Here is a 57,671-nt window from a genome sequence, read left to right on the forward strand (position 1 = left end):
TTCCTCGGAACTTCGCACGCCGCGCGCCGGGTGTGAAGCGCAGTATTCCGTCCTTCGCTTCGCAGCCCTCGACGCCCATGAGTTCCGCCCAGTCCAGCCTGGGGCGGCCCCCCGATCGCACGTCCAACTGAGCCACCGGCACCATCGGGGCGATCTCGTCGCCACGCGGGATGCTCACTTCGCCGGTGATCTGCCACTCCCCGCCATCGCCGACCGTCGCGTCGAGCCCGTCCAGGACCGGAACCACCGGGCCGGCGGGCTTCTTGGCCTTGGGCCTCGTTCGCACTGTCAACGCCTTGCGCAGGGCCTCGCCGCCTTCTCCGCTGCTGCGCTTCGGCCGTGCGACAAGTTCTCTCACCGCATTGTTGGCCTCGGCGGTCAGCGCGTTGATCCGTCGATACGCGGACGGTGACCAACGCAGTGTCAGCTCTTCCGTCTGCCCCCAACGGTCGTGCTCGGGAGGTTCCGCCGCACGCAGGAATTCCTCGGCCTCCTTCGCGAAGGGAGCCGCTTCTCCGGCCGCCTCCCCCACCAACAGAACGGCCTGGAAAGGGTTGGTGCTGTTCGGCAGCCTCGGGACAACGGCCCTCTTGACGGTCATGCGATTGCCACGCAACGAGTGCATCCGGTTCTTCGCTCCGTCCCTGTCCCCCTCGGCCTCGGTGACAAGCAGAACCGCTTGGTGCGTACCGAACGTCCCATGGGCGCCTCCGGACAGCGGCAGCTTCAGCGGGACTCTCCGCACCGCCACCTGCCCGGCCTCGGTGAGGCGATCCACCGTGGTGCCCTCGTAGTGCGCCCTCAGGGCACGGGTCCGGGAGGGCTGTTCGACAGACGGGTCCACCTGCTGTTCCGCCACGACCTCCTTGCCGTTCCGCAGGGCACGGACAGAGACCTCCAGGAGGGGGAACTTGCTGCCCCCTCCGGTCATCGCGGCCCAGAAGTCACGCCCCAGTGCTTCGACCAGTCGGGCGTGCATCGTGTTGATGTCACGCGTGTCCTCATCGCTCTCCTCGTCACTGATGAACCCGTCGTCGGGATCGGAGGAGTTCGCCGCGAGGCCGGCCACATCGTGCGCACCGACGATGAGGAAGGACGTACCGGGTTCGTCGTTCTCCCGGGTCAGATGCAGACTCTCCACCGTCTCCTCGTCCGCCCACCAGGAACGGGCGACCATGGCCCCGGGCGAGTCAGGATCAGGGCGTCCGAACCAGGCGGGGCCTGCGTACGACTTACCGTCGACCTCACGCCACGGCAGTTCGAGACGGCCGATGACCCGTCGCTCGGTACGTCCCTCGTGAGGCACGGAAAGAGTGGAATTGATGAGCACGAGCCCGAGGGCGCTGGTGGCCCACAGCGTCGCCTTGCCCAAGCCGTACGAACCACCGGCGCCAGGGCCGGACTTGAGGCTCTCCAGTTGGCGTCTGACCACGGCGGCGAACTTGCCGTCCGCGTAGTCGTCGCCTATGAGCCCGGAGGCGTTGTAGTCGTCGACGCGCAGCAGGACCAAGCGACCCTTCTCGTACATGTCGCGCACCCCAGCGTCCACGACCCGACCGACCTTCTGGTTACCGGCGGTCTCCGAGACGGCTGAGTAGTGCGGAAAGAGATCGTTCCAGAGAATCGCGTCGCGGAAGGCGTCCAGGGTTTCGCCGGTGAGCTCGTGCAGGGTGTAGCGGACCTTGACCGGGCGGCCGTTCTCCGTCAGCCGCTCGTCCAGGCTGTTCTGACAAGTCTCTCGCGCGAGGACCTGCACGTCGGCGTCGAAGGCGAAGGCGGCGGCATTGCCCAGGTCGCGGCCGCCGTCGGGGTAGCCGGGGCGGTGGTACCAGGTGACCGGGAGGCCGGCCTGGGTGTCGGTGGTGCGGGTGTGCACCGTGCCCACATCCGTGCCGAGCGCCTTGGCGATGTCCGCCATGACGGTCGGGCGAGGCGTCGACCTGCCGGTGATCCATGCGGACACAGCGGCCCGAGTCAGCTCGAGCTCGTCGGCCAGTTCAGCCTGCGTCTTCCCTGCGAGCTTGAGCTGTCGGGCCAACCAAGGCCCGAACTTCTCACCTGTCTCCACGCGCCGTCTGCTCTTTCCTAGGAGTCCCACGCCGATCGCATGGTGTGGACCACGAGGCTAATTTGACAACCGCAGCAGCGTCAACCAACAGTTGATTGAGCTCGATCACCCAAACTGCTTCACCCCGATGCCCAACTTGCCTCGAATGATCAAGCTCCGCCCCACGTGAGGCACTTCGACAAGCAGAGCGGTCAACTCCCTCCAGTCGAGCGGGAGTTCGGGTTGTGCGTTCGAGTGAATATCGGATACGTTCATTGACGATGGGAATCCCATCTCGCTCGCGAAACCCGAAATCGGGAAGGTCGGGCGACCAGGGAAGAAGTGCGCCAAAATTCCGACCCCACGCCAAGCCGACACCTTCACGGAGCCGTAAAGGAAAGTCCTTACGAAAAGGACTGGCTGCACGAGACCTCCATCCGCTAGCTTAATTCGGGGAAAGGGAGTCTCGCCCAAGGCGTCAACTTATTTATTTCGTTTCACACGGGGGACGCATGCCCGAATACACCCCTGTGCAGCTGCAGGATGCGATCCGACGGGGGTATATCGGATGAATGAGCAGGACGGCGAATCATTGGACTCACTTCGGGAGTCGAGCGCATTCGAGCTGGCAATTAAGACAGCGGAAAGCACGGTCGAGGTTCTGGAGATTCTTCACGAACACGGCCTGTCCGAGGAGGCTTTCGCCAACAGGTTCCCCGTCCTGGCGAAGGTGGCCCAGGGGCTGCCGGACGCTCCGGACGAGGTCGCCCCCCGGTCTGATTCAGCACGTCATGGGCCCGAAGTCTCGGTCTCGCAACAACCGGCGACTTCACCGTGAACCCTCCGCTTCACGAAGGCACTGTGGAAAACGACGCCCAGCGCCACGACGAACACGGGCCGGCCGACGAGCCGGTGGCCGGCCCGCCGTTCGTCATTTCGTCCGGATCTTGAAACCCAGGAGCACAGAAGCAGTGCCGTCATCGCCCTCTTCGATTGTTCAAACCGTTCTCGAACAATCCTCGCGTGTCCTGCAAACTTACGCCGTAGACCCCGGTCTCGTAGCCGAGCACGCCAATGGCGAGCGCCGTATCACCCAGGGCGGATATGGCGATCGTCAGCTTTTCGAGCTCGTGCAGAACGCGGCCGACGAAATGGCAGACGAGCAAGGCGGGCGAGTTTATGTCGTCCTCACGGAAACCCACTTGTACTGCGCGAACGAGGGTAATCCGGTAACCCCGGAAGGCGCGGAGACAATTCTTCGAATGAGTATGTCGAAGAAGCGTGGAGGCCAGATCGGGCGTTTCGGAGTGGGCGTCAAATCGGTTCTCGTGGTGACCAACGCACCGGAATTCTTCAGCAGCACCGGAAGTTTCGGATTCGATCGATCCTGGTCGTACGAGCAGATCAAGGCCGTGCCCGGCGTGGCAGCGCGCTACGGCCCGGAGTTCGACGCTCCCGTGCTGCGGATGGCCCGACCTCTGGACGTGCAGGCCGAACGCGCTTCCGATAACGTCCTGAACGAACTGCTCAACTGGGCCACAACCGTCGTCCGCCTGCCCCTGCTCCCGAAGGCCGACGACCGGCTGGGCCGGGACATGCACGGCGGACGTGCCAAGGACCACGGCGAGCCCCGCGAGGAATTCCCGGTCGGCTTCCAACTCTTCTCGCCGCACGTCGCGAAGGTCGTGCTGGAGGACCGCCGGCCACGGCCCATGGCCCGTCGGACGCTGACTGCCCAGCAGACCGGCGACCTGCACACCGTGGTCGAGGAGCGGACCGGGAAGGCCATCGCCACCGAACGGTGGCGCGTGTTCACCACCACCCACGAGCCCGGCCCGAGCGCCCGAGCGGATGCCGGAGAGCTGCACGACAGGCTCTCGCTCGACCTCGCCTGGGGCGTGCCCGCCCTGCAGAAGGATCCGGAGAGCGGTCTGTACGTCAGTCCCCGGTCGCGCGGACGCGGCAGGTTCTGGTCCTTCTTCCCGACCAAGTACGAGATGTCGCTGAGCGGCATCCTCAACGGCGCCTGGAAGACGAACGAGGACCGTCAGAATCTCCTCGACTCCTCCCCTTTCAACCAGGAGATGATCCGCGCGGCGGCGCAACTGGTCGTCGAGTCGCTCCCGGCCTTGGCACCCATCGAGGACCCGGCAGCCTACCTTCCCCTGCTGCCCGGCCGCGTCAAGGAAGCGATCAGTTGGGCGGACGAATTCCTGACCGAAGAGATCTGGATGCGTACCGCGGTGAACGCATCGCTTCCTGACCAGAACGGCGTGCTGCGCGTGCCGACCGAGCTGCGGGTGCACCCTCGTCCCAAGGACCCGAAGAGGGAATCGAAGTCTCTCCTGCGTTGGCTGCGGCTGTGGCACGAGTGCCCGGGCCGCCCGGCGAACTGGCTGCACCCGAGCGTCGAAGTGGATTCTCTGCGCTCCGGCAAGGTCGAGCACATCCTTGGTGCGGCCAAGCACCAACGAGCGGACATTCGCGACTGGTTGGAGGCCCTTGTCGAGAGCGGCACCGCTGAGGCGTCCAGGACGGCAGTCCGCATTCTCGCCGACATGATCGAGGTCGGTTCCCCGTTCGTCGAGGAGGCCCGTAAAGCCCACATCGTCCTGACCGAGGAGCATGGCCTCGTCGCCCCCGTACACGGCAAGGTGTACCGCCGCGCGGACCAGGGCGGACTGCGCGAATCTCTGGTGTACGTGGTCGACGAACTCGCCCAGGACCCCTCGCTGGCGCACGCGCTCGACGTCCTGGGCATTCGGGAGGCCGATGTCGAGGGTCGGTTCGACAGCGTTCTCGACCAAGGCTTCGATCACTACAGCGAATCGGACTGGGAGCGGTTCTGGGAGCTGTTCCGTCAGGCCGGGGTCCGTAGGCTGGCCCACAAGGTCCTGGAGCGGGTGCCCACAGCACGCTCGACGCTCCGGGTGCGGACCGCCGGCGGTCGGTTCAGGCCGGTCGAGGACTGCATGCTGCCGGGTGTCGTGGTCGATGCGAAGCGGGACCCGAGCATCGCCGTCGACATGGCGTTCCACTCCGACGACGCCCCCTTCTTCTCCCAGGTCGGTCTGCGGGAACGGCCGTCCGGCGGGATCCGGCCCCAGGAGGGCGAGACGTGGTACGAGGAGTACCGCGAAGCCGTCCACGCCGCCTACCTGCGCCGCCTGGACAGTAGCGCCCCTCGCCCCGCGCTGAACCGGATGAAGGTCGAGGGTGCCGCGATCGGCGGCCCGCTCCACCTCTTCCGCGCTCTCTCCGAGGAATCCCGCGCCGCCTTCCTGAAGGTGCTGCCCGACGACGCCGTGGTGGACAACTGGACGCGACAGATCGGCGCGCAGACGGGCACTCGACAGGCGGTGATCTCACCGATCCGGTGGATGCTGTGGAAGTACGGAACGGTCGTCACCTCCCAGGGGGTCAAGCCTCTGAAGGAGGCCGTAGGCCCCCAGCTCACCGCCTACCGCGATGTGTTGCCGGTGGCCGAGATCTCTCCGGAGAAGGCCCGCAAGTTGCGGCTCCCGACCACCGTCGACGAGGTCCCGGCCGACCGCTGGGACTCGCTCCTCGACGAGGTGACCCACAGCGACGACGACTCCTTCGTCGGCGCCACCTACGTGATGCTGACCCGGTTCGGCGCGGCCTTCCCCGAGGACGCCCTGACCCGTTGCCGGATCGGTGACGCCTGGGGCACCCGCCCCGACAACGAGATCACCCTCGCCGTCGGGGCCACCCAGTACCGCGCGCTGCGCGCCGAGCAGCTCCCGGCGCTGCTTGTACCGACCACCGACGACGCCGAGCTGATGATCGAGAAGTGGGGCATGCTCCGCTACACCGATGTGATCAGCCTGGAGACCCGCGAAGTCGCGGAAGGCGACCCCGTGCCGCTGGTCGAGCTGTTCCCCGCCCTGCGGCAGCGCCTGAACAGCGGGAACCGCAACAGCATGGTGCAGCGGTGCAGCGAGCTGGAGGAGGTCACCCGTACACCCAACGGCACGCATGCCTCCACGCTGGACGCCGTGCGCCAGGACAGCACCGTCAAGGTCCGCGTCCCTCTGGAACCCGAGCCGATGCTGCGCCTGATCGACCGCGAACTCGGCCTGGGCCTCGGTCCTGCCGGTTGCCGTGCGGTACTGGAACACCAGGACCGCATGGCCCGGGACAGCGAGCTGAAAGCAGCGCAGAAGGCGGTACGCGAGACCGAGGACGTGGTGGCCAAGATCGAGCTGCTGATCGGTGCCGACCCGCTCCGGACCGGCCTCCCCGAGGGATTGATGGAGGCCGAGTTGCAGGAGACCGACGGCGTGGAGCCGTCCGGGCGACGGATCGCTCAGATGGCGTTCAACGCGCACGGTGACGGAGTGCTCCAGCAGCATGCCCGGGACATCCAGGCACGCTTCCCCAACGCCCCGGTCGCATATGCGGGTTCGTCGGCTGCCATCGCCTTCGTCTCGGAACTGAAGCTGCCCGTCGCGTTCGCCGGTTCGAGGACTCCCTCCCCGCCCCCGTTCGAGACCGTCGAGGGCCCCCGGGACTTCCCGAGCCTCCACGAGTACCAGGAAGACCTGGTCCGGAACATCTCCATCATGCTCGACCGACTGGCCCCCCAGCGCGGCATGTTGTCCCTGCCCACGGGCGCCGGAAAGACCCGGGTCACCGCCGAGGCCGTGATCCGCTGGGTGAAACGGGTCGGCGACCTCAAGGGTCCGCTGCTGTGGATCGCTCAGACCGAGGAGTTGTGCGAACAGGCCGTCCAGAGCTGGAAGTTCGTCTGGAGCAAGGTCGGCGCCGAACGGCCGCTGACCGTCAGCCGGCTGTGGAGCACCAACGAGGTCGGTGAAGTCGTCGACCACCCGCACCTGGTGGTCGCCACCGACGCCAAACTGGAGCGGTGCCTGGGCACCGACCAGTACTCCTGGCTGCGCCAGGCCGTGCTGGTGATCGTGGATGAGGCGCACACCGCCATATCCAAGCGATACACCGATGTCCTCGGCCAGTTGGGACTCACCCAGTACGAAACCAGCCGGCACCTCCTCGGCCTGACCGCCACCCCGTTCCGGAACCGCAACGAGGAGGAGACCCGCCGTCTGGCGGGCCGCTTCGGCAATCGGCGACTCGACGAAGGAGTCTTCCCATCGGGCGATCCGTACCACGACCTCCAGGACTGGGGGATGCTCGCCCAGGTCGAGCACCGCACCCTTGAGGGCGGCCGTATCGAACTCACCCGGGACGAGAAGACGCACGCCGATCGCATGGCCATGCTCTCCCGCTCCGCCGAACAGCGGCTCGCCGACGACCACGCGCGCAGTCGGCGCATCGTCGACTCGGTAGCCGAACTGCCGGACGACTGGCCGACGTTGCTCTTCGCGACCTCCGTCGACCACGCCAAATACCTGGCGGCCATGCTCAACGACCGGGGCGTGAGGTCCGCCGCCGTGGACTCGACGACCAGTGCGCAGGACCGTCGTACTCGCATCGAGAACTTCCGAAATGGACGCATCCGGGTCCTCACGAACTACGGTGTGCTCACCCAGGGATTCGACGCGCCGGCCACCCGCGCCGTCGTCGTGGCCCGGCCGGTCTACAGCACCAACGTGTACCAGCAGATGATCGGTCGTGGACTGCGCGGACCACGGAACGGCGGCAAGGAAAGCTGTCTGATCCTCAACATCAGCGACAACATCACCAACTTCGACACCGACCTCGCCTTCAACGAGTTCGAGCACCTCTGGAGCCGGAAGTGACCGACGCCTACCAGGACAGCCCCCCGCTCACCGACGAGCAACTGGCCGTGGTCGAGCAGCCTTGGGACGCTCGTGTCCTGGTCACCGCGGGCGCCGGGGCCGGAAAGACCCACACCCTGGTGCGCAGGCTAGACACGCTGTGTGGACACGAGGACCCCGAGCAGGCTATGGAGGCCGTCGAGATCCTGGTGCTCACCTTCTCCCGGGCCGCCGCCCGGGAGCTGCGCGAGCGGATCTCCCGGCACGGGGAACGAGCCCACCGGGTACGTGCCTGGACCCTCGACGCGTGGGCCTACGAGGTGCTCCTTCAGGCGTATCCGGACGGCGAGTGGGGAGCGGTCGGCTTCGACGAGCGGATCGCGGCTGCGACCCGGGCGATCGAGAAGGGCGCGCTGGAGATCGGCGACGCGGTCCCGCCGGCCCACGTCGTGATCGACGAGGTGCAGGACCTGCTCGGTGGGCGCCGCGAGTTGGTGGAGACGCTTCTCGACCGGTACCAGGACGGCTGCGGCTTCACCGTCGTCGGGGACGCCGCCCAGTCGGTGTACGGCTTTCAGATCGAGGATCTGAGCGAACGTGCCGACGAGACCGGCCGATTCTTCGACTGGCTGCGCTGCTCCTACCCCGACGACCTGGTGGAACTGCGTCTCACACGTAACTTCCGGGCCAACACCGAAGAGGCCCGGGTCGCACTGAACCTCGGCCCCCGTCTCCAGCGGCTGAGCGATCCGGACGAAGCGGGAACTCTCTACGACGAACTGCGCGACCTCCTCCTGGATCCGGCGAACGGCATGGGCGACCTCGACGACGAGTTCACCCTGGACGGCCTGCGGGACGTGTCCGACACATGCGCCGTCCTCACCCGCGAGAACCAGCAGGCCCTCGTGGTCTCTGGCCTGCTGCACGCGCACGGCATCGCACACCGGCTGCGGCGCCCGCTCGAGGAGCGTCCTGTGCCGTACTGGGTGGCCGAGTTGCTGCGCCGTACAGAGGCGACCGGCCTGGCCGAGGACCGGTTCCGTGCTCTCCTCTCGGAGATCCCTCTGCCGTACGAACCGAATGCCGCCGTCCTGTGGACGGTGCTGCGTCGGGTCGCTCGTGGAACGGGGCGCGGTGTACTCGATCTGGACCGACTGCGCCGCGCGGTCGGCGAGGGAAGGTTTCCCGACGAAGCGGCTGACCCGGAGACGTCCCGGATCGTTGTCTCGACCGTGCATCGAGCCAAGGGGCTGGAGTTCGACCGAGTGATCGTCCTCATGCCACCGACCGTCGCGGAGCTCCGCAAGCGGTACGAGGAAGAGCTGGACCTCCCGGCCGAGGCCCGAGCTCTCTACGTGGCGATGACTCGTGCCCGTCAGGACCTGTACCACGTTGCCCCGCCCGAACTGCCGCACTTCAAGTGGGCCGGGCGTCGGCGCCACGGTCGTCGTTACCTCGGGTCATGGCGGTCGTACGACAGGTACGGGATCGTCGCCGACGCGGGCGACGTCTGCTGCGACAACCCGCCCGGCCACGAGACGAACGCCGTGGCCACCCAGGAGTATCTCCTGGGACAGGTACGCCCCGGCGAGGAAGTGGTGCTGCGCAGGCGTCACGATCTAACGATGGGCGAGACACAGAGCCCGCCCTATGTCCTGGTACACGGTGGGCGGGAGATCGGCGAGGCGTCGTCCCGCTTCCGGGAGGACCTGTTCCAGGTGCAGAAGGTGAACCGTACCTGGGATCCCTGGTGGCCCGACGAGATCCACGACCTGCGGATCGACAGCCTGGAGACCGTGACGGGCAGCAAAGCCGCCGGCGCCAACGCCGGACTCGGTGATCGAGGTGTGTGGATCGCCCCGCGGATCACCGGCATCGGTCGATATCGGAGAGCCGACAACCACGAGGAGCAGGGCGCATGACGCAGGTGGCAGGCCGACACACCGAGCACTACCGGGTCCGGGACGAGGAACTCCTCGTGGGGCTCCGCCGTGAGCTCCTCGGCCCCGCCGAGGACGCCGTGCCGGACGATCGGGGCGAGGTGCTCACCCAGGACGCCCCGATCGACCGGTACCTGACCGGCGTGCTGTATCCGCGTGCCGCGGACAGGGCCGCGAAGGAGCAGCAGGTCGACGGCGCCGGAGAACAGCAGGGCCTGGACACTGCCCCTCTGCTCTCCCGCGACGACGTCGAGGAGTCCGGCACCGCGCAGGAGGTCGGCGCCTCGGGGGACAGGCGCCCCTCCTCGATGGGTCTCACCTTCGCGGTCAGCCCGGCCATAAGCAGTTCGATCGTGGTCTCGGCCCGCGCGGCCGTCTACGAGCCCACCGACGCCGATGGCAGGCGCGTCCCGGCCCGCCGCGCCGAGGCCCGTACCACCGCCGACCAGCGGGAGCGGTGGCTGCGCAAGGAACTCGCCCTCCCTGACCGGACCATCGACGTGACCGAGCCGGATCCGAAGATGACGATCGAACTCGCCCCGGAAGCCTCGTTGCACGTCAACGTCCGGCGTCTCGATCCGAGGACCGGCACGGTCACGGTCACGGTCACGTTGATCAACACTCAGAAGGTCGGAGAATGGGATCTCCAGGACGCCTTCTCCCTGTTCCAGTGCGGTCTGACGGTCCGGGCCGCCGACGGCTCCACCGCGTTCGTCGAGCGTCCCGCCCCGGCGGCCGGCCATGACCCGGAGATCGCCACGAGTCGGTTGCTGCACCGCCACGCCCCGACCTTCGCGGTCGGCCACGGTTGCGCCGCCGAGTGGGACTGGACTCCGCAGCCGATCGGTATGACCGAAGCCGTAACGCCCGCCGTCCCCGAGGTGCGGAGTCAGTTCGTGCCCAGCGTGGAAGTGCTGCTCACCGACTCCAACCCGGAGATCGACAGTTCGGCGCTGTCCATGCTGGGGCTGGCCGAGCAGTCCGATGCCGAGGTCCTGGCCGCTCTGGAAGGACTCGCCACGGGTTACGAGTACTGGATCGACGGCAAGTCGGCCGAGGCAGACGCTCTGACGGGCAGCCCCCACGAGAAGCCCGCGCAGGAGCAGTTGACGGCCTGCCGCGAGGCGCTCGACCGAATCCGTGAGGGCATCGAGCTGCTGCGGACCAAACCCGATCTCATGCACGCGTTCCGTCTCGCGAACCGCGCCATGGCAGACCAGCGTGCCCGCAGCAAGTGGGTGAAGGACGGACGCGTCGGGGCTCCCGACCCGGCCGCCGGCCACTGGCGCCCCTTTCAGATCGCGTTCGTGCTGCTCTGCCTGGCCGGCATCGACGACCGCGAGCACCACGACCGGCAGATCTCCGACCTGCTGTGGTTCCCCACCGGTGGTGGCAAGACGGAGGCCTACCTCGGTCTGATCGCCTTCACGTCGTTCCTGCGTCGGATCCGCAAGGGTGCGGACGGTGGCGGTGTCACCGTCCTCATGCGCTACACGCTGCGGTTGCTCACCCTCCAGCAGTTCGAGCGCGCGGCGATCCTGCTCTGTGCCATGGAGCACATGCGGCGCCGTACGCCCGAGTTGGGCCATGAGGAGTTCTCCGTCGGCATGTGGGTGGGGCGTTCGGCCACCCCCAACACGCTGGCCGTGGCAGACCTGAAGCTCGATGAGCTGCGGAGGAATCTCGACAAGCGCCTCGCCACCGAGAATCCCGTCCAGCTACACGCCTGCCCCTGGTGCGGGACCCGCCTGGACGCACGGAACTACGAAGCCGACGAGGAAGCCAAGCGGATGCATGTCCGATGCCCAGGCGCGGACTGTGATTTCACCGACGGCCTGCCCGTCCATCTGATCGATGAGGCGGTGTACGACGCACGGCCGACCCTGGTGATCGCCACCGTCGACAAGTTCGCGTCGATGCCATGGCGCCCGGCGACCTCCGCGCTCTTCAACCGCGACGACGCCCCGGAGGGCGGCACCCCGCCCCCAGACCTGATCGTCCAGGATGAACTCCACTTGATCTCCGGCCCGTTGGGTACGCTCACGGGTCTCTACGAGACCGCCGTGGACGCGCTCGCCGACCGGCCCAAGGTGATCGCCTCCACGGCGACCATCCGTCGCGCCGCCGATCAGGGCCGCCACCTCTTCGCCCGCGAAGTGCGGCAGTTCCCGCCCGCCGGTCTGGACGCCCGCGACTCGTGGTTCGCCGTGGAGACCCCGCGCGAGGAAAAGGCGAGCCGCCGCTACGTCGGCCTCCTGGCCCCCGGCACCAGCCAGTCCACCCTCCTGATCCGCTCATACGCCACCCTGCTGCACCGGGCCGAGCAGGCGAAGACGGAGGACGAGGTGCGCGACGCGTACTGGACTCTCGTCGGCTACTTCAACAGCCTCCGGCTGCTGTCCGCGGCCGAACTCCAGGTCCATGACGACGTGGTGGCCTATCTGGAGATGCTCGCCGAGCGCGAGGGGGTGGAAGTCCGCTCGGTTGCCAACTACTCGGAGCTGACGAGTCGTATCGACGCCAGCGATATCCCCACCCGCCTCAAGGGCATCGAGAAGCGGCTGCCCGACGATGACACCGTGGACATCCTCCTGGCCACCAACATGATCGCGGTCGGCGTGGACGTGGACCGCCTCGGTCTCATGGCCGTGATGGGCCAGCCGCAGACGACCGCCGAGTACATCCAGGCCACCAGTCGGGTCGGCCGCGCGCACCCCGGGCTGGTCGCGGTCATGCTCAACTCGACCCGGTCCAGGGACCGTTCCCACTACGAGAGCTTCCAGCATTTCCACTCCGCCCTGTACCGCGAGGTCGAGTCCACCTCCATCACCCCGTTCTCCGCCCGGGCCCGCGACCGGGGCCTGCACGCGGTGATCGTCGCCCTCGCCCGCATCATGATCCCCGCCGCCCGACCCAACGAGGGCGCCGGCCAGGTCGAGTCATACGAAGACGTGCTCCGGGGCCGCATCAAGTCGATCCTCTTGGAGCGCGTGGAGGCGGTCACGCAGGAGGAGACCGGCGCCGTGTCGCAGGCCTTCGACGAGTTCGTCGAGTGGTGGTGCGCCGAAGCCGACATCCACAACGGCCTGCTGTTCGAGCCTCGGAGGGGCAGTAGTACCCCTTCGCTCCTGAAGGCGTACGACGACGAGTCACAGGACGCCGAGGCGTGGTCCACGCTGTGGAGCCTGCGCGACGTCGACGCGGAGACCGCCCTGTTCATGGAGGGAACCCGATGACCCCACCCCCCGCCCGCCGCCGCCGAACCGTTGCGAACGGCGCCGCGCCCGCCCACAACCTTCCGCGGCGTGGTGCGGTCCGCCGCGCCCAGGCGATCACCACGTACGGCGTCGGGTCGCTTATCGCCGTCGACCACGAGTCCTTCATCGTCTCGGGACTCGACGAGGCCGAGCAGAGCTGGAGCCGTGACGAGTCCCCGCGGATCTACGAACGGCGCCTGGCCCGAGTGCTCGACGTCGACTACTTCCGGCCGCCGCCCGCTTCCGACGACACCAGCAAGGACGGTCTCCGGGTCCGACGATTCCCCTTGATGCACTTCTGCCCCGAGTGCAACGACCTGCAACGGCACCGCGACTTCAGCCCGCCTGCCGGGCGAAGCGTCTGCGGCACGTGCGAGGTCGACCTGGTCCCCTCCCGTTTCGTCGTCGCCTGCGAGGCCGGCCACCTGGGCGAGTTCCCGTACTGGCAGTGGGTGCACCGCTCCACGGACCGTGGTGCCACGAGGGTGGCACAGTGCGGTGGCAAGCTCAAGATGCGCACGTCCGGGCGCACATCCTCGCTCCGCTCCATTCTCGTCTCCTGCGCCTGTGGGCAGGCTCCCGAGGTCTCGATGGAGGGTTCTTTCCGCAGGAGCGCGCTCAAGGACCTGGGCCTCACGTGTCAAGGAACCCGCCCGTGGCTCGGTGCGTCCGCCCCCGCTCAGGAGTGCGGACTCCCTCTGCGCACACTTCAGCGAGGTTCGTCGGCATTGTGGCAGCCGGTGCTGAAGTCGGCGCTCTCCATCCCGCCGTGGAGCGACGGCCGCTCGGATCCGCTCGCCGAACACTGGGCAGCGCTCCGTGAGTACGACGCACGCGAGCAAGTCGAGATCTATCTCAAAGGTGCTTTCAAGGGAAAGTGTCCGGTACCGCTGGACGAGGTGATGGCGCTCCTCGATGCGGAGCGCGAGGAGGACCCCGACAGCGAGACGGCCCCCACCTTCGACCACCGCTACCGCGCGCTGCGCAACAAGGAGTACGAGCGTCTCCGCGCGGGCAACGACGAGAGCGAGCACTCCCGCAACGAGCAGTTCGTCTGTGAGGCCCCGCTGGGCGACCAGAGCGTGCTCGACCCGCTGGGCGTCACCGGCCCGATGCTGGTCAAGAAGCTTCGTGAGGTGCGCGCCCTGAAGGCGTTCACCCGGCTCGTCGACGCCGAGTCGACGATCGACTCCACGGAGATGCCACTGTCGGAACGTCCCCTGCGCTGGCTCCCGGCCATGGAGGTGAGGGGCGAGGGAGTCTTCCTCCGATTGGACGAGAACCGACTCGGCGCCTGGGAAAAGAGCGTGGCAGTGGCAGCCCGGGTCGAACGGATGCGTACCGCCCACCAGCGGGTGCTCGAGCAGCGGGCCGATGACCCGAGCAGGGCCGTACCCTCCCCCGCAACCCCTCGCATGGTGCTGCTGCACACGCTGGCCCACGTCCTCATCAATGAGTGGAGTCTGGAGGCGGGCTACCCGGCCGCGGCCCTGCGCGAGCGCCTGTACGCCGCCGACGACATGGCCGGGGTACTCGTCTACACGGCGACGAGCGACTCGGCGGGCAGCCTGGGTGGTCTGGTCGCCCAAGGTGAACCGGAGACTCTCGGTCGTACGGTGCATTCGGCTGTCCGCCGTGCCGCGTGGTGTTCCTCGGACCCGCTCTGTATGGAGACCGAGGCGTCCGGGGCCGGCGGGATCAACCTGGCGTCCTGCCACGCCTGCGTGATGCTCCCGGAGACGAGTTGCGAGCACAACAACATCCTGCTCGACCGCGCCCTGCTCGTCGGTACCCCCGACGACCCTCGACTCGGGTACTTCGAGGGCCTCCTGGGGCAGTGACGTCGGATCATCCGCAATGGCACCGATGGTGATCCGACAGGTGCCGCTCTCCCGGTCTCGGAACACCGGCTCACCCTGGTCGTTGGTGTCGCCGGGCAGGGCGAAAGGGCGAAAAACTCGGTCTCGTCGGCTGAGGTGGCGACCGCGCGGCCGCACTTGCTGGCGCAGGACCTCGCAGGCGGTGGCATCCTGGCCCAGGCGATTGGCATTGAAGTGCTCCTTGCTGGTGGGGCGTTTGGCACCGGTGCCGTCGCCGGGCTTCAACCGCCACCGCCCGTAACCGACTTCGACCTGGCGAGCCTCGCGTGGGACGGCGCACTGGTCGTGGTCGCAGCGGGGCGGCGGCCATCTTGGCGCACGAGGGTGGCGGCGACGTTGATGTGGTCGTCGGCGTGGCGCACGGCCACCCAGCAGCAGGTTTCCTCGTCCCCTTCGGAAGCGATACCGGCGGCGGCCACGATCCGGCGGGCGATTTCGGCCCACCGGGTATCGGTGAGGATCGGGTTTCGGGAGCGGCACGAACGGGGCAGTGCCACACGGTGCACTTGGGTGCCTTCTCGCCCAGCATCTGCACGAGCTGGTGGGGTTACGCGGCGAGCTGGTTCTCCACGTCTTTCGGGCTGCGGTGGGGGCAGCGGCCGGGGTCAAGGGCGAAGTCGTTGCAGGAGGCCACCGGGTGGGGGCCGATGTGCTCGTTGGACCGGCCCTTACCTAAGAGGTAGCCGATCGTGCGGCGCGTGGCGTGTGGGTTCTTGCCGAGGATCACCTTCGGCATCACCGTGTGAGCTGGTTGAGATTGCTGCCGATCTTGCCGAGGTGTCCGCTGGCGACCCCCCTTCGAGGACCCGCAATCGACCTGGGACACCCTGCAGTCTTCGGCGGCACGAACCGAGATCGCGCCGCCGATCCGGCAAAAAGCCAGGTCAGAATGGATCTGACCTGGCTTTTCCGCGGAGCCGCCTTCGGGATTCGAACCCGAGACCTACGCATTACGAGTTGTCCGATCTTGGTCCGGGGCCGTCCGGAGGCGTCCTCGAAGCAGGCTTTCTCCCTGATCAGGGAGGTTCACGGACTTCGGTGGACCCCGATAGACGGTGCCGGACCGAGCACCAAATGAGACTGCAACTGAGACCGGTCCTGAACGCTCGCACGCCGGCGAAGATGCACGGAGGCAGACCGAGCCAGCAGACCTGGAGTACACCTGGGGGGGGTGGACCACTAACGGGAGTCGTCATGCAGACGAGCCTCATTCTGCTCTGGGATCAGGTGCGTAGAAGCCGCATGGCCATGATGGACCCGTCAGACCGAATAGAGACGGGCCCCCACCCCTTCGCCGTGTGACCGACGGGCCACTGAGCACGCAGAGCATGGACGTCGGCTCGGTAGTCGCTCACTCGTCCGTGGTGGAGATGCGCGTAGAGGTCCGCTGCGAGCCCGGAGAACGCTTCGACACGGTTGCCATTGAGGCGAAACACGTGATCGGTGCCTACGAAGTCGATGCCGTGGATGTTGAGTCGTGCGTCCCGGACGCTGCCAGTGCCAGCTTGATTGTCGTGGCGGAAGTGGCGCCTTCCCTGCTCGCTGGTCAGGTACTGAGCAGTCGGCTTTCCACCACCTGTGAACGCCATGAGCGTGGCCGCTTCCGCCCGGGCCAGCACGATGCTGAACCACGTGAAGGAGTCTGCCCGCACGTGGAACCCCGGGACGGTCCGCTCACCATGCCGCTCGCGATCCAGGTGGACTTCGGCCGGCTCGTTGCGGTCTTCCAAGAGAAGGTTCAGGTCGGCGGGTGGCTCCCCCGCAGACGGGTGTAGGACGGTCTCTGCTGGCGCCTCTAACAGATGCACAACCAGGCTTTCCTTGGCAGGAATTTCGGTGTCTACCAGCAGGAACGGGACCGTTCCGTACGCTCCGACGTGCACCGACTCCACGTGGGCCGTCGCCGTGGCAAGTTGTTTGTGCACCTGGCTCACTTTGCCGTGAGTTCCCTTTGAAGCGACGAGCAGGACTTTCGATGGGTGTCCTGGCCGCCATGCCTCGACGAAGAAGTGGGGTCGCCGTTGGAGAGCTTCAGGGCGGGGGCCCTTGCCAGTGCTACGGAGGGCCCAGCCGGCCCTCAATGCGATGTCCGCAGGGATCACGGAGACCGAGTGATCGGGATACCGAGACCTGACGATTCGCTCGGCAACGAGGGAGGCGAACCCCGTCCCGATCTCGCCAGACTGCGCTGCTTTGTAGAAACGCAGCAAGTCCCTACCCTCCGGTGACAGCTGCAGATAGCCGCCACGATTTGCTGCCAGCGCCTGGCTGTACCGGAGGCTGCCCCAGTGCTCGGCGAGACCTCTGCCGGCCCCTTGGCGAGCCAGTGCCGCTCCCAAACCGATGGCATGGATGACCTGCCAAGGAGTGACCGTCAGGGATCGCTCAACTCCCGGAACCCGCCCGTAGCCGGTCCGGCGGCGCATGTGGCCGCGCCCATCCTCAACTCGCCTCTTGTCCTCAGCCGACGCTGCATGCGCGACGTTGTCGGCCAGTTCTGAGGAGGAGCGGATCTGTACGTGCGAGGGAGTGCTTAGTTCGTCCAGTACTTCGGCAGTGAGCTTGTGTGCGTCCTCGTCCACCGGATTCCCTTCGAGCGCCATCACGTTGCTGAACCGGAGCGGGACTGTAGGTCTGCCGCCCGGAGCGCACACAAGTGCGCAGGGGCGCGCACACGCAGGTACGGCCAGGCCGAGGGGTGTCATCTGATCCGTAGGCGGGTGCCGTAGGTCGAAGCTCTCTGCCCAACCAAGGCGCGAGGGCGAGCACCCTGCACGTCCAGCGTGGGCGCGTCTGTGGACGTACGCCCGTGTTGATGTCAGGGATTGATGTCAGTTTGCCCGACGACTCGCGTGGGCTTGCCTCAAGTAGAGACTGACGCCTAGTGGAGGCTCCGCAGCAACTCGCCAAGGCGTTCCTGCAGATCCCTCGCAGTCGCCTCATGCTCATCGGGGGTTACGGCTGTATGCAACCAGGCCAAGACGTCCTGGGCTAGTTGCCTATCCTCCAAGCGAGCAATCCGTGCATGGATCGTCGTGGTAGCGCGGGCCGCTTCATCCCCGACGCTGGGCCTCAGTGTCTGCCCAGAGCGCTGCCTATGTGTAGCAGCCAGCACGCCTACGTGCTCCTGCAATTCCGTGATCGTTTGCCGCTGCAAGAGCAGCCAGTCTGTGCGACGTTGTTGATCCGCATTGCGCTCTGCCGCGATCTGATCACGTCGTAGTGCCCGCTTGTCCGCCAGCGCTTGGCCGGCCCATGTCAGCAGGCCGCCGACACCGACGCCTATCAATGGCAAGAAGTCCTTCAGCGCCACTCGTCCCCCTGGCCGCCTCGTCGCCCTCCTGGCTGACGATCGTGATCCTTCCGCCAAGAGTGCCCAGGCACAAGCGTCACGTCTCGTCCAGCTCGACCTACACAGTCCGCGCAGCACGTTGCTTCGGAGCAGGTGCTGACGGATGCCGCCTCTCCATCCCGGTCGAGATCGCTCTACTCAAGGACTCCGCCCAGGCGCCCGATCCGACATCGTTGCCCATCACAGGGCTCTAACCACGGTCAGCGTGACCCCTGGGGCTGGATTCGCCACTACCTCCCGAGCATTCGGCCGCGCATCCTTCAAACGATTCGCGCAATCCCCACTCACGTGACCTCAGAACCCGTCAAGATAGGACAGCCGACGCTGCCGTCCGCAAGCTCAACCTCAGATCCCCCAGCCGCTTAGGACGGGAACCATGCGAAAAACTTTCCAGGAATATTACTCGCCGACAAACGAAGAGTATAAGGAATTCCTAACCAGTGGACTAATCGCCCTAGACGCAAACGTCTTGCTCGCCCCCTATAAAGTAGACGCTGAAACGCGCCAGCAGCTATTCCACTTGCTCCGAAAGCTCAAAAACCGCCTTTGGGTACCTTATCAAGCTGGCTGGGAATTCTTCGAAAATCGCCCCCGCGTAATCAGCGGCGAGGAGAAAATTTACCAAAAGCTCGAAGCGCCTATAAGCAACGCCCGGCAGCAAGTCGAGGACCATCTCAAGACCCTAGTTGGCCACCCTATCGTTACCGATGAGCGGGCAGATTTCATCAGGAATCATCTCGATCAAGCACTCAAGGCGGTGCAGCGGATGAGCAAGGGACGCGACACCAAGCTTGAGATCGCCCTAAGAGAAGATCCCATCTTGGCATCATGGCAGGATATTCTTGATGGCAGCATGGGTTGCCACCCGGGCGCTGAGAAATTGGAGGAACATCAGGAGGCGGCCGAAAAGCGAATCAGCGACAACGTGCCCCCCGGATATAAGGACTCAAACAAGCCCAATAATGCACTCGGCGATGCACTACTATGGCTTCAACTGCTGCAGCATGCACAGCAAGAACACCTTCCCACCCTCTTGATTACTAACGATGTCAAAGAAGATTGGTACCGCCGGCATGGAGGAAGGACTATTGGCCCACGCGTAGAGCTGGTTCGGGAAATGGCCGAGATTGCGAATGTCCCTTATTATCAGCAGTCTCTTTCAGCCTTCATGTCAAGGGCAGCTCCGATCGTCGATGAGGCCGTCAGCGAGAAGGCTATCGAACAAGTACAGCAGGCAAATTATTCGGTGCTGACCGGGACTGAAGTCGTGGGTCGCGTAAAAGCTCATCTAGAATCCGCCTTCCGCAACGCCGGTGTCCTTGTCGACGCACTGCCTAACGGGGTTACGGGGCCGCAGTGTGACTTGATCCTGGAGCATCCACTCAAAAATATCGCCATCGAGGTGAAGATCTGGATTAATCGCCCGTTGTCTTGGCTAGCCATTGACCACGTCGAGAAAATTGCGACGGCGACAGATTTGGACGCCGTGCTGGTGATTTCCAACTCTGGGTTCACAACAAATGCAACATCCGAGATGCGGCGCCTTGAAGCCCAGTTCGCGAAGCCAGTGCGCTGGCTAGTGTGGCCTGATTGGTCCAACCCTGCACCACTCGAACAAGCTGTTCGCGACATTCTAAGCACTTAAATCTAAAGGAAAGGCATGTCTCTAAGAGAGCTACCTTTCCTATTGAGTCCAGGAACCGATAAATACTCAAGCCGCGATTTTCGATCCAGGGTTTCACGGCCTGTCTTCTCACGTCGGAAGAACCCTGCTTCCATCATGAGACCGCACTCTAGGCTCATTGGCGTCGAGACCATCGAGCACTCTGACCGCATAAGCCTCCGACATTCGGCTCTCGACCTCTTCGCGCGTGAACCAGCGCACGTCCGCCGACTCGTCCGATGTGCGCTCCTCACCGCCCACCGGCCGACAGCGGAAGACCAGGGCGACGACGCCGCGCTTCATGTTCTTGTAGACGCCGGTAAGGCGCTCCGTCTCGACCTTGATGCCGGTCTCTTCCAGGACCTCTCGGCAGGCGCCTTCCTCAGGCCGCTCGTCCAGTTCGAGGACGCCGCCCGGGGCTTCCCAGGCGCCGTTGTCAGCACGCTTGATCACGAGAACACGGCCGTCCTTGCGGACCACCACTCCGGCCACCGAAACCGAGTGAAGCGACATTGACCGGCCCTCCCGGTTAGCGTTACTCATGTACAGGAGCATAGGAGGACTGAAGGACATGGGCACAGCAGCCTCTAGAGACTCAGGTCAGCCACGGTACCTACAGATCGCGGAAGACCTGGCTCAGCAGATCAGGTCCGGAGTCCTCCCCGCAGGGGCCAAGGTGCCCAGCGAGTCGGAACTCATGGCTCGCTACTCCGTGTCCCAGGGAACGGCGCGCAAGGCCGTGGCAGAGCTTCGGCCCACCGGCTTGATCGACACGCACCACGGCAAGGGCTCATTCGTGAAGAGCCAGCCGCCGGTACGCCGCAAGTCGTCCGACCGCTTCCGGCGGTCCCATCGCAAGGCCGGCAAGGCCGCCTACCTCGCGGAGTCCGAACAGGCCGGGAAGACCGCGGGCGTGACCGTGCTGTACGTCGGCCCCACTGAGGCGCCTGAGGAGATCGCGGAGCGCCTGGGCGTCGCTGCCGGCACGAAGGTGCTGGCGCGTCGGCGTCTGTACTTCAGCAACGGGACGCCGACGGAGGAGGCGACGTCGTACCTCCCGTGGGACATCGCCGAGGACATCCCCGAGCTGCTCGCGGAGAACCCCGGGGGCGGTGGCATCTACGCACGCCTGGAGGAGAACGGGCACATGCTGAAGGAGTTCACGGAGACCGTCCGCGCCCGGCTCGCCACGAAGCAGGAGACCGGCGCCCTGAGCCTGAGCCCCGGCTCGCCCGTGATCCATCTGGTCCGGAACGCGGAGAGCGAGGACGGCCGGGTGGTCGAGGTCTGCGACACCGTCATGGCCGCTGACCAGTTCGTTCTCGACTACCGCATTCCCGCGGGAGACTGACGCTGCCTCAACTCCTCCAGCCCGTCGCGAAGAAACCTCTCGCGGCGGGTTGACTCATGTACAGGAGTTGGGCATTCTCATCTCAGCAACTCCTGCACATAAGTACATGAGTGTAGGAGTTCAGGGGCCCTCGGTCCCGTGCATTGCCTGCCTGGACGCCTTCGTCGGCGCCCGGGTGCACCACCCAGGAGCCCCGCAGCGGACGGGGGGAGGCGGCCCGGCGCCTTGTCATTCACCGGAGGGCTTAGACCGAAAGGTCCTGTCTCCATACGCCTACAACGGGGCAACCCCGCGCTACCTGATACGGGCACGGCACCCCCGAAGGAGACCTGTCCACGTCCGCTTCCGACCAGGAGGCACCGTGCGTAGACAACGAAGAACCTGGGCGCCGCAGTGATCGACCGGCACGGTGGCGCCTGAGTACATCCCGGTTCGCGAACGGCTCTCACGCCGTGGCGAACAGCCCGGTCACATCCTCCCGCCCAGCGCAGCGAAACGCGTTGCGGCCGGTTGCCTCCTCCGCCCGTCCGGGCGCCCCCTTCGAGGGACTGCTCGTACGGGCGGGGCTGAGGGGAGCCGGATCATTCCTTCGCTTCCGAGGAGTTCTCATGAGCGCTGCTGTGGAGATCGTGTCGTTCGGCTATCTGCACGCCGAACCGCCCACCTGACCATCGACCTGCGGCACCGCTTCCGTGACCCGCACGTCAGCCCGGAACTGCGTTACATGACCGCCGCCGATGAGCCGGTCCGTACCGCCGTGCTGAACACCGCCGGCATCGCGGCCTTGGTCGAGGCCACCGCCACGGCCGTGGCCGCGTTCGCGTCCGGGCCCAGCGCCGGAACGGTCACCGTGGCCGACGGCTGCGCCGGTGGACGCCACCGCGCGCCCGCCTTCGCCGGTGCGCTCGCCGAAAGGCTGCGCGCCGATGGCTACCGGGTCTCGATCACCCACCGAGACATGCACCGCCCGGTCGTCCAGCGCTAACCCCATTCACCGCCCCGGCATGCAGCCGTGAAGGGTGCCGGATCGAATCCGGCCCGGGGCACCGGCCGCCCACGCGGGCGGCCCGCCGCACACACGTTGTGCGGCCCCTTCCAACGGCACGCGGCCCCGGGGCGCAATCCCGGGGCCGCTGAGGGCCGTCCCGTCTCGTCAAAGGAGCACGACCCAATGAGGTACATCGGTGCTGTTCAGGCGGTCGTTACCGCCAACGAGTACGACCGCGGCCCCACGGCTGCGGAGCTGGACGCCATCGACGTCGAGATGCCGCTCATCTCGGCGGAGGTGGAACTGCTCGACGCGCAGATCATCGTCCTGGACCGGATGCCCTCGGAGGTGGACGCCCAGCGCATCCGTCGAGCCGTCCGCAAGGTGCTGGTGGCTCGACGGGAGCTGTCGAACCTCTCCGCCACGGCGTTCGTGCCGGAGGTGGGGGCATGAGCTACCAGGACACGGCACTGACCGCCGCGCACGCGGAGGTCAAGGCCGAGCTTGCCCGCACCGACACCAAGGCCAGTCTGCTGCTGGCGTTCATCGGCGCGATGCTCGCCGGCGCTTGGTCGGTCGCTACCAACGGCCACCTGATCTGGGCCGCTCTCGCGTTCGGGGCGGCTGGGGTGGCGGTGCTGCTGGCGGCGGCGGGGCTGCTGCTGTTCACGGTCCGGCCCAACCTGGGCGGGGACCGGCCGCAGGGCTTCCCGCTGTGGGCCACCCTCACCCCGGACGAGATCCGCGAGGCGCTGCGCGAGGACGACCGGCACGCGCACATTGCCGTGCTCGCCCGCATCGCCGTGCTCAAGTTCGGCCGACTGCAACGCGCGATCGACCTGACCTACCTGGCCGGCGGCCTGCTGGTGGTCGCAGGGATTCTCGCGTGGGGCGGTGGGTCGTGAGCCTGAGCACCTACCGCCAAGAACAACGCGCCGACGATGCCGCCAAGGCCGAGCAGCGCCGCCTCGACGCTGCGGCGGCCGAGGAACGGCGGGCGGATCGCCGGCGGGCCGAGGATGAGCGCGCAGCACGGCTGCGGGAGCAGGTCCGTACGGACAAGGCCGCCGACCGTGCCGCGCGGCAGGACCGCCGGCGCGAGCGTGCCGAGCGTCGGGCGCAGGCCCTCACCCCGGAGCGGATCTACCGCAACGGCACGCTCGCCCTGGTCGTCGCTTCCGGGCTGGCCTCTCTGCCCGCGCAGATCGCGCACTTCGTCGGCATCCACCCGATGCTGCTGCCGGTCCCGCTCGGGCTGGAGGGCGCGGCCTGGGTGATGGCGGCGGGCGTCGCCTACGCCGATGCGCGCTCCGCGCCCGGGTGGGTGCGATGGCTGCTGCGGGGCCTGGTCGCCGTGTGCGCTGCGTTCGCCGCGTCCATCAACTACGGCTACGGCCTCTCCCTGGCGGGACACGGGCTGACCGCCAGTGACGCTGAGGCCGCCGGCGTGGGGCTGGCGGCCGTGACCGTCCTGGGGCCGGTCGTGTTCGAGATCCGACAGTGGGTCTCGACGCTTGCAGGCCGTGACGAGCAGGTCCGCGACGAACGTCGGCACGCGGCCCGCCGGCGGCGCCACCACCGCAAGGTGCTGCGCGTCGCCCACCGGCTGATCTCCGCTGCACCGTTCGGCACGCTGCCCGCCGAGGACGCCTGGAAGCGTGCGTGGACGATCGTCCACGGCCCGGCCGACCCTGGCATGACCCCGGACCTGGAGCGCCACGCGGCCGCCGCTGCGACCCGTCTGACCGAAGCTCGCACACCGGACGCGGACGCCATCGGCCGACGCATCCGCGCAGGGCTGGAACACCCGCAGTACGTGCTTCCCGACACCGGCAACGTCGTTCCGCTGCGCCGTGAAAAGCCGCAGGTCGCGAACCAAATGCCCCCCGCCTCCGACAAGGGTGCGAAGGCCCCGCGCAAGCGGTCCGCGCCGCCCCGCCGGCGCAAGGGCGACACCCCCCGCTACCACCCCGCCGCACGCGCCGTCGCGGCCGACGCTGCCCGCCACTCCACCGTCACCGTCAACGTCTGAGAGGACCCGCCATGCAGACCACCACCACGACCCCGACCGCGTGGCCCGAGGGCGTCATCGCCCGATACCTCACCCTCGGCAGCGCCACCGTCGACATCCGGACCGACGCCGGCGGCTTCGCCAGCGCAGCCTGCACCGGCCAGCTCTGCAACGCCACGCACGAGCCCTTCAACTACGAGGGCTATTACCTGGACTGCGAGTACAGCCCGGCGGAGGCCGAGGAGAAGGCACTAGAAGCCGCCCGCGAGGACGCCGCGAAGTGGGCCCAGACGCACGCCGAGAAGTGCCGCGCCATGCCCCGCCCCGCTGTGGCCTGACCGGCTGCCTGTCCGCCCCGGGCCAGCACCGGGGCGGGCGGGGAGCTGGGACAGCCCCGGCCCATGGCATGGAGGACTTGATGTTCGGACGCACGAGCAGCAGCAACGACGCCGTCACCGCCCACAAGACCGCCCTGAAGGCGCTGCACGACAACCAGCGCGAAGAGATCGCGGCAGGCATCACCCATGAGACCGACACCTACCGCGAGCTGAACGCGGCGGTCCACGAGGCCGAAAAGCACGTGCCCTGGTACCGCCGCTGAACTGCTGAAAGGAGGCGGGCCGTGACGCCGCGCCGCTACCAGTTCGACAACCCCTTGCCCGCCCCACGAGATCCGCAACAGCCGGTCGTCTACCGGCCCGAACCTCTGCCCGCACCGGCCGCCTACGACCGCCAGCAGGTCATCGTGCAGCACATCCACCAGGCGCCGCCGGACCGCACCGTTCAGCGCGTCGCCCTCGGCGCTGGCGTCGGCGGCGGGGCGGTCGCAGCCGGGGTCTACTTCGGCCCGCTGCTGGTCGCCGTCCTCTCCTCGATGGCTATCTCGCTCGCGGTCGTTGCCTTCCTCGTGGTCGTCCTCGGGTGGGGGTCGGTCACCCTCGTGCGCTCGCTCGGCGGGCCGGACGGTAAAGCCGCCGCTGAGAACGTCGCCAAGGCCCGCCGCAAGCGCGGCTGACGGCTGCCCGATCCGCCCGTCTCGTACGGGCGGTGAGGGGAGCTGGACAGTCTGGCTCCAGATCGGAGCGTCATGGCCCAGGAACCGCCGCTGACCGCCGCCGAGAAGGCCAAGGTCACCTTTCTGACCGCCCGCATGTGCAAGCGCTCCCTGGCGGGCGAGGACGTTGACCTGTCCGACCTTCAGCGCAAGGTCGAGCGCATCCTCGACACCGCCGCCAAGCGGGCCGAATCCAAGTAGCTACGCCCCGGGACGGCCGCACCCGGCCAAGGAATCCGGCCGCCCCGGGCCTTTCCCTGCACGCCCTTCAGCAGCGACAGGAGACACCATCATGACCGAACCCGCGGCTGAGCCGATGGGTACCGTGCACGACCTCGACGAACACCGCGCCACCCGCACCACCACGGCAGCACCGCCCCCGGTATCCCTGGTCAAGCCTGCCGATCGGGCGCCCGAGGGCCCCAGTGAGCCTCAGGAAGACACCACCCCCGCCGACTCCGCCGCCGAGGCTCCCAGGCCCTCGACCTGGGCCCGCACGGCCCGTGTGGTGCGCCTGGCGGCCGCTCACGAGCCGACGCGTAAGGCGGCGGGCCGCCTGGTGGCCCGGCATGGCTCCTACGTTGCCGGCGGGACGGTCGTCCTGGCTCGCCGGGCGTGGGACGGGCGGACCGCGGCCGTGCATCAGCGGATGATTGCCGCCGCCTCGGCGGCCGGCGACACCGTGGCCGTTGCCGAGTGGCAGGACAAGGCCGACCGGTTCCGCAAGGAACGTCACGATCGGCGTATGGCGCTGATCAAGGGCGTGCCGGACATGGCCAAGAGCGTCCTGATCGGTGCGGGGGTGCTGGAGGGTGTTCTGCTGGCCATCGGTATGGCCATGGCGTGCAGCGACGACGGACAGATCAGTGACGTGATCGCCCCGACCCAGGGCCTTATCGAGTTCATCCACACCGTGTGTGTGGTCGTCAGCGTCGTCTGGGGCCCGCTGGTCGCCGCGGCCCCGTGGCTGACGCTGCTGGGCCTGTGGGCCGTGGGCCGCTCCCGCGGCACCGCCCCCGCCTGGACCACACCCGAGGACCAGGGCGACAAGCGGGACGTGGTGCCCGATGAGGGCGCCATCCTCGACGCACTGCGGCACCTGGGGATCGGGCCGCTGAATCAGGCGTTCAAGCAGGGCTGGCAGCCGCGTTGGGTCTCGCCGACCACGCGGATGGGCAACGGCTGGCATACCCGGCTGCAGACGCCGATGGGCGTCACGGTCGAGATGATCAACGGCAAGAAGAAGGTTCTGGCGAACAACCTGATGCGGCTGCCGGTGGAGGTCTGGCCGACCGAACCCAGCAACATGCCCGGCGTGCTGGACCTGTGGGTGGCCGACCAGGGCTCCCTGTCCGGCAAGGTCCCACCGTGGCCGCTGCTGGAGGGCGGGGAGGCCGACTACTTCAAGGGCGTGCCCATCGGCGTCTCCCAGCGCGGGGAGCCGGTCTTCGGCAGGCTCATGGCAGCCAACTACATGGTCGGCGGCATCATGGGTTCGGGTAAGTCCTCCCTGGTCATCGCCCTGTTGCTGGGCGCGATGCTCGACCCGCTGGTCGAGATCGAGGCGTACGTCATGGCCTACAACGTCGACTACGACCCGATGAAGCCGCGCCTTAAGACCCTGGTCAAGGGCGACGAGGACGAACAGATCGAGGCCGCCCTCAAGGCGCTGCGGAGCCTGCGGGAGGAGGTCACCCAGCGCGGCAAGCTGCTGGAAGAACTCGGCGGGGAAGAGGTCCTCCTCACCCGGAAAATCGCCACGGAAGACCCGCGGATGCGGCCGAAGGTCGTGGTCTTCGACGAGTGCCACGAGCTGTTCATGCACAAGAAGTACGGGGCCGAGGCGGAAGAGCTGGCCATCAAGGTGATGAAGAAGGCCCGCAAGGTCGGCATCACCCTGATCTGGGTCACCGTCTCCCCGACCGCGGACAGCATCCCGAAGGACGTCACCCGCAACACCAACCACCGAGTCGCGTTCGCGGTCGGCGACCACGTCGCCAACGACGGACTCTTGGGCACCGGCAAGCACCGTGCCGGCATCACCGCCACCACCCTGAACCCCGCGGAGAACATCGGCACGGCACTGACCGTGGGGTTCACGAAGAACGCGTTCGAGCTGATCCGGTCCTACTACGTCCGCAAGGACTCCCAGACCGACGAGGTAACCCCCGTCGTCACCCGCGCTCTTGGCCTGCGGGAGGGCATGAGCGTGGCGCCGGCTGCCGAGGCTGCGACCGGGCCGGAAGACGACCTTCAGGACCTGCGGGCCGTTGCCGAGGTCTTCGCCGAGGCCGACGGGCAGCCCCGGGTACTGCTGAGCGACCACGTGCGGGCCCAACTCGCCGCACGGAACCCCGCCCGGTACGGGGAGTGGACCGCCGCGGAGCTCAAGACCGCCCTGGAGCCCTACGGCGCCAAGCCCTACAAGACCGGCGGCCGGATGCACATCAGCCGCGCCCGGGTCTTCGAAGCCCTCGCCGAGCACGAAGCAGACCAGGCCGCAGACGCCGAGGAAATCAACGCTCTGTGAAGGGAGGTGGCCAGGGAGGGAGGGAGTTCTCCCTGACCGACTCCCTCACCCTCCACATACGGCCTGATCAGCAGCTATGCCGCAACCAGGGAGGCAGGGAGGCAGCCTCCCCGAAGCACCCGGAGGCCCGAAAACGGGGTTCTCGACGAGGCTCCTACCTCCCTCCCTGCCACACAGAGTCATCGCAACTGAAGCGCACCACTCACCAGGAGAGCTGACATGAGCTTCGAGACCAACGAGATCGTGACCGTGGAACTGGACTGCCCGGACTGGACCGCCCCCTTCACCTGCGACATCACCCGCCGACAGCTCGGCGCAGTGCTCGCCACCCTCGACGACATGGCCGCCGACACCTACGAAGCCGCCCGCCGCCTGGCCCAGAAGTGGCCCACGCCCGAAGAGGCGTACGCCGACGCCCCGACCATCGCCTACGAACAGGCGTGGATCGAAAGCACCGCCAACGCCTCCGCCGACGAGCTGGAGCGGGACTGGTACCTGCGGCATGCCGCGCTGCTCGACCGTGTCGCCCTGCGCGATGACCCCGACCAGGACACCTGCGCCGCGGAGGACGCCGAGGCGACCGCCATCGTTCTGCTGGACCTCGACCAGGCGTCCCGGGACTACGACCCGCGCGCCTACGTCCGCCGGCAGTACGCCCACTGGATCGCCGAGCAGGTGGGCGACCCGTGGGCCAGCAGCAACAGCTAGCAACGCCCAGGGCGGCCGCGCCTCTCGGCAAAGATCCGCGGCCGCCCTGGTCTCCCCGCTCATTGCACAGAACAGGAGACCTCCAGCATGACCCACCCTGTCCTCATCCGGCGAGCCCGCCCGCGGGTGTTGGCCGCCTTCTGCGGTGTCGGCGGTGACACCGCCGGCTACCTCGCGGCCGGGTGCCATGTCACCGGCGTGGACCTCGCCCCCCAGCCCCGCTACATCGGCGACGTCTTCCACCAGGGCGACGCGGTCGAGTACATCCGCGCCCATGGCCACGAGTACGACTTCATCCACGCCGGACCGCCGTGCCAGTTCGACTGCACCCTGACCGCCGGCACCAACGCCACCAAGCGCTCCACCTACCCCGACCTGCTTGAGCCCACCCGGGAGGCGCTGGAAGCCACCGGCCGCCCCTACGTCATCGAACAGCCCCCGGGCCGGGCGTCGAAACGGATGCGCGTGGACGTGACGCTGTGCGGAGAGATGTTCGGGCTCGGCGTCATCCGCCACCGCAACTTCGAACTCGGCCACTGGACCGCGCACAAGCCCACCCACTGGCCACACCGCGGCCGCGTGGCCGGCATGCGGCACGGCAAGTGGTACGAGGGTCCGTACTTCGCCGTCTACGGCGAGGGCGGCGGCAAGGGCACCGTCGCCCAGTGGCAGCAGGCCATGGGCATCACCTGGACCGACGTACGCAAGGAAATCGCCGAGGCCATCCCGCCCGCCTACGGCCTCTGGCTCGCCAACGCCTTCCTCACCCGCACCGCGCTGGAGGTGGCCGCGTGAGCGAGCACCTGACGACCGCGTTGACGCTGGCCGCCCTTGGCGTGCCGGTACTCCCCCTGCGGCAGGGGAAGCAGCCCTTCGGCAACTGCCCCCAGTGCGCTAAGAGCGCCTGCGGGGACCGCCCGCACATGAAGGCCGCAGGCCCGTGCCAGTGCCCCCGGCCGTGCCACGGCTGGGCCGCAGCCACCACCGACCCCGCCGTCCTCACCTCCCCGGCCTGGCAGACCGCGTGGCGCCAGGCGGTAGCCGTCGCCTACCACCCCGCCGGCGCCGGGCTGACCGTGGTGGACCTCGACAACGCAGCCGCTGTCGCCTGGGCCCGAGAGACGCTGCCCGCCACGCGGACCGTGCAGACCACGCGAGGTGAGCACTGGATCTACCGCGGCACCATGCCCTCCGCAAACCGCGTACGCCCCGACGTGGACATCAAGTCGCTCATGTCCTACGCACGCTGGCGCGGGCCTGGAACCGGCACCACGGCTCCCCTGCCCGACGCCGTCCGCGCCCTGGTGGCGATGAAGACCACGGCCCGGCCCGCATCGCATGCCATCACCGTGCCGGCATTGGCCGGGGGCGGGGAGTGCCGTCACCGCACGCCCGCCTATCTGGACCGGGGCATCGCCATGGCCGAGCAGCGCATCACCGAGGCCCGCAGCGCGGTCCACACCACCGTCTACCGCACGTTCCTCGCCGTGCTGTCCGCCCACGGCCGGTGCGGCTGCCTCACCGACGCCCACATCGCGCGACTGTTCACCGCCGCGCAGGCCAAGGGCGAATCCCCCCGGCACTGCACCGACGCCTGGGCCAACGCCCGCACTGCCCTGGGGGTGTAGCCGTGTCCGAGGACGAGAAGACGCCGGCCCGCCAGATCATCACCGACTACGCGCAAGCGCACTTCCGGTACTTCCGCACCATCGACGGAACCGTGTACGCGCAGAAGAACGGCCACCCCGTGGCCCGGCCCATCCGCTCCCAGGGCACGACGGGAAGCCACCGTCAGGAACTCATGGTCGGCCTGTACAGGGACGGGGCCGGCGTGTTCAACGGCACGGCACTCAAGGAGGCGTTGGACTTGATCGAAGCACTCGCGCTGACCGAGGACGTACAGCCCACTCACATCCGCGTCGCTCCCGGGTTCGACGGTGCGACCTGGCTCGACCTGGGCCGCGACGACGGCATGTCCGTCCGCATCCACCCCACCGGCTGGGACATCCTCACCCCCGACCCGCACGAAGTCTGCTGGCGGCGCACCCAGCTCACCGGCGAACTCCCCCTCCCCGAAAAGGACACCAACGGCAAGGGCATCGACCAACTGCTCCGCCTGTGCAACTTCGCCAGCGCCGAGACCGAGTGCCTGGCCCTCGCCTGGCTGATCGGCTGCCTGGAGCCGTCCGTGCCCGTGCCCGCCCCGTTCCTCACCGGCCCCCAAGGGGCGGGAAAGTCCACCGGCGGCCGGATGCTGGTGCGGATCATCGAGGGGATGAGCGGTGACCTGCGCCGGGCGCCGAAGGACGAGGAGAACATGATCACGGCCGTCGCCGCCGGATGGGTCACCGCCCTGGACAACCTCTCCCACCTGCCCCCGGACCTCTCCGACCTCATGTGCTGCATCGTGACCGGCGCCGAGAGCATCAAGCGCGCCCTGTTCACCGACGGCGACGTCGTCCGCTCCCGCTACCGGCGCCCCATGCTCCTGACCGGTATCGACGTCGGCGTCATCCGGCCCGACCTCGCCGAACGCCTCCTGCCGCTCCGTCTCGTGCGGCCCCGGGTGCGGCGAACCGAGGCAGAGCTGTGGACGGAGTACGCGGAGATTCTGCCGACTGTGCTCGGCTCCCTGCTGGACCTGACGGTCAAGGTGCGTGCCGCCCAGGCGGACACCCCCACCGACCTGCGGATGGCGGACTTCGCCCACCTGTGCGCGCAACTCGACACGGCCACCGGCTTCGGCTCGCTGGCCGCGTACCGGGCCAGCCTCGATGACCTCAACGACGACGTCATTGAAGGTGACCTGCTGGCGCAGACGGTTCTGAAGCACGCGGCTGGACTCGACGCGGGTACGGAAGTCCGTATGACGTCCTCGGAGTGGCTGCACTGCCTCACAAGCCTCTACAGCGGCGAGGAGTGCCGTCCCCTGCCAAAGGGCTGGCCCACCACCGGCAAGGTCCTCTCCGACCGCCTCAAGCGGCTACAGCCGACCCTCGCCGCACGCGGCGTCCTCATCGACTGGGGCCGCACCAGCGCCGCCCGCTACATCGAGATGGCACGCCACGCGTCACTGACCCCACACCAGCAGGAAGCGGCGTTCTGACCCGCGCCATCACGGCGCCGCACTGAACAAGCAAGAGGAGCACCCCGCGCCGCGCGGGTGCTCCTCTTGCTGTTCCGGCGGCTTGCCGCCGCTGCGCAAGGCGTGCCGCGAAGCGGCTCCTTCTTCACGTCCTGAGCCGCACCGCACCACCACAGACACCACCCCATCTTTTTCCTAAGAGAAGAGATCCTGCGTCACCCATGTCACCAGACACCCGAATCCGCTCCCTGACCAGCGATTACAGCGGTGACGCAGACGGCAAAACCTGTGTCATTCCCGCGTCACCCGCGTCACGGGTGACAGAACTCCACCCCGTCCTGTGACACGCCCCGAGCTGCCCGCGTCACCGCATAACCGCAGGTCAGAGCCACAAATGACGTGCGTGACGCCATGACGCAGAAATCCGCACCTCGGACAGGCGCGAGCCCTGACAAGTGCCCAAGATTCTCCCGCTCAAGGAGACACCTGGATGAGCACCGCGATCGCCGCCCCCGTCGACCGACTTCTGTACAAGCCCGAGGAAGCAGCCGAAGCGCTCGCCATCGGCCGATCCACCGTCTACGAGCTGATGGCCGAAGGCGCGCTGAAGTACATCAAGTTGGGACGCACACGCCGGATTCGACGGGCTGATCTCGAAGCGTACGTAGCGAACCTCGCCCCCCTGCCCAACTGACCAGAGCCCGCCCCGAGGCGCCCCGAGCACTCCGCTCGGGGCGCCTCTCGCATGGAGGAGCAGATGAGCCCCCGTAAGCCCAACATGGAGTCGTCCATCTACTTCGGCATCGACGGCTGGTGGCACGGCCGCGTAACGATGGGCGTGAAGAGTGACGGTAGCCCCGACCGCCGGCACCGCCGCGCCAAGACTGAGACCGAAATCAAGCGCAAGGTACGGGCGTTGGAGCGTCAACGCGACCAGGGGCGAGCCCCGGCCGCAGGGCGTAAGCCGACGGTTGAGCAGTGGATGGAGACGTACCTCACCGACATCGCGAGCCTGAAGCTCAAGCCGCGTTCCCTGGACGACTATTGGTCCAAGACCCGCAATGACATCGTCCCGGGCGTCGGCAAGCACCGCATCGACAAACTGCAGCCAGAGCACCTGGAGCGGATGTACCGAGCGCTACTCGATGCCGGGCGCGCCCCCTCCCACGTGGTCAAGGTGCACCGCATCCTGTCCCGTGCCCTGAAGATCGCCCACCGCCGCCGCATCGTCGGCGAAAACGTCGCCACGCTCGTGGACCCTCCGAGCGTCGACGAGACCGAGGCGAACCCCTTCACGAAGGAGGAGGCCAAGGCGTTCCTTGAGGCGGCGGCTAAGCGACCCACCTCTATGCGGTGGATCGTGGGTGTCGGTATGGGGTTCCGGCAGGGCGAGACGCTGGGGCTGCGGTGGCCGTACGTTGACCTGGACGCGGAGCTGTTCCGGCCGGAGTGGCAACTCCAGCGCCTCACGTGGCGCCACGGTTGTGACGACCCTCGGGCCTGCGGTGCCCGCCTCCACCGCTTCGAGCCGTGCCCGCCCGACTGCACCACGCACCGGAACTACAAGCGGGGCTGTCCGAAGCCGTGTCCCAAGACGTGCGCCAAGCATGCGAGCGCCTGCCCGCAACGCAAGGAAGGCGGACTCACGTTCACCCGGCCCAAGACCAAGAAGAGCCGGAACGCCGTCCCGATCCCGCCCGTCTTCGTGCCGTTCCTGCGCGACCACAAGGCTCAGCAGGAGGAGATGCGAGCCGCCGCCGGGGAGCTGTGGCAGGAGCACCACGTCGTGTTCTCGCGGCCCGACGGACGCCCCCTCGACCCGCGCGCCGACTACGAGGAGTTCAAGGAACTGCTCGCCGAAGCGGGGATCGACGACCGTCGCCTGTACGACGGGAGCCGCCACACGGCCGGCACGATCCTGAATGAGCTGGGCGTCGACATGCCCACGATCATGGAGATCCTGCGGCACACCCAGATCAGCCAGACCCGGCGGTACGTGAAGGGCAGATCGCACCTGTCGAAGGACGCGATGCGGCGCATGGGGGAGTTCTTCGTGCCCGCTCCCCCGGCCCTCGATCCTGGCCCAACTGAGACCAGAACTGAGACCGCCGACACTCGCGCGGCCCGCTCCCGCCGTCGTCGCCGCATCCAATGAACGGCAAAACCCCAGGTCGGAGCATGTTCCGACCTGGGGTTTCAACTGAGCCGCCTTCGGGATTCGAACCCGAGACCTACGCATTACGAGTGCGTTGCTCTGGCCAACTGAGCTAAGGCGGCGTGGTGCGCGGCCCAGTCTACACACCACCGAGGGGTGGTTCGTAACCGGTTGCGGGGCTGGTCAGAGGTGGACGGGGAGGTGGGCGGGGAGGGGTGTGGGGCGGGTCACGCGGTGGGGTGGGGGCTCGGTCAGGTGCAGTGCTTGTTCTTGGGCGGGGTGGTGCCGGTCAGGAGGTAGGTGTTGATCGCGTTGTCGATGCAGGTGCTGCCGCGGCCGTAGGCGGTGTGGCCATCGCCCTCGTAGGTGAGGAGGGTGGCGCTGGAGAGCTGGGCGGCGAGGGCCTGGGCCCAGGCGTACGGGGTGGCCGGGTCGCGGGTGGTGCCGACGACGACGATCGGGGCGGCGCCCTTGGCCGGGATGCGGTGGGCCGTACCGGTGGCCTTCACCGGCCAGTACGCGCAGCTCAGCGCGGACCAGGCGAAGCTCTCGCCGAAGACCGGGGAGGCCTTGCGGAAGCCGGGGAGGGCGGCACGGACCTGGTCGGGGCCGGTGAAGGGGGGCGCCAGGTCGAGGCAGTTGACGGCGGGGTTCGCGTACATCTGGTTGGCGTACTTGCCGCTGGGGTCGCGCTCGTAGTAGCTGTCCGAGAGGGTGAGCAGGCCGCGGCCGTTGCCCGCCTCGGCCTGGGCGAGGTATTCGCGCAGGACGGGCCAGGCGCGCTGGTCGTACATCGCGGCGATGACGCCCGTGGTGGCCAGGGATTCGGTGAGCTTGCGGGCCTCGCCCGTCTCCGCCGGGTGGGCGTCGAGCTTCTTGAACAGGGCGGCGAGCCGCTTGCCGGCGTCCTCGGCGTTCTTGTGGCCGAGCGGGCAGTCCTTCTGCTTGACGCAGTCCGCGGCGAACGCGGTGAAGGCGGTGTTGAAGCCCTTGGTCTGGTCGAGGTTGATCCGGCGGGAGTCCAGCTCCGGGTTCATGGCGCCGTCCAGCACGATGCGGCCGGTGCGGGAGGGGTAGAGGCCGGCGTAGGTGGCTCCGAGGAAGGTGCCGTAGGAGGCGCCGACGTACGTCAGCTTCTTGTCGCCCAGAACGGCGCGCAGGACGTCCATGTCACGGGCCGCCTCGATCGTGGAGACGTGCCGGAGCACCTTGCCGGAGCGGGCCTGGCAGCCCTTGGCGAAGTCGCGGTACGCGGTGACGAGCTTGTTGACCTCGGCCGGTGAGTCCGGGGTCTGGTCGGTCTGGGTGTAGCGGTCCATCTGCTGGTTGGTGAGGCACTCGACCGGTTCGCTGCGGGCCACGCCGCGCGGGTCCATCGCCACCATGTCGTAGCGGGCGCGGACCGACGCGGGGTGCGGGGCGTACTGCTGGAGGTAGTCGATCGCCGAACCGCCGGGGCCGCCCGGGTTGACCATGAGGGAGCCGAGCCGGCTGCCGGGGCCGGTGGCCTTCTTACGGGCCACCGCGAGCTTCAGGTCGGTGGCCGCGGACGGGTGCGCGTAATCCAGGGGGGCCTTCATCGTCGCGCACTCGAAGCCGGCGACGCCGCAGGGATGCCAGGTCAGCTTCTGGTCGTAGTACGGGCGCAGGTCGGGCGGGATCGCGGCGGGCAGGGGCCGGAGGGTGGCGTCGTCGGCGGGCTGCTGGGCGCCGGCCTCCGTCGTACGGCCCGGGGACGCGTGGGCATCGGGGGACGAACTGCCCGAGGAGCAGCCGGACATCAGCAGAGCGGTGGCCGCCACGACGGCGGCGGGGATGCGGAGCAGACGGCTGGTGGCCATGGACGGTCCCTTGGTCGCGGTCCCTGGAAGCTGGAGCCTGGGTCTGGTAGCCGGGAGAGCCGGTGGTCGGGGGTTGCGGGTACCTCGTGTGGTGCGTCTTGGGGGTGGATCTTGAGTGGTGGGTCTTGGGTGAGGGGTCTTGGGTGGGGTGCCTTGGGTGGTGCTTCGGCGGGGGCGCGTCTTGCGGGGTGATGCGGCCTGAGTGGTGCTTCGGACGCTTCGGTGGGGGTGCTGAAGCGCGGGTGCGGCTGGGCTGTTGGCCGGTGTTGCGTCGTGGCTGGCTGGTTGGGTGGGCGGGTGGGGCCGCTGCGGCTTACGGAGTGGGCGGTGAGGGCTGGTGGTCAGCCGGCTCGGAGGGCGGCGGTCATGGCCTCGACCGCCAGCAGGGGCGCGACGTTGCGGTCCAGGGCCTCTCGGCAGGCGATCACCGCTTCTATCCGGCGGAGGGTGCGCTGGGGGGTGGAACCGGCGGCGATGCGCTCCAGGCTGTCGCGCACCTCGTCGTTGGCGAGCGGGACCGAGGCGCCCATCTGGAGGGCGAGTACGTCCCGGTAGAAGCCGGTGAGGTCGACCAGGGCCAGGTCGAGGCTGTCGCGCTGGGTGCGGGTCGCGCGGCGCTTCTGCTTGTCCTGGAGCTCCTTCATGGCGCCGGCGGTGCCCCGAGGCAGCCGGCCGCCCGTCCCGGCGGCGGCGCCGAGCGCGGCGCGCAGCTCCTCGGTCTCCTTGGTGTCGACCTCCTCGGCGACCTGCTTGGCGTCCTCCCCCGCGGCGTCGATCAGCTCCTGGGCGGCCTTGAGGCAGCCCCCGATGTCGTCGATGCGGAGCGGGAGCTTCAGGACGGCGGCGCGGCGGGCGCGGGCGCGCTCGTCGGTGGCCAGGCGGCGGGCCCGGCCGATGTGGCCCTGGGTGGCGCGGGCGGCGCGGTCGGCGGCCTCCGGGGCGATGCCGTCCCGGCGGACGAGGACGTCGGCGACCGCGGCGACCGGCGGGGTCCGCAGGGAGAGGTGGCGGCAGCGGGAGCGGATGGTGGGGAGGACGTCCTCGATGGAGGGCGCGCAGAGCAGCCAGACCGTACGGGGCGCGGGCTCCTCGACGGCCTTGAGGAGGACGTTGCCGGCGCCTTCGGTGAGGCGGTCGGCGTCCTCCAGGACGATCACCTGCCAACGGCCGCCGGCCGGGGAGAGCGAGGACCGGCGGACCAGGTCGCGGGTCTCCTTCACGCCGATGGACAGCAGGTCCGTACGGACGATCTCGACGTCGGCGTGCGTGCCCACCAGGGTGGTGTGGCAGCCGTCGCAGAAGCCGCAGCCGGGGGCGCCACCGAGGGCGCGGTCGGGGCTGACGCACTGCAGGGCGGCGGCGAAGGCGCGCGCGGCGGTGGCCCGGCCGGAGCCGGGCGGGCCCGTGAACAGCCAGGCGTGGGTCATCTGGGAGGCACCGCCCCGCTCGCCCGGGGACGGCGCACCGGAACTGTCCGCCGAGGCACCGGCCCGGCCCTCCGCCTCGGCGGTGACGAGGGCGTCCGCGTCCCGCGCGGCAGCGGCCAGCTGAGCCGTCACCCGCTCCTGGCCGACCACGTCGTCCCACACCGCCATCGCTGCCGCCGTTCCTCTTCTCCGGTGTCTTCGTGTCTGTGACCGCTGGTCGCCGCCACGGCCGGGATCGCCGTCCGCGCGTCGCCCGCGACCTGACCCATTGTGGTGCAACCCACTGACAAACGAATCCGGAAGCCGGCGCCGGAGCAGTCGGACGGAGCCCCGACCGGCCCCGCGGAGGCGCTGCACAGGAACCCGCGGAAGGCGCGAAAAGGCCGTGGCCGCAGTGTTCCCACTGCGGCCACGGCCCGCCCTGCAACGACTGTCGCAACGGCTCCCGTCCGGGCTAGCGGCCCCGCCCCCGGCCCCCGCGGCGGCCGTCGTCGCCCGCACCGTCGTCCGCGTCCTCGTCGTCACGCGGCCCGAGCAGTTCGTCGGCGAGCGTCGGCAGATCGTCCAGCGGGGTCTCTTCCGCCCATTCGGGTCGCCGGCGGGTGCGCGGCGGGGTCTGTGCCGGGTGGCCCGTCGTCGGGTCGATCTGCGGGAGTTCGCGGGTGCGCTCGATGCCCGACTCCGCGGTTGGGGGACTGTTCGGGGTCTCCTTGCGGAACATCCACGACGGCACCCGCTCGGTGGGGTCCTCGCCCCGGGTGTCCCGCGCCTGCCAGTCGCTCCGGCCCTGCCCGTCGTTCCGGGGCTCCTGCCGGGTCTCCTGGTGCCAGGCGTCCTGACCGCCCTGCCGGGCTTCCTGGCCACCCGGCCGGGTGTCCCGTACGGGCGGCAGGACGGCGGTCTGCTCGGCGTCGGTGCCCGCGTCGTGGCCCGCACCGGAGCGCGCTTCGGGGCCGGCGTCACGGACCGGCGGGAGCACCGCCGTCTCGTCCGCCGCGCCGGGCGCATGGCCGTCCGGGGCCTCGGGCCGCGGCAGCGACTCCGTCCGCTCGTGCGAAGCGGCGCCGGAGGAACCGGAACCGGATGCTCCCGCCCCGGACGAGGAGCCGTCGCCGTGCTCCTCCCCCAGCCGCTTCCGCAGGTCCGCCACCGGCGTTTCCCTGGTGGGCGCCTCCGCAGCCTCGACCTCGGCGGCCGCCTCGGCAGCCGCCTTCGCCTCCGCCGCGGCAGCCGCCTCCGCCGCCGCGATCCGGGCCTGCTCGGCGCGGAGCAGGGCCTCCTCGGCCTTGCGCTGCTTCTCCAGGCGGCGTTCCTCGGCCTCCTTGCGCAGCCGGGCCTGCTCCTCGTGCTGCTTGCGCAGCCGCTCCTGCTCGGCCTGGCGGGCCCGCTCCTCCGCCTCCCGGCGCTGGCGCTCGGCCTCGGCCGCCTGGCGGGCCTCCTCGGCGCGCTGCCGGGCCTCCGCGGCCTGGCGGGCGGCCTCCAGCGCCTTGGCCTGCTCGGCCTCCTGGCGCTTGCGCTCCTCTTCCTCGGCGCGCAGCTTGGCGAGCTGCTCCTGGCGTTCCCGCTCCAGGCGCGCCTCCTCGGCCTTGCGCGCGGCCTCCTCCTCGGCCCGGCGGCGGGCCTCCTCCTCGGCCGCCCTACGGGCCTCCTCCTGGGCCTTGAGCTCGGCCTCGGACAGCGGGAGCACCTGGTCGAGGCGGTGCCGTACCGCGGTGGTGACGGCCTCGGGGTCCTGCCCGGCGTCGACGACCAGATAGCGCGCGGGGTCGGCGGCGGCCAGGGTCAGGAAGCCGGCCCGTACCCGCTGGTGGAACTCGGCGGGCTCGGACTCCAGCCGGTCGGGCGCCTCGGTGAAGCGCTCCCGGGCGGTCTCCGGGGAGATGTCGAGCAGGACGGTCAGGTGCGGGACGAGGCCGTCCGTCGCCCAGCGGTTGATCCGGGCGATCTCCGTGGGGGCGAGGTTCCGCCCGGCGCCCTGATAGGCGACCGAGGAGTCGATGTACCGGTCGGTGATGACGACCGCACCGCGCTCCAGGGCGGGCCGGATGACGCTGTCGACGTGCTCGGCGCGGTCGGCGGCGAACATCAGAGCCTCCGCCCGGTCGGACAGCCCGGTCGTCGCGACGTCCAGGATGATCGAGCGCAGTCGCTTGCCGATGGCGGTGGCGCCCGGTTCGCGGGTCACCACGACCTCGTGGCCCTTGTGGCGGATCCACTCCGCGAGCGCCTCGACCTGGGTGGACTTGCCGGCCCCGTCGCCGCCTTCGAGGGCGATGAAGAAGCCGGTGGGCGCGGGTGCCTGCGCCGGGTCGCCGCCGCGCAGCGCCTCCCGCAGGTCGCGGCGCAGCGGGACGCCGTGCCGGTCGTCGACCTTGCCGAGGACCCAGGCGGCGACCGGCAGCAGCAGCGCGCCGGTGAGCATCAGGGTGTAGGCGGCGCCCCCGTAGGCGAAGTTGAAGGTGTCGTTGCCCAGGTGGTGCGGGCCGATGAGGGCGGCGAGCAGCGGCGCCACGATGGCGGCCAGCGCGATCGCGAGCCGTACGACGGCGTGCAGGTGCTCGGTCGTACGGGCGGTGCGGAGCTCCTCGGCCTCCTGGTCCAGCAGAACGTGTCCCGTGTTGGCGGCGATGCCGGCGCCGACGCCGGCCAGCAGCGCGAGAACGAGGACGGTCGTCGGGTCCGGGACCAGGCCCATGGCCAGCAGGGCGACGCCGGTGGCGGCCACCGCGAGGGCGAGCAGCCGGCGCCGGGAGAGCGCGGGCAGCACCCGGTGGGCACCGCGGATGCCGGCGGCCGTACCGCCGGTGAGCGCGAGCACCAGGAGGGCGAAGAAGGCCGGTCCGCCCGCGAGGTCGTAGGCGTGCAGCACGGCCAGCGAGACGGCCGCGGCGATCCCGGCGGCGACCGCCGCACACGCCGTGACCAGCAGCGGAACAGCGCCCGTGCGGCCCTTCTCGGCGCCGGCCGGCTCGCCCTGGGCCGACTTCGCGGCCTTCGGGCGGCGCAGCCCCTCCAGGGGGGAGCGCGGCCGCGGCGTCTGCCCACCGGGGAGTTCGATGAAGTACAGGAGGGACACGGAGGCGGCGAACAGGCCGGCCGCCACGTAGGAGGCGAGGGCAGCCTGGTGGAGGTGGAACCAGTCGATGCCGGTTCCCAGGAGCTTGCTGAGGAGGGTGACGACCACCAGGGCGGCGGCCGCGATCGGCAGGGAGATGAAGGTGGTGCGCAGCGAGAGGCGGCGCAGGGCGTCCAGGTGGTCCGGCAGCGGCCGGCCCGCGACGCCCTCGGGGGGCGGCGCGGGCAGCAGGCCGGGCGCCGCGCTCTCCCTGGCGACGGTCCAGAAGCGCTCGGCGACGCCGGTGACGAAGACCGTGACCAGCACCCAGGCCAGGGCATTGCCGGGCGTCCAGTCGATCCAGAGGGGGGCGACGACCAGGAGCGCGAGCCGCAGCACGTCCGCGCCGATCATCGTCCAGCGGCGGTCCAGCGGCCCGGAGGGCGCCGTGAGCGCGGACAGGGGGCCCAGGAGGACGGCTCCGAAGAGCAATGTCGCCAGCATCCGGGCGCCGAAGACCGCGGTGACGGCGAGGGCGGCACCGCGATAGCCGCCGCCGAAGACGGCCTCACCGCCCAGCGGCACGTACAACGCCGCCTGCAGGGCGAGTACCACCAGGACAAGCATGGACAGGGCATCGCCGATGCCCCCGACGAACTGGGCGCTCCACAGCCGCTTCAGTGGGGGGAAGCGCAGCAGGGCTCGCACGGCGCGCTCGCGGGAATCCGCCGCTAGGGCGCCAGAAGTGGGGGTCACGACCGTTGGCTGCTCGGCACGCGTCATCCCGCCAGCCTATCGGGAGCGTGCAGACCGTCGACCGCCCGCCCGAACAAACGGGCGGGCACGACGGAACGCGTCCGTCGTGCCCGCCCGCACATCACGCCTCACCAGGGGCGCAGGGCCTGCCCCGGCCCCGGCCCGGGTGGCCTCAGTCCTCCGCCGAAGCCGCCGTCTTCTTTGCCGCCGCGGTCTTCGCGGTGGCCTTCTTGGCGGTCGTCTTCTTCGCGGTGGTCTTCTTGGCCGCGGTCTTCTTCGCCGTCGTCTTCTTGGCGGCCGTCTTCTTCGCCGGCGCCTTCTTGGCCGTCTTCTTCTTCGCCGGCCCCTTGGCGCGCTTCTCCGCCAGCAGCTCGTAGCCGCGCTCGGGCGTGATCGTCTCGACGTCGTCGTCCCGCCGCAGCGTCGCGTTGGTCTCGCCGTCGGTCACGTACGCACCGAACCGGCCGTCCTTGACCACCACCGGCTTGCCGCTGACCGGGTCAGTGCCCAGTTCCTTCAGCGGCGGCTTGGCGGCGGCCCGCCCGCGCTGCTTGGGCTGGGCGTAGATCGCCAGGGCCTCTTCGAGGGTGATGGTGAAGAGCTGCTCCTCGCTCTCCAGGGAGCGCGAGTCCGTGCCCTTCTTCAGGTACGGGCCGTAGCGGCCGTTCTGCGCGGTGATCTCCACGCCCTCGGGGTCCTTGCCGACGACGCGCGGCAGCGACATCAGCTTGAGTGCGTCCGCCAGCGTCACGGTGTCCAGCGACATCGACTTGAAGAGCGAGGCGGTGCGCGGCTTGACCGCGTTCTTGCCGGTCTTCGGGGTGCCCTCGGGCAGGACCTCGGTGACGTACGGGCCGTAGCGGCCGTCCTTGGCGACGATCTGGTGGCCGCTCTCCGGGTCCATGCCCAGCTCGAAGTCGCCGCTCGGCTTGGCGAGCAGCTCCTCCGCGTACGCCACGGTCAGCTCGTCGGGCGCGAGGTCGTCGGGGACGTCGGCGCGCTGGTGGCCCTCGCTGTCCTTCTCGCCGCGCTCGACGTACGGGCCGTAGCGGCCGACCCGCAGCACGATGCCCTCGCCGACCGGGAAGGACGAGATCTCCCGGGCGTCGATCGCGCCCAGGTCCGTGACCAGCTCCTTCAGCCCGCCGAGGTGGTCGCCGTCGCCGTTGCCGGCGTCGGACGCGGCACCCACCGCACTCGCTTCCTCGCCCTCGCCGAAGTAGAAGCGCCGCAGCCACGGCACGGCCTGCGCCTCACCACGGGCGATGCGGTCGAGGTCGTCCTCCATCTTGGCGGTGAAGTCGTAGTCGACCAGCCGGCCGAAGTGCTTCTCCAGGAGGTTGACCACCGCGAAGGAGAGGAAGGAGGGGACGAGCGCGGTGCCCTTCTTGAAGACGTAGCCGCGGTCGAGGATGGTGCCGATGATCGACGCGTACGTCGACGGGCGGCCGATCTCCCGCTCCTCCAGCTCCTTGACCAGCGTGGCCTCGGTGTAGCGGGCGGGCGGCTTGGTGGCGTGCCCGTCGGCGGTGATCTCCCGGACGGCCAGCGCGTCGCCCTCGGCGACCTGCGGCAGCCGGCGCTCGCGGTCGTCCAGCTCGGCGTTCGGGTCGTCGGCGCCCTCCACGTAGGCCTTCAGGAAGCCGTGGAAGGTGATGGTCTTGCCGGACGCGCTGAACTCGGCGTCCCGGCCGTCGGCGGAGGTGCCGCCGATCTTGACGGTGACGGAGTTACCGGTCGCGTCCTTCATCTGGGAGGCGACGGTCCGCTTCCAGATCAGCTCGTAGAGCCTGAACTGGTCGCCGGTCAGCCCGGTCTCGGCGGGCGTGCGGAAGCGGTCGCCGGAGGGGCGGATCGCCTCGTGCGCCTCCTGCGCGTTCTTGACCTTGCCGGCGTACGTGCGCGGCTTGTCCGGCAGGTAGCCGGCGCCGTACAGCTGCGTCACCTGCGCCCGGGCCGCGGCGACCGCGGTGTCCGAGAGCGTGGTGGAGTCCGTACGCATATAGGTGATGAAGCCGTTCTCGTACAGCTTCTGCGCCACCTGCATCGTCGCCTTGGCGCCGAAGCCGAGCTTGCGGCTGGCCTCCTGCTGGAGGGTCGTGGTCCTGAACGGCGCGTACGGGGAGCGCCGGTACGGCTTGGACTCCACGGAGCGCACCGCGAAGTCGGTGTTCTCCAGGGCGGCGGCGAGCGCGCGGGCCTGCGCCTCGTCCAGGTGGAGGACCTCGTTGTTCTTGAGCTGCCCGTTGGGGCCGAAGTCGCGGCCCTGCGCGACGCGGCGGCCGTCGACGGTGTTCAGCCGGGCGGTCAGCGTCGAGGGGTCGCTCGCGTCGCCGGCCCGCCCGGTGGAGAAGGTGCCGGTCAGGTCCCAGTACTCGGCGGAGCGGAAGGCGATGCGCTCGCGCTCCCGCTCGACGACGAGACGGGTCGCCACGGACTGCACCCGGCCGGCCGACAGCCGCGGCATGACCTTCTTCCACAGGACCGGCGAGACCTCGTAGCCGTAGAGGCGGTCGAGGATCCGGCGGGTCTCCTGGGCGTCGACCAGCTTCTGGTTCAGATCGCGCGGATTGGCGACGGCCTCGCGGATCGCATCCTTGGTGATCTCGTGGAACACCATGCGGTGGACCGGGACCTTGGGCTTGAGGATCTCCTGGAGGTGCCAGGCGATGGCCTCGCCCTCGCGGTCCTCATCGGTGGCGAGGTAGAGCTCGTCGGATTCGGCCAGCAGCTCCTTGAGCTTCTTGACCTGGTCCTTCTTGTCACTGTTCACCACATAGATGGGCTGGAAATCGGCGTCGACGTTCACCCCGAGCCGGGCCCAGGGCTCGCCCTTGTACTTGGCCGGGACCTCCGCCGCGCCGTTGGGCAGGTCACGGATGTGCCCCACGCTGGCCTCGACCACATAGCCCGGGCCGAGGTAGCCCTTGATCGTCTTCGCCTTGGCAGGCGACTCGACGATGACAAGTCGGCGGCCGCCGCCCTTCGTGGCTTCGCTGGTCGGGGACAACTTCGCTCTTCTCTCCGGTCGACGCGGAAAATGCCCCCCGGCCGGATGCGGGGGCGCACTGCGGTGACGCTTGACGCTGCGGAGTGTGACGGTACCTCCCGCCCCCGTGTCAAACGGAAAAACCCCGCAACGCCACTCGAACGGTAACCCGACTACATGCCTTCATGCCGCCTGGACCACCTCAGCCGTCCGCCACGGGTCCGGCTCGCGCCATCTGGATCATGACGGCCCCGCGGCTCCGCCCGGAGGCCCGCGCATGATCCGGATTCGCGATCCGCGCCCCCACCACGGCGACTGTCACAAGGTGGCCCCGGATCCCGTCACTGTCTTGGTACGTCAGGTGAGCGGGCTGGCAGGATGGGCGCAGGATGGACACGGCACGGCCCACCGCTCGGGCCGGAAACCGCCGTCGCCACGCATACCCTCGGGGGGAATCTCACCCATGGCGAACCAGTACCCCGGACCGCCACCGGAGCAGCCCGGCCAGCCCGCTCAGCCCGCTCAGCCCGGCCAGAATCCGTACGCCACGCCGCCCGGCCCGGCCGACTCCGCCTACGGCTATCCGCAGGGCGGCCGCCCCGGAGAGCCCGGATACGGCTACCCGCAGCCCGCATCGACGCCCCCGCCGCCCGGTTTCCCGCCGCCCGGCGCTCCGGCCGGCCCCCCGCCGCCCGGGCCCGGCGGCTTCCAGGCCGGTCCGCAGCCCGGCGGGATGGCGCTGTCGCTCGGGGACATCGCGGTGAGCGGCGACACGATCATGACGCCTACGGGGGCGATGCCGCTCAAGGGCGCCGTGTGGACCGCGACGGACATGTCGCGGACCGAGGAGAAGATGCCGGCGCACGCGGTCGTGCTCGCCATCATCTTTTTCTTCTTCTGCCTGCTGGGTCTGCTCTTCCTGCTGATGAAGGAGCGGACGACGACCGGCTTCGTGCAGGTCACGGTGGCCAGCGGCGGCCGGCACCACTCGACGATGGTCCCGGTGCAGTCGCGCGAGCAGGTCATGTTCGTGCTCAACCAGGTCAACTACGCGCGGTCGCTGAGCGTGTGAGCGACGTGGAACAGGCCGGGCCGCCCTCCGGGGCGGCGATCCGGAGCCGCACCGTCCGGCGGGCGTCGCTCGCCCTCGCCGCCGGTGCGGCGGCCGCCGTCTACCTCTGGCACACGAATCCGCACCAGCCCGGGCAGGTGCTGATCCCCTGCCCGTTCCGGCTGCTGACCGGGGTGCTGTGCCCGGCGTGCGGCGGCACCCGGATGGCCTACGACCTGCTGCACGGCGACGTGGTGCGGGCCTTCCACGACAACGCGGTGCTGCTCGCCCTGGGCGTGCCGGCGATCGCGTACGTCCTGCTGCGCTGGCTGGTCCTGGGGCTGCGCGGCCGCGCATACCGGCTGCAACTGACGGGCCGCGGCAATGCCGTGGTGTTCGGCATTGCCGCGGTGTGGATGCTCGTCCGCAATCTCGCCGGCTGACGCCCCGGCAGCCTCAGCCGACGGGGACGGAAACCAGCGGGTTCAGCGGGGTCAGCGGACGGTGACGGAGACCACCGGCGAGACGGTCGTGCCCGCGGCCATCCGGAGCTGGTTGGCGCCCTTGATGCCGAGCTTGACCCGCACCGAGTAGGCACCGCTCTTGGCAACCGGGGTCTGCGCGGGCAGCGAGACCCACTTCGTGCCCTGCTTCTGCTGGACGGTGACCTTGGTGCCCGCCGTGATGCCCTTGGCGGCGCCGGAGATCCGGAACTCCTGCCAGGCATTGACGGAGTTCACGCTGGCCTTGGCGGTCAGCGACGCGGCGGCAGGGGCGGTGGCCACGACCGGCTTGGCGGCGTGGAGGTCCTGCGGCGCGGCGAAGGCGGCGGCCGAGCCCCCGGCGAGCAGGGAGACGGCGATGGCGCCGACGGTGGCGTAGCGAAGTGCGCGGTTCATGGGAGTTCCTCACTGTCGGTGTGGTGGCCGTTGGTGCCCTTCACCGAGGAACATGACGGACGGCCCGCGGACGTTCCGCGTACCGTCACAGATCAGCCATCTGTTACGGAACTGTCTGGAACTGGACGTACCGCCGCGCCTCCGCCCGCCGCCCGGCTACAGCGCCACCAGCAGCCAGGCCCCGGTGATCAGGAACAGCACGCCCGCGAGCAGCGCGGTGACCGCGGCGACCGGCCGGCTGACCCCCTCGGCGACCGGCGTGCCGGTCCGGGCGCACGCCCCCGTCCACACCAGCAGTCCGGCACCGAACAGCGCGAACGCCACACCGGCGAATGCCTCGGGTCCTCTCTCCATGCGCGCAGCGTCGCACCCCGGGGCGGCGTCCCGGCGAACACCGGATGAACGCCTTCCGCCCCCGCGCCGTCCCCCTCTGCTCCCCCTTGCTCCTCCTCTACTACTCCTCTACTCCTCCTCCGCCACCGGCTCCAGGAAGCCCTGCTCGACCAGCATCCGGATCGAGGCGGGCGTACGGTCCCGCAGCAACACCGGGTCCTCGCCGACGAGTTGGGCGATGGCGTCCAGGATCCGCCCGGCGGGCAGCGTGCCGTCACACACGCCGGCGAAGCCCGCACCGACGGTGTCCACCTTCGTCGCCCGCCGCATACCGCGGTTCTGACGGAGCACCACATGCTCCGGGTCCTCGGCCCCCGGCAGCCCGACCTGTTCCTGGACCACGCCGTCGGCGAGCCGGAAGCGCCCGGCCAGCAGCGCGGCGTCGTCCGTGGCACGCAGATAGTCCTGGCGCTCGAAGTGGGCGACGACCGCGTCCCCCAGCGGCTGTTCGACCGGATGCGGCCATTCCTCGACCGTGACGGACGGGGCGTCGGACCCGGATTTGCGCAGCGTGATCCAGCCGAAGCCGACGGCCCTGGTCTTACGGGCCGCGAACTCCTCCAGCCAGGCGTCGTACCGCGCGGCGTACTCCTCGTCACCGGCGCGGTGGTCACCGGCGTCCCGCAGCCACAGCTCGGCGTACTGGGTGACGTCCTGCACCTCGCGCTGCACGATCCAGGCGTCACAGCCGCGCGGCACCCAGGAGCGCAGCCGGTCGTGCCACTCCTCGCCCTCGACGTGCTGCCAGTTGGCGAGCAGCTGGCAGTACCCGCCGTCGTTGAGGTGCGCGGCGGACTGCTGGACGAGGGTCCGGCACAGGTCGTCGCCGCCCATGCCGCCGTCCCGGTACGTCAGCCGGGCGCCGTCCGGCCCGAGGGGCGAGATCACGAACGGCGGGTTCGACACGATCAGGTCGTACGTCTCCTCCCCGACCGGTGCGAACAGCGAGCCTTCCCTGAGGTCCGCCGCGCCCGCCCCGGAGAGCGCCAGCGTCAGCGCGGTGATCCGCAGGGCACGGGGGTTGAGGTCGGTGGCGGTGACCCGGGTGGCGTGCCGGGCTGCGTGCAGCGCCTGGATGCCGGAGCCCGTCCCGAGGTCGAGCGCCCTGGCGACCGGCCGGCGCACGGTGATACCGGCGAGGGTGGTGGACGCGCCCCCGACGCCGAGCACCAGTTGGGCGCGCTCGGTCTCCCCGGCGCCCCGGATGCCGCCGGCGCCGCCGACCGCGCAGCCCAGGTCGGAGACGATCCACCAGTCCTGCCCCTCGGGGCCGCCGTACGGGCGGACGTCCACCGTGGCGCGCAGGGTGTCGCCGTCCTGCACCACCCAGCCGTCGGCGAGGCAGTCCTCGACCGGCAGGGCGGCCCGCGCCCGGCCCAGCTCCACCGGCCGCTGCAGCAGGAACAGCCGCACCAGGGTCGCAAGCGGGCTGTCGCCGCGGGTCGCGCGCAGCGCGGGGACGGTCTCGTTGCGCGCCAGCGCGGCGTAGGCGGGCGCGCCGAGCAGGTCCAGCAGCCCGTCGGCGGTGAAGGCGGCGGTCAGCAGCGCCTCGCGCAGCCGGGCGGTGCGGGCGTTGCTCTCGGGGTCCTGGACATCAGCGGTGGGGAGGTGCGTACTCACACCGACCATTGTCCGTGCTGCCACTGACAATCGGCGCCGGCCCGGCGGCACGCCCTTCCCGGGCGCGTCGCCGGGCCGGCAACAGGCCCCGCCAAGGCGTTACGACTTCTTGGACGGCGTGGGCACCGGGGAACCGGACGCGGCCTGGTTCTGGCAGCCCTTCTGCTTCGCCATCGCGGCGCCGACGTCACCGGCCTCCAGGTTCTTGAAGGCGGCCTCGCTCTGCTTGTTGAGCTTGTTGATGCCGTTGGACAGGTCGCGCAGCCCGTCGGCGAACTTGAGCTTGTCCGAGGTGTCGAGCTTGTTGACCTGCTTCTGCAGGTCCGCGTAGCCCTTGGAGAGCGAGTTGAGCTCCTTGACCGCGTTCTCCTGCGCCTGCTTGCCCTGGTCGGTGGGCGGCGGCCCGGCCTGCTGCAGGGCCTTGGCCAGCGACGCGTACGCCTGGGAAATCTTCTGGAAGGCAGCCGAGTCGGTCTGCTGGACCTTCTTGGAGTCCGCGCTGGCGTTGTCCGCCTTCTGCATGGCGGCGTTGGCGTCCTGGATCTGCTTGAACGGAGCCTGCGCAGGGTCGCAGAAACTCTTCGCCCAGTCGTTGAGCTTCTTTCCGTTGTCCTCGCTGCAGCCGGTCAGCGCGAGCATCAGTGCCGCCCCGCCGGACAGTGCAGCCACAAGCTTCTTGTTCACCGGATTGGTCCCTTCCATGGCTCTCGGCCCCGGAACATACACGTCCGAACGGCCTGGTCCCCGGGTCGGGCATCCGGTCCGGCTCTCATTGCAGCCATTTGCATCAAGGAGCGCAGGGCCACCCGGGCAGACCGAGGGCGGGTGGCCGGCGCCTGCAACATGCGCCGTCCACCCGCCCAGTTGAGCGGTCCGCGAGCCTTTCCGACGTCGCTTCCGGTTAGGACGCCACCGCCGTCTCGGCCGACTTGGCGACGCCGTCGGGCTCCTCGGAGTTGTTGTGTTCGTCACCCACGGCGATCCCGCGCCGCTTGGAGATGTACACGGCACCGATGATGACGGCGAGCGCCAGTACGGCCGCCGCGATCCGGATGCCGATGTTCTTGTCCTCGCCGTACGAGAACTTCACCACAGCGGGCGCGATCAGCAGCGCCACCAGGTTCATCACCTTCAGCAGCGGGTTGATCGCCGGCCCGGCGGTGTCCTTGAACGGGTCGCCGACGGTGTCCCCGATGACGGTGGCGGCGTGTGCCTCGCTGCCCTTGCCGCCGTGGTGGCCGTCCTCGACCAGCTTCTTGGCGTTGTCCCAGGCGCCACCGGAGTTGGCGAGGAAGACCGCCATCAAGGTGCCGGTGCCGATCGCCCCGGCCAGGAACGAGCCCAGCGCCCCGACGCCCAGCGAGAAGCCGACCGCGATCGGCGTGAGCACCGCCAGCAGGCCGGGGGTGGCCAGCTCGCGCAGCGCGTCCTTGGTGCAGATGTCGACCACCCGCCCGTACTCGGGCGTCTGGGTGTAATCCATGATTCCGGGCTTCTCCCGGAACTGCCGGCGCACCTCGAAGACCACCGCTCCCGCCGACCGCGACACGGCGTTGATCGCCAGCCCGGAGAACAGGAAGACGACCGAGGCGCCGAGGATCAGCCCGACCAGGTTGTTGGGCTGCGAGATGTCCAGGCTGAGCCCCATGCCGCCGGCGGCCCGGCCGATGTGGCGTACGGCGGTGGCGATCGCGTCCCGGTAGGAGCCGAAGAGCGCGGAGGCGGCCAGTACGGCGGTCGCGATGGCGATGCCCTTGGTGATGGCCTTGGTGGTGTTGCCGACCGCGTCCAGGTCGGTCAGCACCTGCGCACCGTCACCCGAGACGTCGCCGGACATCTCGGCGATGCCCTGCGCGTTGTCCGAGACCGGTCCGAAGGTGTCCATGGCCACGATCACGCCGACGGTGGTCAGCAGGCCGGTGCCGGCCAGCGCCACCGCGAACAGCGCCAGGGTGATGGACGCGCCGCCCAGCAGGAACGCCCCGTAGACGGCCAGTCCGATCAGCACCGCCGAGTAGACGGCCGACTCCAGGCCGACCGAGATGCCGGAGAGGACGACGGTGGCCGGCCCGGTCAGCGAGGTCTTGCCGATGTCCCGTACGGGCCGCCGGGTGGTCTCGGTGAAGTATCCGGTCAGCTGCTGGATCAGCGCGGCGAGCACGATACCGACGGCGACCGCGACCAGGGCCAGCATCCGCGGGTCACCGCTGTGGCCCAGGACCACGGGGTCACTGACGCCGGTCAGGTCGCGGTAGCTGGACGGCAGGTAGGTGAAGACCGCGGCGGCCACCAGGACCAGCGAAATGGCCGCGGAGACGAAGAAGCCGCGGTTGATGGCGGTCATGCCGCTGCGGTCCCGGCGCCGCGGCGCGACGACGAAGATGCCGATCATCGCGGTGATCACGCCGATGGCCGGCACCAGCAGCGGGAAGGCGAGTCCCGCGTCGCCGAAGGCCGCGGTGCCCAGGATGAGGGCGGCGACCAGGGTGACGGCGTACGACTCGAAGAGGTCGGCGGCCATACCGGCGCAGTCACCGACGTTGTCGCCGACGTTGTCCGCGATGGTCGCGGCGTTGCGCGGGTCGTCCTCGGGGATGCCCTGCTCGACCTTGCCGACGAGGTCGGCGCCGACGTCGGCGGCCTTGGTGAAGATGCCGCCGCCGACCCTCATGAACATCGCGATCAGCGCGGCGCCCAGACCGAAGCCCTCCAGCACCTTGGGCGCGTCGACCGCGTAGACGAGGACCACACAGGACGCACCGAGCAGACCCAGTCCCACGGTGAACATGCCGACCACGCCACCGGTACGGAAAGCGATCTTCATCGCCTTGTGGGATACCGCCGTAAGATCCTTTTCCCGTGATTCGCCCTCGGCCGGAGTGGCCTCCCGGGCAGCCGCCGCCACACGCACATTGCTGCGCACCGCGAGCCACATGCCGATATAGCCGGTGGCCGCCGAGAATGCCGCGCCGATCAAGAAGAAGGCACTGCGTCCGGCGCGCTGCGACCAGTTATCCGCGGGCAGCAGCATGAGCAGGAAGAACACCACGACCGCGAATACGCCGAGGGTCCGCAACTGCCGTGCCAGGTAGGCATTTGCGCCTTCCTGCACCGCCGCCGCGATCTTCTTCATACTGTCGGTTCCCTCACCGGCCGCGAGCACTTGGCGGACCAGCACCGCCGCGACGGCCAGCGCCGCCAGCGCCACCACGGCGATCACCAGCACGATGCCGCGGTTGCCCGCGGTCAGTGACGGCCCGGCCAGAAAAGAGGGGGTGTCAAGCAACTGAGGGGTGTAAGGCCCCGCCATTCGTCCTCCTTGACGTTTGGCACATGGGCGCGCGGAAGCACGCTCAGGCGTCCTGAGCAAGAGATGTGGACGGATTGTAGGGAGCCCCGGTTGATCAAAACAGGGCGCCTCAAAGGGAATTCGCCGGTAGTCGCGAAGATCAAAAGGCAGACGGCGCCCGGAATTCGCCCGGACGAAGGAATGCACCGAATTCACTGACCGTCGGCAGATGATCTCTTCGTCGTACTGATCACCGCTTGATCACGCATTGATCGCCGCTGCTCAAGGACACCGTCCCGGCGGCTGGGCCGAATGGGTCACAGGAGACCTCGGAGAGAATTGAGCCGCCCGGCCGCGGCCGAACGGGTGACCCACCGCCCTCAGACGCCCCCCTGAGGGACCGTGAGGGCTCATGACGGCCCATGAGGACCCGTCAGATCGAGTCCGGATCGCAACGCATGGGAGCGGGGCGGCGGACACCCCGTGGCCCCCGCGCGGAACAGCGCGCAGGGACATGCCATGAAGACGTACAGACGCTCGGTACGGGCACGAGTACATGTACGGGTACGAGCGGGTACGGACTGCGGCAGGGCAGCCGTCGGTCCCGGTTACGAGATGGTCGCCGCCGTCGTCGTGGGCCAGCTCATGCGGATCATGCCGCCCTCTTCACCGGCGGTCACCTCGACGTCGTCGACCAGCCCGCTGATGACCGCGAGGCCCATCTCGTCCTCGCCCTCGGCGTCGCTCTCCGCGGCGCCCTCGGCCTCGCCGGCACCCCGGGCACCCGCCGCGGTGGGCCCGCCGGGCACGCCGTCGCCGACCTCGATCGAGAACTTCTTCTCGTCCTCGATCAGCAGCACCCGCACCGGCGACTCGATGTCATGGCTCTCGTGCAGCCCCACGGCCCGGCTGCAGGCCTCGCCAACCGCGAGCCGCACCTCGTCCAGGACGGCCTCGTCCACCCCGGCCCGCCGTGCCACGGCAGCCGCGACCAGTCGCGCGGTGCGGACATGCTCGGGAAGGGCGCTGAAACGGAGTTCGACGGTGGCCATGCCATCCCCCTCGATATGCGGGCGTGCGACGCAGGGGGCCGGACACCCGTCCGGTACCCCCCACTCCTTCCTTCCCCCGCGCCTGCCGGCGCGGGGGCCCGGCAAGCCGTCAGTCGGTGGCTGCGACGGCTTCCTCGACCGAGGTGTGAATCGGGAACACCTTGGTCAGACCGGTGATACGGAAGATCTTGAGAATGCGCTCCTGGTTGCAGACCAGGCGCAGCGAGCCCTCATGGGCGCGCACCCGCTTGAGTCCGCCGACCAGGACGCCGAGCCCAGTGGAGTCGAGGAAGTCGACACGTTCCATGTCCACCACGAGGTGGTAGCTTCCGTCGTTCACAAGCTCGACCAGCTGCTCACGCAGCTTGGGCGCGGTGTATACATCAATCTCGCCACCGACCTCGACGACCGTACGGTCGCCAACGGTCCGGGTCGACAGGGACAGGTCCACGGATCCTCCAGCACCTTGCTATCGAGCGGTCGCCCCCCTGGGGCCTCCCCACCGAAGTAGGGGCGGATCTGGCAGCCGCGATGGCATTCAATCACTTACCAGCAGGCGTGCACGACGCCCTTTGAGCATTGTCCGTCACTCCGGTGACACACTCGGTGCCGATGGCCTCCAATCGACTCCCGCCGGATGCGGGCGCGCGCCCTTCCCCAGGCATGATTCTCGAACGTCTCGCCCGGGGCGCGACCCGCGCTGCGCGCATCACTCATACGGAGCACTTGCCCCCGCGCATCGGCAGCCACACCGACTGGCCCGATCGGATCCGGCCCGAAGTGATCGACGCGATCCGTTCGTCCGGAATCGAGCGTCCCTGGGCCCACCAGGCACGGACGTCCGAACACGCATTGCGCGGCGAGTCGGTCGTGGTGGCCACCGGCACCGCCTCGGGCAAGTCCCTGGCCTATCTGGCGCCGGTCCTCTCCACGCTCCTGGACGGTGCGGAGGCGCCCAACGGCAGGGGGGCCACGGCGCTGTATCTGGCCCCGACGAAAGCCCTGGCCGCCGACCAGCGACGCGCCGTGCGCGAGCTGGCCGCCCCGCTGGGCACCGCCGTCCGGCCCGCGGTCTACGACGGCGACACCCCCGTCGAGGAGCGCGAGTGGGTCCGCCAGTACGCGAACTACGTGCTGACCAACCCCGACATGCTGCACAGCGGCATCCTGCCGGCCCACCCCCGGTGGTCCTCCTTCCTGCGCGCGCTGCGCTACGTCGTCATCGACGAGTGCCACACCTACCGCGGTGTGTTCGGCTCGCACGTCGCCCAGGTCCTCCGCCGGCTGCGCCGGGTCTGCGCCCGTTACGGCTCGGAGCCGGTCTTCCTGCTCGCCTCCGCCACGGCCGCCGAGCCGGCCCGGGCCGCGACCCGGCTCACCGGTCTGCCCGTGGTGGAGATCACCGAGGACACCTCGCCGCGCGGCGAGTTGGTCTTCGCGCTCTGGGAGCCGCCGCTGACCGAGCTGCACGGCGAACAGGGCGCCCCGGTGCGCCGCACGGCCACCGCCGAGACCGCCGATCTGCTCACCGACCTCGCCGTCCAGGGCGTGCGCACGGTCGCCTTCGTACGCTCCCGGCGCGGCGCGGAACTGATCGCGCTGATCGCCCAGGAACGGCTCGCGGAGGTCGACCGCTCGCTGCCCGCGCGGATCGCCGCCTATCGGGGCGGCTATCTGCCCGAGGAGCGCCGCGCCCTGGAACGGGCCCTGCACAGCGGGGCGCTCCTGGGCCTGGCCGCCACCACGGCGCTGGAGCTGGGCGTGGACGTCTCCGGTCTGGACGCCGTGGTCATCGCCGGCTACCCGGGAACCCGCGCGTCCCTGTGGCAGCAGGCCGGCCGGGCCGGACGGGCCGGGCAGGGCGCGCTGGCGGTGCTCGTGGCCCGCGACGACCCGCTGGACACCTATCTCGTCCACCACCCCGAGGCGCTCTTCGACCAGCCGGTCGAGTCGACCGTCCTCGACCCCGACAACCCCTACGTGCTCGCCCCGCACCTGTGCGCCGCCGCCGCCGAACTCCCGCTCACCGAGGCCGACTTCCCGCTCTTCGGTCCCGCGGCCGCAGGGCTGATGCCGCAGCTGGAGGCCGCGGCCCTGCTGCGGCGGCGGGCCACCGCCTGGCACTGGACGCGCCGCGAACGGGCCGCCGACCTCACCGACATCCGCGGCCAGGGCGGTGCGCCGGTGCAGGTCGTGGAGGCCGGCACCGGGCGGCTGCTGGGGACCGTGGACGCCGGCGCCGCGCACACCACGGTGCACGACGGCGCGGTCCACCTCCATCAGGGCCGTACGTACCTCGTGCGCCACCTCGACCTGGACGACGACGTCGCACTCGTCGAGGAGGCCAGCCCGCCGTATTCCACGACGGCCCGCGACACCACGGCCATCTCCATCCTGGAGACCGACACCGAGGTCCCCTGGGGGGACGCCCGGCTGTGCTTCGGCTCCGTGGAGGTCACCAACCAGGTCGTGTCCTACCTGCGCCGCAAGCTCATCACCGGCGAGGTCCTGGGCGAGACCAAGCTCGATCTGCCGCCGCGCACGCTGCGTACCCGCGCGGTGTGGTGGACGGTCACCGAGGACCAGCTCGACGCCGCCCGCGTCGGCCCCCGGCAGCTCGGCGGCGCGCTGCACGCCGCGGAGCACGCCTCCATCGGCATGCTGCCGCTCTTCGCCACCTGCGACCGCTGGGACATCGGCGGGGTGTCCGTCCCGCTGCATCCGGACACCCTGCTGCCGACGGTGTTCGTCTACGACGGCCACCCGGGCGGCGCGGGCTTCGCCGAACGCGCCTTCCACACGGCCGCCGACTGGCTCACCGCCACCCGCAGCGCGATCGCCGCGTGCGAGTGCGAGGCCGGCTGCCCCTCCTGCATCCAGTCCCCCAAATGCGGCAACGGCAACGACCCCCTCCACAAACGCGGCGCCATCCGCCTCCTCGCCGAGCTCCTCCGCGGCGCCCCGAAAACCCCCGCCTGAGCCACCGGCCGGGAGCGACGGGTGGTTGGCCCCACGTGGTCGGCTGCGGCGCCGTGCCTGTTGCTCGCCGTTGCGCTGGGTGCCCCTCCCACGTGGCCGTCTGCGGGCCGTGAGCGCTGTTCGCCGTTGCGCCTGCGGCGGGCGGTGGGTGTCGGGTGCGGCGCCAGCCCTACGGACTTCGTCCTCCGGTCTGTCCCCTCCCGTGGTGGGTGGAAAGAGGCCGGTGGGGGTGCACGTATGCGGGCGCCCGTGCTGGCCGGCGGTAAGCGGGTGGTCCGCGTGCCGTCCCGGGGGGCGGGAGCCGAGTGCGTGTGCCGTCCGAGGGGGAGGACGGTGCGTGTGCCGTCCGGTGGGCGTTGGGCGTCCTTGTGCTGTCGTACGAGCGGCCGCCGGGCCCGTATACCCGCCGGGCCGGCCACGGGCCTCCTGGACCGCCGTACGGGCCGGGGACGGCTCTTGTGGCGCCGGGCCGGGCAAGAGGCGTCCCTTGCGGCGGCGTACCGGCAGGGGAGGCCCGTTGCGCCTCCGTATGGGCAGAGGACAGCCCTTGCGCCTACCTACGGGCAGTGGGCGTCTCTTGTGCTGCCGGTCCGGCGCGGGCCCGTGACTGGGTGGTGAAGGGCCCGCTGCCGGCTTCCACCGAGACGTCCGCGACCGGGCCGGAGACCGCGCAGCGCACCAGCCGCGTGTACTGCGCAGCCGCCACCCGGCCCGCCGCCGCGCAGGCAGCGGCCGGACCCCGTACGGCTCGGTCCGCGGCCGCCAGCGCGGCCAGGTCGGCGGCCCCGCCCGCCCGGTGGCGTGCCGTGACGGCCTGGCCCAGTCCCATCAGGGCCAGGAAGACCGCGCACAGCGCCGCGGCGGCGAAGACCGTCCAGACCGTCGCCGAGCCCTCATCGCCCCACTGTTTCCTCCGCAAGAGCCACCGCCTCCCCTCCGACGCGTACCGTCAGCTCCCCGACACCGGGCAGTGCGGCCTCGACCCGTACCCGCACCAGATCGCCCTCCCGGGCCAGCGCCACCCGCGCGCCCCGGGGCGCCACGCGCCGGGCGGCGGCGAGCACCGCCGTCCGCGGTTCCGACCGCGCAGCAGCCCTCGCCCCGGCCCGCGCCGCGTCCACGCACTCGATACGGGCACAGGCGGCCATCAGGCCCCAGATCAGCACCGCCACGACCACCACCAGCACCGGCAGCACCAGAGCCGTCTCCGCGGTCACAGAGCCGGCGTCGCGCACCCTCCGCGGGGCCGCGCGGGCCCCGCGGAGCGGCCTTCCGTCGTCACGACGGTGCATGGAGCGCCTGCTCGATCAATGACCGCAACGCCGCACGCACGGTCCCGCTCGTGATGAGCCGGTAGAACACCACGGCCAGTGCACAGGCCGCGAGCGTGACGATCGCGTACTCGGCCGTCGCCATCCCACGGTCGTCGGCCGCCATCCCGCGCAGCCGCTTCCTCCATCGCCGGAACATTCCAACCCCCGTTCCCCGGCCGCCTCCCGGCCGGTTCGTTGTCGTCGTTGTCTGGGTCGTGTGGTTGCTTGGGTTGTTGTCGTGCTGTCGCTGTCGTTGCCGTTGTCGTTGTCGTATTCGTTGCTTGGGTTGTTGTCGTTGGTTGGCTGCGCCTTCTCGTGTCGGCGCTTCGTGCCATCCCTTGTGGAGGGCCCTTGTGGTCAGCCCTTGTTGTCAGTCCTTGTGGTCAGTCCTCGCAGTCAGTTGCGCCCCAGCAGGCCGTCCGCCAGACCGATGAGCACCGGGGCCACGCCGAGCAGGAGGAACGCCGGGAGGAAGCACCCGGCCAGCGGGAGAGTGACCAGCACGCCGGCCCGCCGGGCCCGTGCGGCCGCGGCTCTGTCCCGTTCGGCGCGTAGGGCAGCGGCGATCCGGGACGCGGACTCCACCGCCGGCACGCCGGATATCCCGGCGCGCTCCATACAGCGGGCGAGTTCCGCGGCGCCGGGCAGTGCGGCCAACCGCCGCCATGCGGCGGCCGGTTCGCCTCCCAGTCGCAGCTCCGCCGCCACTTGCCGCAGCCGTTCGGCCACCGGTCCGTCGAGGGACCGCCCGACCGCTTCGGCTGCTTCGCGTGGACCGGCTCCGGCCGCCAGGCAGGCGGCCAACAGATCGGCGGCCGGCGCCAGTTGCCGGTGCACCTCCTCGGCCGCCGACCGTGCGGCCTGGGCCTCCTGGTGGCGCGTCAGCCTGCGGTGCGCGACGAACCCTGCGACGAGACCCGCCAGGACGCCGGCCGCCCCGCCGATGAGGAGGGCCACGAAGACCGCCGCTCCCAGGGGCCCGGCCCATCTCGCCGGCCCGCCGGCTCCCCCTGGACGGTCCCAGGCCGTCGCTCGCGTACGACCTGCGCGCCATCCGGGTCCCGGGAGCCGGCTCGATCCGCCGGGCCCGCCACCACCGCCGCGGCCGCCGTCCGCGGCCGGCCCATGGCCCAGGACGGCCGCCGCCCGTCTCCGCACGGCCCGCCGCCGGCGCACCCCGTCCAGCACCACCATTGCTGCCACCGCCGCCACCGCCACCGCACACAGCAGCACCGTGGCGACGGGCGACCCGGCGGCCACCGT

Annotated in this window: 44 protein-coding genes and 1 tRNA gene (2 of these 45 only partly in view); 25 read left to right on the plus strand and 20 right to left on the minus strand. The window is 69.6% G+C overall.

Features of this window, described 5'->3' with window-relative positions; genetic code table 11:
- Positions 1 to 2,068, minus strand: the 5' portion of a protein-coding gene (locus tag ACZ7MX_RS28585) for a helix-turn-helix transcriptional regulator (RefSeq protein ID WP_472136091.1). Its footprint begins 80 nt before the window's first position; the window shows 2,068 of its 2,148 coding nt (coding positions 1-2,068); it begins with the start codon at positions 2,066 to 2,068; its stop codon lies off the left edge, out of view.
- 547 nt (positions 2,069 to 2,615) lie between these two features.
- Between ACZ7MX_RS28585 and ACZ7MX_RS28590 the strand changes: the two genes are divergently transcribed.
- From ACZ7MX_RS28590 to drmB, 5 genes are all read left to right on the plus strand, one after another.
- The gene (locus tag ACZ7MX_RS28590) at positions 2,616 to 2,885 is read left to right on the plus strand and encodes a hypothetical protein (protein ID WP_472136092.1); all 270 of its coding nucleotides are present in this window, start codon (positions 2,616 to 2,618) and stop codon (positions 2,883 to 2,885) included.
- A gap of 133 nt (positions 2,886 to 3,018) precedes the next feature.
- The gene (locus tag ACZ7MX_RS28595; protein WP_472136093.1) at positions 3,019 to 7,791 is read left to right on the plus strand and encodes a DEAD/DEAH box helicase; all 4,773 of its coding nucleotides are present in this window, start codon (positions 3,019 to 3,021) and stop codon (positions 7,789 to 7,791) included.
- On the plus strand, positions 7,788 to 9,692 hold the full coding sequence (locus ACZ7MX_RS28600; RefSeq protein ID WP_472136094.1) for a UvrD-helicase domain-containing protein: 1,905 nt from the start codon (positions 7,788 to 7,790) through the stop codon (positions 9,690 to 9,692). The genes ACZ7MX_RS28595 and ACZ7MX_RS28600 overlap by 4 nt, the downstream gene beginning before the upstream one ends.
- Entirely contained in the window at positions 9,689 to 12,946 is a 3,258-nt protein-coding gene (locus tag ACZ7MX_RS28605; RefSeq protein ID WP_472136096.1) for a helicase-related protein, read from the plus strand. Before ACZ7MX_RS28600 ends, ACZ7MX_RS28605 begins: the two co-directional genes overlap by 4 nt.
- A complete protein-coding gene (gene drmB / locus ACZ7MX_RS28610; RefSeq protein ID WP_472136098.1) occupies positions 12,943 to 14,808 on the plus strand; it encodes a DrmB family protein in 1,866 nt (621 codons plus the stop codon). Before ACZ7MX_RS28605 ends, drmB begins: the two co-directional genes overlap by 4 nt.
- A 586-nt stretch (positions 14,809 to 15,394) precedes the next feature.
- On the opposite strand, the gene ACZ7MX_RS28615 is transcribed toward drmB, so the two are convergent.
- The gene (locus ACZ7MX_RS28615; RefSeq protein WP_472136100.1) at positions 15,395 to 15,583 is read right to left on the minus strand and encodes a hypothetical protein; all 189 of its coding nucleotides are present in this window, start codon (positions 15,581 to 15,583) and stop codon (positions 15,395 to 15,397) included.
- A gap of 487 nt (positions 15,584 to 16,070) precedes the next feature.
- A complete protein-coding gene (locus ACZ7MX_RS28620; protein WP_472136102.1) occupies positions 16,071 to 17,429 on the minus strand; it encodes a hypothetical protein in 1,359 nt (452 codons plus the stop codon).
- A gap of 1,146 nt (positions 17,430 to 18,575) precedes the next feature.
- Between ACZ7MX_RS28620 and ACZ7MX_RS28625 the strand changes: the two genes are divergently transcribed.
- Positions 18,576 to 19,844, plus strand: a complete 1,269-nt coding sequence (locus tag ACZ7MX_RS28625) for a PIN-like domain-containing protein (RefSeq protein WP_472136103.1) — start codon at positions 18,576 to 18,578, stop codon at positions 19,842 to 19,844.
- 108 nt (positions 19,845 to 19,952) lie between these two features.
- Here the strand turns inward: ACZ7MX_RS28625 and ACZ7MX_RS28630 are convergent, their stop codons facing one another.
- Positions 19,953 to 20,417 carry an NUDIX hydrolase gene (locus ACZ7MX_RS28630; protein WP_472136105.1) on the minus strand — a complete coding sequence of 155 codons (465 nt, stop codon included), beginning with the start codon at positions 20,415 to 20,417 and terminating at the stop codon, positions 19,953 to 19,955.
- Between the two features lie 16 nt (positions 20,418 to 20,433).
- Here ACZ7MX_RS28630 and ACZ7MX_RS28635 point away from each other — a divergent pair, with 16 nt between their 5' ends.
- From ACZ7MX_RS28635 to ACZ7MX_RS28710, 16 genes are all read left to right on the plus strand, one after another.
- Positions 20,434 to 21,213: a GntR family transcriptional regulator gene (locus ACZ7MX_RS28635; RefSeq protein ID WP_399145665.1), complete on the plus strand. Its 780-nt coding sequence runs from the start codon at positions 20,434 to 20,436 to the stop codon at positions 21,211 to 21,213.
- Between the two features lie 409 nt (positions 21,214 to 21,622).
- Complete coding sequence (locus ACZ7MX_RS28640; protein ID WP_472136107.1) at positions 21,623 to 22,198, plus strand: RapZ C-terminal domain-containing protein; 576 nt, start codon at positions 21,623 to 21,625, stop codon at positions 22,196 to 22,198.
- Between the two features lie 186 nt (positions 22,199 to 22,384).
- Positions 22,385 to 22,654 (plus strand): DUF6284 family protein, encoded by a 270-nt coding sequence (locus ACZ7MX_RS28645; protein WP_472136109.1) that lies wholly within the window; start codon positions 22,385 to 22,387, stop codon positions 22,652 to 22,654.
- The gene (locus ACZ7MX_RS28650; RefSeq protein ID WP_472136111.1) at positions 22,651 to 23,106 is read left to right on the plus strand and encodes a Pycsar system effector family protein; all 456 of its coding nucleotides are present in this window, start codon (positions 22,651 to 22,653) and stop codon (positions 23,104 to 23,106) included. The genes ACZ7MX_RS28645 and ACZ7MX_RS28650 overlap by 4 nt, the downstream gene beginning before the upstream one ends.
- The gene (locus tag ACZ7MX_RS28655) at positions 23,103 to 24,233 is read left to right on the plus strand and encodes a hypothetical protein (protein ID WP_472136113.1); all 1,131 of its coding nucleotides are present in this window, start codon (positions 23,103 to 23,105) and stop codon (positions 24,231 to 24,233) included. The genes ACZ7MX_RS28650 and ACZ7MX_RS28655 overlap by 4 nt, the downstream gene beginning before the upstream one ends.
- 11 nt (positions 24,234 to 24,244) lie before the next feature.
- Complete coding sequence (locus ACZ7MX_RS28660) at positions 24,245 to 24,550, plus strand: hypothetical protein (RefSeq protein WP_472136115.1); 306 nt, start codon at positions 24,245 to 24,247, stop codon at positions 24,548 to 24,550.
- A gap of 80 nt (positions 24,551 to 24,630) precedes the next feature.
- Complete coding sequence (locus tag ACZ7MX_RS28665; protein WP_472136117.1) at positions 24,631 to 24,813, plus strand: hypothetical protein; 183 nt, start codon at positions 24,631 to 24,633, stop codon at positions 24,811 to 24,813.
- A gap of 21 nt (positions 24,814 to 24,834) precedes the next feature.
- The gene (locus ACZ7MX_RS28670) at positions 24,835 to 25,227 is read left to right on the plus strand and encodes a DUF6251 family protein (protein ID WP_472136119.1); all 393 of its coding nucleotides are present in this window, start codon (positions 24,835 to 24,837) and stop codon (positions 25,225 to 25,227) included.
- Between the two features lie 72 nt (positions 25,228 to 25,299).
- Complete coding sequence (locus ACZ7MX_RS28675) at positions 25,300 to 25,467, plus strand: DUF6257 family protein (protein WP_472136121.1); 168 nt, start codon at positions 25,300 to 25,302, stop codon at positions 25,465 to 25,467.
- A 91-nt stretch (positions 25,468 to 25,558) separates the two neighbouring features.
- On the plus strand, positions 25,559 to 27,796 hold the full coding sequence (locus tag ACZ7MX_RS28680; RefSeq protein ID WP_472136123.1) for a cell division protein FtsK: 2,238 nt from the start codon (positions 25,559 to 25,561) through the stop codon (positions 27,794 to 27,796).
- A 219-nt stretch (positions 27,797 to 28,015) separates the two neighbouring features.
- Positions 28,016 to 28,504: a hypothetical protein gene (locus tag ACZ7MX_RS28685; protein ID WP_472136125.1), complete on the plus strand. Its 489-nt coding sequence runs from the start codon at positions 28,016 to 28,018 to the stop codon at positions 28,502 to 28,504.
- Positions 28,505 to 28,591: 87 nt separating this feature from the next.
- The gene (locus ACZ7MX_RS28690) at positions 28,592 to 29,299 is read left to right on the plus strand and encodes a class I SAM-dependent methyltransferase (protein ID WP_472136127.1); all 708 of its coding nucleotides are present in this window, start codon (positions 28,592 to 28,594) and stop codon (positions 29,297 to 29,299) included.
- Positions 29,296 to 30,132 carry a bifunctional DNA primase/polymerase gene (locus ACZ7MX_RS28695; protein WP_472136129.1) on the plus strand — a complete coding sequence of 279 codons (837 nt, stop codon included), beginning with the start codon at positions 29,296 to 29,298 and terminating at the stop codon, positions 30,130 to 30,132. The genes ACZ7MX_RS28690 and ACZ7MX_RS28695 overlap by 4 nt, the downstream gene beginning before the upstream one ends.
- 2 nt (positions 30,133 to 30,134) lie before the next feature.
- Positions 30,135 to 31,610 carry an ATP-binding protein gene (locus ACZ7MX_RS28700; protein WP_472136131.1) on the plus strand — a complete coding sequence of 492 codons (1,476 nt, stop codon included), beginning with the start codon at positions 30,135 to 30,137 and terminating at the stop codon, positions 31,608 to 31,610.
- 469 nt (positions 31,611 to 32,079) lie between these two features.
- Positions 32,080 to 32,283: a helix-turn-helix domain-containing protein gene (locus ACZ7MX_RS28705; RefSeq protein ID WP_107460421.1), complete on the plus strand. Its 204-nt coding sequence runs from the start codon at positions 32,080 to 32,082 to the stop codon at positions 32,281 to 32,283.
- A gap of 63 nt (positions 32,284 to 32,346) precedes the next feature.
- Complete coding sequence (locus ACZ7MX_RS28710; protein ID WP_472136133.1) at positions 32,347 to 33,744, plus strand: tyrosine-type recombinase/integrase; 1,398 nt, start codon at positions 32,347 to 32,349, stop codon at positions 33,742 to 33,744.
- Positions 33,745 to 33,792: 48 nt separating this feature from the next.
- Here the strand turns inward: ACZ7MX_RS28710 and ACZ7MX_RS28715 are convergent.
- The 5 genes from ACZ7MX_RS28715 to topA all read right to left on the minus strand — a co-directional run bounded on the left by ACZ7MX_RS28715 (position 33,793) and on the right by topA (position 43,833).
- Positions 33,793 to 33,866: transfer RNA gene (locus ACZ7MX_RS28715), tRNA-Thr, on the minus strand.
- 129 nt (positions 33,867 to 33,995) lie between these two features.
- A complete protein-coding gene (locus tag ACZ7MX_RS28720; protein WP_472136135.1) occupies positions 33,996 to 35,585 on the minus strand; it encodes an alpha/beta hydrolase in 1,590 nt (529 codons plus the stop codon).
- Between the two features lie 341 nt (positions 35,586 to 35,926).
- The gene (locus tag ACZ7MX_RS28725; RefSeq protein ID WP_472136137.1) at positions 35,927 to 37,180 is read right to left on the minus strand and encodes a DNA polymerase III subunit delta'; all 1,254 of its coding nucleotides are present in this window, start codon (positions 37,178 to 37,180) and stop codon (positions 35,927 to 35,929) included.
- A 286-nt stretch (positions 37,181 to 37,466) separates the two neighbouring features.
- Positions 37,467 to 40,850, minus strand: coding sequence for a dTMP kinase (gene tmk, locus ACZ7MX_RS28730; RefSeq protein WP_472136139.1), 3,384 nt, complete (start codon positions 40,848 to 40,850; stop codon positions 37,467 to 37,469).
- A gap of 145 nt (positions 40,851 to 40,995) precedes the next feature.
- A complete protein-coding gene (gene topA / locus ACZ7MX_RS28735; protein ID WP_472136141.1) occupies positions 40,996 to 43,833 on the minus strand; it encodes a type I DNA topoisomerase in 2,838 nt (945 codons plus the stop codon).
- Between the two features lie 442 nt (positions 43,834 to 44,275).
- Between topA and ACZ7MX_RS28740 the strand changes: the two genes are divergently transcribed.
- Both ACZ7MX_RS28740 and ACZ7MX_RS28745 read left to right on the plus strand, forming a co-directional pair.
- Positions 44,276 to 44,884 (plus strand): hypothetical protein, encoded by a 609-nt coding sequence (locus ACZ7MX_RS28740; RefSeq protein ID WP_472136143.1) that lies wholly within the window; start codon positions 44,276 to 44,278, stop codon positions 44,882 to 44,884.
- Entirely contained in the window at positions 44,881 to 45,306 is a 426-nt protein-coding gene (locus tag ACZ7MX_RS28745; protein WP_472136145.1) for a DUF2752 domain-containing protein, read from the plus strand. Before ACZ7MX_RS28740 ends, ACZ7MX_RS28745 begins: the two co-directional genes overlap by 4 nt.
- Positions 45,307 to 45,357: 51 nt before the next feature.
- Here ACZ7MX_RS28745 and ACZ7MX_RS28750 read toward each other — a convergent pair whose 3' ends face one another.
- The 7 genes from ACZ7MX_RS28750 to bldG all read right to left on the minus strand — a co-directional run bounded on the left by ACZ7MX_RS28750 (position 45,358) and on the right by bldG (position 52,567).
- Entirely contained in the window at positions 45,358 to 45,762 is a 405-nt protein-coding gene (locus tag ACZ7MX_RS28750; protein ID WP_472136147.1) for a hypothetical protein, read from the minus strand.
- A 156-nt stretch (positions 45,763 to 45,918) separates the two neighbouring features.
- A complete protein-coding gene (locus ACZ7MX_RS28755; RefSeq protein WP_472136149.1) occupies positions 45,919 to 46,116 on the minus strand; it encodes a hypothetical protein in 198 nt (65 codons plus the stop codon).
- Positions 46,117 to 46,224: 108 nt separating this feature from the next.
- Positions 46,225 to 47,775, minus strand: a complete 1,551-nt coding sequence (locus ACZ7MX_RS28760) for a DUF7059 domain-containing protein (RefSeq protein ID WP_472136151.1) — start codon at positions 47,773 to 47,775, stop codon at positions 46,225 to 46,227.
- 99 nt (positions 47,776 to 47,874) lie between these two features.
- Positions 47,875 to 48,459 carry a small secreted protein gene (locus ACZ7MX_RS28765; RefSeq protein WP_472136153.1) on the minus strand — a complete coding sequence of 195 codons (585 nt, stop codon included), beginning with the start codon at positions 48,457 to 48,459 and terminating at the stop codon, positions 47,875 to 47,877.
- Between the two features lie 217 nt (positions 48,460 to 48,676).
- Positions 48,677 to 51,085: a sodium-translocating pyrophosphatase gene (locus ACZ7MX_RS28770; protein WP_472136155.1), complete on the minus strand. Its 2,409-nt coding sequence runs from the start codon at positions 51,083 to 51,085 to the stop codon at positions 48,677 to 48,679.
- A gap of 587 nt (positions 51,086 to 51,672) precedes the next feature.
- Entirely contained in the window at positions 51,673 to 52,116 is a 444-nt protein-coding gene (locus tag ACZ7MX_RS28775) for an ATP-binding protein (RefSeq protein ID WP_030412610.1), read from the minus strand.
- A 109-nt stretch (positions 52,117 to 52,225) separates the two neighbouring features.
- The gene (gene bldG / locus ACZ7MX_RS28780) at positions 52,226 to 52,567 is read right to left on the minus strand and encodes an anti-sigma factor antagonist BldG (RefSeq protein WP_030412609.1); all 342 of its coding nucleotides are present in this window, start codon (positions 52,565 to 52,567) and stop codon (positions 52,226 to 52,228) included.
- 161 nt (positions 52,568 to 52,728) lie between these two features.
- Here bldG and ACZ7MX_RS28785 point away from each other — a divergent pair, with 161 nt between their 5' ends.
- The gene (locus ACZ7MX_RS28785; RefSeq protein ID WP_472136157.1) at positions 52,729 to 55,095 is read left to right on the plus strand and encodes a DEAD/DEAH box helicase; all 2,367 of its coding nucleotides are present in this window, start codon (positions 52,729 to 52,731) and stop codon (positions 55,093 to 55,095) included.
- A 553-nt stretch (positions 55,096 to 55,648) separates the two neighbouring features.
- On the opposite strand, the gene ACZ7MX_RS28790 is transcribed toward ACZ7MX_RS28785, so the two are convergent.
- The 4 genes from ACZ7MX_RS28790 to ACZ7MX_RS28805 form a co-directional block, all read right to left on the minus strand.
- Entirely contained in the window at positions 55,649 to 56,014 is a 366-nt protein-coding gene (locus tag ACZ7MX_RS28790; RefSeq protein WP_472136159.1) for an Rv3654c family TadE-like protein, read from the minus strand.
- A complete protein-coding gene (locus ACZ7MX_RS28795; protein ID WP_472136161.1) occupies positions 55,989 to 56,387 on the minus strand; it encodes a TadE family type IV pilus minor pilin in 399 nt (132 codons plus the stop codon). The genes ACZ7MX_RS28790 and ACZ7MX_RS28795 overlap by 26 nt, the downstream gene beginning before the upstream one ends.
- Entirely contained in the window at positions 56,374 to 56,532 is a 159-nt protein-coding gene (locus ACZ7MX_RS28800; protein ID WP_267887879.1) for a DUF4244 domain-containing protein, read from the minus strand. Before ACZ7MX_RS28800 ends, ACZ7MX_RS28795 begins: the two co-directional genes overlap by 14 nt.
- 272 nt (positions 56,533 to 56,804) lie before the next feature.
- Positions 56,805 to 57,671, minus strand: the 3' portion of a protein-coding gene (locus tag ACZ7MX_RS28805) for a type II secretion system F family protein (RefSeq protein ID WP_472136163.1). 3 nt of this gene lie beyond the right edge of the window; 867 of the gene's 870 nt are visible here — the last part of the coding sequence; its start codon lies beyond the right edge, outside the window; its stop codon occupies positions 56,805 to 56,807.

Source organism: Streptomyces sp. NPDC107765 (assembly GCF_055657085.1).

Excerpts from the sequence above, each read along its gene's own strand:
- ACZ7MX_RS28635 (WP_399145665.1), top strand. The coding sequence starts at position 20,434 with ATGGGCACAGCAGCCTCTAGAGACTCAGGTCAGCCACGGTACCTACAG.
- ACZ7MX_RS28720 (WP_472136135.1), bottom strand. The coding sequence starts at position 35,585 with ATGGCCACCAGCCGTCTGCTCCGCATCCCCGCCGCCGTCGTGGCGGCC.
- ACZ7MX_RS28625 (WP_472136103.1), top strand. The coding sequence starts at position 18,576 with ATGCGAAAAACTTTCCAGGAATATTACTCGCCGACAAACGAAGAGTAT.
- ACZ7MX_RS28725 (WP_472136137.1), bottom strand. The coding sequence starts at position 37,180 with ATGGCGGTGTGGGACGACGTGGTCGGCCAGGAGCGGGTGACGGCTCAG.
- ACZ7MX_RS28660 (WP_472136115.1), top strand. The coding sequence starts at position 24,245 with ATGCAGACCACCACCACGACCCCGACCGCGTGGCCCGAGGGCGTCATC.
- ACZ7MX_RS28770 (WP_472136155.1), bottom strand. The coding sequence starts at position 51,085 with ATGGCGGGGCCTTACACCCCTCAGTTGCTTGACACCCCCTCTTTTCTG.
- ACZ7MX_RS28740 (WP_472136143.1), top strand. The coding sequence starts at position 44,276 with ATGGCGAACCAGTACCCCGGACCGCCACCGGAGCAGCCCGGCCAGCCC.
- ACZ7MX_RS28590 (WP_472136092.1), top strand. The coding sequence starts at position 2,616 with ATGAATGAGCAGGACGGCGAATCATTGGACTCACTTCGGGAGTCGAGC.
- ACZ7MX_RS28710 (WP_472136133.1), top strand. The coding sequence starts at position 32,347 with ATGAGCCCCCGTAAGCCCAACATGGAGTCGTCCATCTACTTCGGCATC.
- tmk (WP_472136139.1), bottom strand. The coding sequence starts at position 40,850 with ATGACGCGTGCCGAGCAGCCAACGGTCGTGACCCCCACTTCTGGCGCC.
- ACZ7MX_RS28705 (WP_107460421.1), top strand. The coding sequence starts at position 32,080 with ATGAGCACCGCGATCGCCGCCCCCGTCGACCGACTTCTGTACAAGCCC.
- ACZ7MX_RS28680 (WP_472136123.1), top strand. The coding sequence starts at position 25,559 with ATGACCGAACCCGCGGCTGAGCCGATGGGTACCGTGCACGACCTCGAC.
- drmB (WP_472136098.1), top strand. The coding sequence starts at position 12,943 with ATGACCCCACCCCCCGCCCGCCGCCGCCGAACCGTTGCGAACGGCGCC.
- ACZ7MX_RS28665 (WP_472136117.1), top strand. The coding sequence starts at position 24,631 with ATGTTCGGACGCACGAGCAGCAGCAACGACGCCGTCACCGCCCACAAG.
- ACZ7MX_RS28615 (WP_472136100.1), bottom strand. The coding sequence starts at position 15,583 with ATGCCGAAGGTGATCCTCGGCAAGAACCCACACGCCACGCGCCGCACG.
- ACZ7MX_RS28690 (WP_472136127.1), top strand. The coding sequence starts at position 28,592 with ATGACCCACCCTGTCCTCATCCGGCGAGCCCGCCCGCGGGTGTTGGCC.
- ACZ7MX_RS28630 (WP_472136105.1), bottom strand. The coding sequence starts at position 20,417 with ATGCTCCTGTACATGAGTAACGCTAACCGGGAGGGCCGGTCAATGTCG.
- ACZ7MX_RS28785 (WP_472136157.1), top strand. The coding sequence starts at position 52,729 with ATGGCCTCCAATCGACTCCCGCCGGATGCGGGCGCGCGCCCTTCCCCA.
- ACZ7MX_RS28750 (WP_472136147.1), bottom strand. The coding sequence starts at position 45,762 with ATGAACCGCGCACTTCGCTACGCCACCGTCGGCGCCATCGCCGTCTCC.
- ACZ7MX_RS28650 (WP_472136111.1), top strand. The coding sequence starts at position 22,651 with ATGAGCTACCAGGACACGGCACTGACCGCCGCGCACGCGGAGGTCAAG.
- ACZ7MX_RS28685 (WP_472136125.1), top strand. The coding sequence starts at position 28,016 with ATGAGCTTCGAGACCAACGAGATCGTGACCGTGGAACTGGACTGCCCG.
- ACZ7MX_RS28800 (WP_267887879.1), bottom strand. The coding sequence starts at position 56,532 with ATGGCGGCCGACGACCGTGGGATGGCGACGGCCGAGTACGCGATCGTC.
- ACZ7MX_RS28755 (WP_472136149.1), bottom strand. The coding sequence starts at position 46,116 with ATGGAGAGAGGACCCGAGGCATTCGCCGGTGTGGCGTTCGCGCTGTTC.
- ACZ7MX_RS28795 (WP_472136161.1), bottom strand. The coding sequence starts at position 56,387 with ATGCACCGTCGTGACGACGGAAGGCCGCTCCGCGGGGCCCGCGCGGCC.
- ACZ7MX_RS28605 (WP_472136096.1), top strand. The coding sequence starts at position 9,689 with ATGACGCAGGTGGCAGGCCGACACACCGAGCACTACCGGGTCCGGGAC.
- ACZ7MX_RS28675 (WP_472136121.1), top strand. The coding sequence starts at position 25,300 with ATGGCCCAGGAACCGCCGCTGACCGCCGCCGAGAAGGCCAAGGTCACC.
- ACZ7MX_RS28775 (WP_030412610.1), bottom strand. The coding sequence starts at position 52,116 with ATGGCCACCGTCGAACTCCGTTTCAGCGCCCTTCCCGAGCATGTCCGC.
- ACZ7MX_RS28645 (WP_472136109.1), top strand. The coding sequence starts at position 22,385 with ATGAGGTACATCGGTGCTGTTCAGGCGGTCGTTACCGCCAACGAGTAC.